The following is a 56,648-nucleotide window of genomic DNA, read 5'->3' on the forward strand; positions in this document are numbered from 1 at the left end:
CCTATATTTCTGGTTTGTTCACTGTTGTACACACGTGTGCTCTACCGATCTCGGCGCCGGGGGGGAGGCGACCGGGGGGAGGCGACCGGCGCGGTGCTGCGCCGGTCGCCTGCGGTGACGACTCAGCGGAGGCGCCGGGGCGCGGGCGTCGGGCCCGCCGTCCTCGGGGCCGCCCAGAAGCCGCACCGGTGGTCGGCGGCGAACGTCGTCGAAGGGCCGCCGGCCGTGGGGTGGAGGGTCAGCGAGACGTACGGCGTTCCGACGGCCGGCCACGGCGACAGGCCGGGGACGGCTGGGTCACCCGTCCGGGCGAAGGCGCCCCAGTGGCGTTTCATGCGGTCTGCCAGGGCGACTTGAAGGGCCGTCAGGGGCCGGTCGCCCATGGTGAAGTCGTGCAGATAGGCGAGTTCGGCGCTGTGCCCGTTGGACTGGTCGAGGCCGGGGACCTGGGCGCCGCGGAGGGTCGGGGAGTCCGGGTCGTCGAACTCGTACGCGTACGTGGGAACTTGCTCGGCGAAGAGCCGAGCCGTCGCGTACGTGTGGCAGGCGAAGGTGGAGTCCGTGAGTACGGCCGACAGCGCGAGGTAGGGGGACGCGTATCCGGTGACCGGGTAGCGCGCGAGGACCTCCTCGGCCGCGGGCCCGTACTGTGCCCGCACCTGGTCGGTGTACTGCTGAGCGGTCAGTCGCGGCTGGGTGAGGGCCACGAAGAGACGGGCCTCCGCCCTGGTGCTGCCGATCAGGATCGGGACCTTGTTCCAGGCCCCCGAGGCGATGGCCACGGCCGGTTCCAGCGGCAGCAGCCCGTCGCCGTGGGCGGGCCCTGACACCGGCGAGGAGGCCGCCGCGTCCACCAGATCACCGACGGAGGCGCGGCGCAGGCACGCGGCGACGGCGGCCGGATCGGCGCACCCCAGCCGCGCCGCGTAGGCGCGGCCCTGCTCCTCGGCCCCCGCCCGGTCGGGAGCCCGCAGCAGTGTGCACGGACCGCTCTGCAGCACGGCCCGGCCGAACAGACCCCGGGCGAGCGGAGAGGCGAGGAGGGCGCAGACCGAGCCGCTGCCCGCGGACTGGCCGGCGATGGTGACGGTCGCGGGGTCGCCGCCGAAGCCGGCGATGTTCACCCGGGTCCACTTCAGCGCGGCGATCTGGTCCATCAGGCCGAACGATCCGGAGCCGAGCGGGTCGGACCGGGTCAGCTCCGGCAGGGCCAGATAACCGAGCTGTCCCAGGCGGTAGTTGATGCTCACGACGATGTTGTCGGTCAGGTCGGCCATCGTCCGCCCGCCGAACTGGGTGCCCGTGCCCTGGCTGTACGCGCCACCGTGCATCCAGAGGATCACCGGGAGCCGCGCCCCCGGGCGCGCACCGCGCGGCCGGTAGACGTCCAGGTAGAGGCAGTCCTCGCTGACGGCCGTCGGATCACCCAGGCCGAACGGTGAGAACTGCGGACACGCGGGCGCCTGGGCGCTCGCGTCGCGTGGTGCGCGCCACGCGACCGGTGCCCTCGGGGACCGGAAGCGCGACTCCCCGACCGGGGGCGCCGCGTAGGGCACGCCCAAGAACTCCTCGGCCCGGTCGTGGGTTCGGCCGACGAGGGCGCCCTGGGCGGTGTGGACGACGGGGCGGGACACCGGCTCGCGAGCGGCGGACGGCGTGGCCGTGCCGAGCGAGGTGGTGATGATCAGGGCGGACACGGCGGTCAGTAAGGCCGCCGCGCGGCGATGCGTCTTCATCGTTCCTCCGGGGAGCGGGTGGGTGCGTGCGTCAGGGACGCAGGCCGGCGAGGAGGGCGCTCACCTCGGCGAAGTCGGCGGGGCCGGTGTTCCAGTCGGCGGACACGGGGCTGATGGCCACCTTGGAGGCGCTGACCGCCGCCACGTCGCCCCCCTTGGCCGGCGGCCGGGGCGCGAAGCGCACGGTCACCTTCCAGGTGCCGTCGCCGGTGTCCGTGAAGTCGGGCACGAGGGCCTGCTGCGGGTCCTGGAAGGTCACGGCGGAGCCCTCGGCCGGGGCCTTGCCGTCGGCGCCGACCACCGGATGGTTGATGTTGAGGCCGACGCCCTCCGGCAGAAGGGGACCGGACCGCGCCCGGGACCGCAGCCGGTCGATCAGACCGACCAGGAACTCCACCGTCGGGCGCATGGCGTTGACGGTGGCGACCGGGTCGGGGGCTGCGAAGCCGCCCGTGCTGACGGCGACGGCCGGCACGCCGTACTCGAGGGCGGCGATCGCTCCTCCCACGGTGCCCGAGTGGTTCGCGAGCCCGGCCACGTTGGGCCCGAAGTTCGTGCCGGAGACGACCAGGTCCGGGGCCGCGCCCGCGTACACCTCGGAGAGGCCGAAGACGACGGAGTCGCCCGGAGTGCCGTCCACCGCCCACACCCTGGGCTCGGGATGCCTGACCGCCAGGCTGGTGCCGCTGAGCATCTTCGTGCCCGTACCGCTCTGGTTGGTGAGCGGCGCGACGATGGTGACGTCGTGACCGGCGGCGGTCAGCAGCTGGAACGCCGTACGGATGCCGGGGGCGTCGTAGCCGTCGTCGTTGGTGAGCAGGATCCGCAGCGGGCGGGGCGCCGCGCCCTGCGGTCGCACCGGACTCTGTGCGGCTGGGTGCGGTGCGGCGGAGTGCGGTGCCGCTGCCGCCGGCGCGGTTCCGGCGAGACCGGGGGTGCACAGCAGCAGGGCGGCGAGCGAAAGAAGTCTCCTGGGTCTCACGGAGGTTGCTCCTCGGGTAGGGATCGACGGCGGGAGAGGCAGCGGGGTCGACCGGTCAGCGGACACCGCGGATGGGCAGGATGGCGAGCGCCCCGACCAACGAGAGCGCGCCGCCGACCAGGAACAGCGGGGTGTAGCCACCGAAGGCCGTGACGACGGCCGAGGCGACGAACGGGGCGACGATCTGCGGGCCGGCGTTGGCGATGTTGAGCACGCCCATGTCGCGGGCGGCGTCCTCGGCCCGCGGCAGGACGAGGGTGACCAGGGCGGTGTCCACGGCCATGAAGCAGCCGAACGCCAGCCCGTTGAGGGCGTTGAAGGCGATCATCCCGCTCCAGGTCGGGCTGACCACGGGGACCACCATGACGAGCCCGGCCAGGGCGGCCGACACCCCGACGAACACCTTGCGACGGTCCCAGCGGTCCGACAGCAGGCCGCCGACGATGGTGGACACGGCCATGGCGACCATGGTCACGGGGGTCAGCACGGCCATCGCCTCGGGCGGGGTCAGCCCGGCCGGCAGCTCGATGTGGTCGCCGAGGATGTACAGCTGGTAGCCGATGACGGAGAAGTAGCCGAGGACCATCAGCGCCCGGCCGGTGAAGGCCCACCGGAAGTCGTGGTGGGCCAGGGCGGAGAGGAAGGCGGCGAGCTGCGTACGGGCGGGCACGGCCGGGGCGGGAGCGGCGCGCGGGACGTCGCGGCAGAACGCGGTCAGCAGCACGGCCGAGGCCGCGATGATCACGCCGAAGAGCAGGTAGCCGGTCTGCAGCCGGCCGGCGGTCTGCGAGGCGACGAGGACACCGACGGTCCCGCCGATCGGGAGGCCGAGGCCGACGAGCGCGGACGCGGTGCCGCGCTTGGCGACCGGGACCCGGTCGGGCACGATCGCGGTGACCGCGGCCTGGTAGACGTTCATCGTCGCCTGCACCAGGCACCAGCCGATGCCGACGAACAGCGCGGTGTCGACGCCGCCGAGGAAGGCCAGACCGGCGAGCGAGGCGAGGGCGCCGCCGAGGATCCAGGGGCTCCTGCGGCCGGACCGGTCGGACAGGGCTCCCGCGATGGGGTTGCAGGCGGTCGCGAAGACGGAGCTGATGCCGCCGATCAGGCCCAGGACCGCCACCTTGTCGTCCGGGGCGATCGCCGCGATCTGGGTGGGCAGCAGCACGGAGCCGACGCCCATGTAGACCGCGAGCATGGCTGCGTTGGCGACGAGGAGCAGGAGAAGCAGGCCGCGCGGGCGGGTGCGGTCGGGTGCGGCGGCGGGCCGCGGTTCGGTGACGTCGTTCGTGGTCACGTCGACTCCTCGGGGACGGAGCGGGAGGTCGGGAGAGGTCGGGAGAGGAAGGCGAGAGGCGGGTGCGGGGGATGGGCACCGGGAGAGGGGTGGGGGCGCTCGGTGGGCGCCTCAGCACTTCGAGTTACACGTGTTAGCCACGCTCTGGGAGACTGTGTAGCACCCCCGGGGGCCGCTCCACCAGGGTCCGGCCCGAATTGCCACTCAACAGGTAGATCACGTGTAACCACGCGAGTGCTCGGTTTTGGGGGCCCTGACATATGGAGGGCTTGTGGCGACCGACAGGAGTGCGCCATGCTGCCTCGCGCCGCCCCCACCTCTCCCCCGCGTCGCCCCCGTGCGCCGCCGTGAAAGGCCTGCCATGCGCGCATCACCCCCGGTCCAGCCGCGCCGAAGACCCGTCCGCCGGGCCGCACACCACCTCCCCGCCCCGCCGCCCCGGGGCGCCGTTCCCTGGGGCTGCGGCCTGCTGTTCCTCGCGGCGGCGGTCGGGGTCCTCCTCCGGGGCGACGGCCCTCCCTTCTTCCAGGGCCTCGACGACGCCTGGCAGCGCTCCGCGGGCGGCTCGCGCAGCGCCGCGGCGACGGACCTCGCCCTCACCCTGGACCGGCTCGGCGGCCCGATCGGCGTGGTCGTGCCCCTCGCGCTCGCCGGCGCTCTGTGCGTGTACGGACGGTGGCGCTCGGGACTGTTCGCCTTCGCCGCCGGGGTCGCCGCGAACATCCTGGTGGTGCTGCCGCTGAAGCAGCTGGTCGACCGTCCGCGCCCGCCCCATCCATGGGTGCTGGTGAACGACGGCTCCTACCCCTCGGGGCAGGTGTTCACGGCCGCGGCGCTGGTGGTCGCGGCCGGGGTGGTCGCCTTTCCGCCCCGGGCACGCCGCTGGTGGTGGCCGGTCGCCGCCCTCTACGTCGGCGCCATGATGTGGAGCCGCACCTGGCTGCACGCCCAATGGCTCAGCGACACCGTCGCCGGCGCGCTGGCCGGTGTCGGTGCCTGCCTCCTGCTGTGGCGCGGCTTCGCCCCGCTGCTGCGGGAGGAGGCGGAACGCGCCGCCGACGACCGGCTGTGGTGACCTCCGCCCTCTCGTACGAAGAATGTCCAGAGGCGTCGAACGGACGCCACGACCCTCGTCGCCGGCCGCCACGGTATCGGCGCACAGGCAAGGATCACTCATGAGCGTCAACGAAGGTCCGGAGTCGGCACGGGTGGAGCTGCCGTCGGGAGGCGGCCTCCAAGGTGCGGTCGAAGGGGGTGTGTCCGTCTTCCGGGCGGTGCCGTACGCCGAGCCGCCGGTCGGCGCCCTGCGCTGGCGGCCCGCCCGGCCGCACCCGGGATGGGAGGGCGTGCGGGACGCGACCGTCGACGGTCCGAGCGCGCCGCAGATGTACGTGGAGGGCGGGGACCCCGTCCTCGGCGGGCACGGCGCACCGCCGTTCGACGACGACTGCCTGACCGTCGACGTGTGGACCCCGGCGGCCGACGGCGCGGCCCGCCCCGTGCTGGTCTGGATCCACGGCGGCGGCTTCGTCTCGGGTTCCGGCTCGCTGCCCGTCTACTCCGGAGAGACCTTCGCCCGCGACGGCGACCTGGTGGTGGTGACCGTCAACTACCGCATCGGGGCGCTCGGTTACCTGTATCCCGGCGAGAGGGACGGCGATCCCGCCGGCAACTTCTGGCTCACGGACCAGCTCGCGGCACTGCGCTGGGTGAAGGAGAACATCGCGGCCTTCGGCGGCGACCCGGACCTCGTCACCGTCGCCGGGCAGTCCGGCGGCGCGGTCTCGACCGCCGCACTCGCCGGCCACCCCGACGCCCGGGGGCTGTTCCGACGCGTCATCCTGCAGAGCCCGCCCTTCGGCCTGCACCTTCCGACGCCCGCCGAGTACCAGGAGCGCACCGAGGCCTACCTCGGCATCGCCGGAGCGGACAGCGTCGACCAGCTCCGCCGTCTCCCCTGGCCGTCACTGATCGGTGCGGGCGGCGGACTGTTCGCGAGGACCGTGCGCTGGGGCCACTGGCCCACGCCCTTCCTGCCCGTCATCGACGGCATCACCCTGAGCCGCCACCCGGCCGAGACCCTGCTGCACGGCGCCGCGGCCGACGTCGACGTCCTCATCGGCTGGACCCGCGAGGAGGCCAACTTCGGCTTCGCGCTGGACGGGGCCCACGCCGCCGCCACCAGGGAACAGGTCGTCGCCCGGCTGGCGGACACGTTCGGCGACGACGGAGCGGCCGGGGCGTACGCCGCCTACGAGCGGTCGCGGCCGGGCGCGCGGCCGGCGGACGTGCTCATGGACCTGATCTCCGACGAGCTCTTCCGGGTGCCGTGCCTGGAGCTCGCCGAGGCCCGGGCCGCCCTCGGCCGCCCCGTCTGGGCATACCAGTTCGACCTGCCGACCCCGGCGTACGAGGGCCGGCTCGGCGCGGCGCACTGCCTGGAACTCCCCTTCGTCTTCGCCAACTTCGACGCGTGGTCGCACGCCCCCTTCCTCGCGGGCCTGGACCCCCGGGTCCGGGACGCCCTGGCGCGCGCCATGCACGAGGCCTGGATCGCGTTCGTCCGCACCGGCGACCCCAACCACGCGGGACTGCCCTCCTGGGAGCGGTACGGCCAGGAGACGCGGAGCACGATGCGGTTCGACTCCGTCGTCGGTGCCGTCGGGGACCTCGCCGGAACGTCCCGCCGCCTCTTCGCCGCGCGCGGGTAGTTTCTGTACCCCTCCGTCCCCGTGGCGCCACGGGGACGACCCGGGGACACTCCGCGCCGCAAGGCTTAACTCGTGTAACCTGCAAGGGAGAGCGGACAACGGGCTACAGAGAGCGATGAAGCACGCATGGCGAAGGACACGGCGGTCCCCGCATCGGCCACCAGCGCGGACGTGGCCCGGCTGGCAGGGGTGTCACGCGCCACCGTGTCGTTCGTGCTCAACAACACCCAGAACCACCGGGTGAGCGAGAGCACCCGAGCCAAGGTCCTGGCCGCGGCCGCCCAACTCGGCTACGTGCCGAACGCCGCCGCCCGCTCGCTCCGCGCGGGCCGCAGCAACCTGGTCCTGATGCCCACCTCCGTCTCGGCCGTCGGCCGCCTGGTGAGCGACTGGGTGGACGACCTGGTCAGCGAGCTGGAGCGGCACGGCTACACCGCCGTCATGCACGCCGGCCGCTTCGCCGACCCGCTGGAGGCCGCCCGCGCCTGGGCCGAGCTCCGGCCGGCCGCGGTCCTCGCCCTCGACGGCGACCGGTTCGGCCCCCAGGCCGCCGAGGTGCTGCGGCGCGCGGGCGTCCGCGGCATGCTGGCCTTCGCCTCCCACCCGGTGGCCGGCGTCCACACCATCGCCTTCGACCACGCCGCCGTCGGCGCCGTCGCCACCGAGCACCTCATCGCCAGGGGCCGCAGCCGGATCGGTGTGGTCATCCCCCAGGAGCGGGGACTCGACACGCTCGCCCGGCCGCGGCTCGCCGGCGCCGAGCAGGTCGCGGCACGGCACCCGGCCACGGTCACGCCGCTCGACCTGGCCTACACCCGTGAGTCCGCCTCGGCACTGGCACGCCGCTGGAGGGACCTGGACCTGGACGGGGTCTTCGCGTACAACGACGAGTACGCCGCGCTGCTGATGCACGCGCTGAAGGCCGAGGGCGTCTCCGTACCGGACGACGTGGCCGTCGTGGGCTGTGACGACCTGGTGCTCTCGGCGTTCCAGCAGCCCCCGCTGACCAGCGTCGCGCTGGACATTCCCGCGGCCGCCGAGGTCGCGAACGCCCTGCACGCGCTGATAGCGGGGGACACTCCCCCGCACGTGAAGGGCGTCGAACCGGTCCTGGTGCCGCGGCAGTCGTCCTGACGCCCCGAGCCCGCCCGGGCGTGGCGGCGGACCACGACGGCGGCAGTCGTCGACGACGGAACGGCCGTGACGACGCGGGGGTCATGGCGAGGCGAGGGCGGTGACGGCGTACGCGCCCCGCGACGCGAAGCCCGTGACGACGCCAAGGTCGCGACGATGCCAAGAGCGTGACAACGCCAAGGTCGTGACGACGCCAGGGCCATGACGCGGGCAGGCCCCGGGAGAGCGAGCCTCCCGGGGCCTACCCCGCTCCGTCGCCTCAGCCGCTCGCGGCGAGGGACGGTTCGGTCCGCGGCACCCCCTCGCGCACCGTCGGACCGCGTCTCTCGCGGGCGAGTACGGGCATGAAGGCGCGCCAGAGCACCAGCGCCGCACCCGCCCCGGCCGCCGCGCCCACGACGGTGTCGCTCAGCCAGTGCGCGTGCAGCCACGTGCGGCTCCACATCATGGCCAGGGTGAAGAGCGTGCCGGCGCACCACCAGGCCCTCCGTCGGGCCACGGGCACCAGCAGGGCGCCGGCAAGGACCACGAGCACCGCCGCCCCGGCCGCGTGGCCGGAGGGGAACGAGCCGTGGTCGACCCGGACCAGCGGGTTCGCGGGGCGGGGCCGGTCCACCAGGTGTTTGAGGCCCTGGACGACCAGCGCGCTCGTGCCGAGGTAGGTGACGAGCAGGCAGCACACCGACCACCAGCGCCTTCGGAACAGCAGGAAGGCCAGGAACCCCAGGGGCACGATCACGCCCAGGGGGCCGCCGAACCAGTCCAGGAAGGCGGCGGCGCCGGCCAGGAAGCCCTGGTGCGGGCCGCCCATCCGGTCGAGCCAGCGTTCGTCGAGGGCCTGGAACGGCGGGCGCTCGGCGTCCGCGTGGACCACGACGGCCGCCAGGGCCGCGACCCCGGTCAGCAGCAGGCCGAGCGGCAGCACGCCGGAGGTCCGGCGTCGTACGGGTGCGGAAACGGGTGCGGTGACGGGCTTGTCGGCCATCGCGCCTCAGGCTCTCAGGTGACGGGCGAGGAACTCGACGCTCGCGGTGACGAGCGGGGTGACGTCCGGTGCGCCCAGGAAGATGTGGTCGGCGCCCTCCACCGGCCGCAGCGTGGACTCGCCGCCGGCCTTCCGCAGCGCCGCGTCGAGCACCTCGCTCTGGCCGTACGGGACCAGCCCGTCCCGCGTGCCGTGGATCAGCAGGAACGGGGGAAGGGCTGCGCCCGCCACCGCGTACGTCACCGGGCTCGCCGCGCGGGCCAGCGCGGGCCGCTCCTCTTCGGTGCCGCCGAGCAGCGCGTCGTACGGGTCGGGGAACCCGGCCCCCGGAGGCATCGGCGGCATGGGGTGCTCGCGCGCCGCGGCCAGGTCGGAGACGCCGTACCAGTCGACGACCGCGCGCACCGAGGTCTCGCCCTCGGCGACGCCTTCGGCGCCCTCCAAAGCGGCGGCGTCAGGGCTGTGCGGCCCCGTCAGCCCGGCGAGCGCCGCCAGGTGGCCCCCGGCGGACTCGCCCCAGACGGCGATCCGGTCCGGGTCGATGCCGAACGTGTCGGCGAACCTGCGGACGTAGCGGATCGCGGCCTTCACGTCGTGCAGCTGCGCCGGAAAGGGCGCCTCCAGGCTGTGCCGGTAGTCGATGCAGACCAGTGCGAGGCCCGCCGCGAGGACCGTGCCGTGCAGCAGTTCGACGGGGACGGTCGGCGGCGGGTAGCGCCGGTCGCCCTCAAGCCAGCCGCCGCCGTGGATCCACACGACGGCCGGGAGGGCGGCCTCCGCAGCGGGCACCTGGACGTCGAGCAGCCGCGGCCGGTAGCCCGGCCGGGTCGCGTACGTGACTCCGTCGAAGCGGCGCACTCCGTTCGCGGCCACCACGGGCGGGACCGGAGCGTGGAAGGGAGGGGGCGGCCAGCCCGTGTCGAGCTCGGCCGGGAGGGATTGCGTCATTGCGGCCCTTTCGCGGGGCGGGGCGGAGCCAACGGAAAATTCGTAGCGTTTGTCCGAATTTGCTTGCGTCGACCCTCACGGGGTGCGTAACGTGTTACACGTGTAACAAGGAACTCTAGCGAGATGCTCCCCGGAACCACAAGGTCGCCGGCCTGCCGCATCCACCGCTCGTGACACGAGCAATCAGAGCCGTTCCGCACCCCCCGGGAGCCCGCCATGCTCACCGCACCCGCCGCCACTTCCGCCATGCCCGACACCTCCGCCGTACCGGGACCCGCCCCCGCCTCCACCTCCGGCACCCCCGCCACCCCGCCGGGCACCCGCACCCCCCCGTCCGGCACCCCCGCCACCCCGCCCGGCGCCCGCGTCACCCCGTCCGGCACCCGCGTCGCACACTGGACCACCCCGCCCACCGCCGCGTGCGTCCCGTTGATCCGCACCCGCGTCGGCTCCGCGCTCGCCGCCTGGGGCATCTCCGGCGAGCTCCGCGACACGCTCCTGCTGACCGTCGCCGAGCTGGTCGGGAACGCCGTCCGTCACACCGCGGCCGTCACCGAGCGACTGCACGTCACGGTGGCCGTCGTCGGCGGGCGCGTGCGCCTGGAGGTCGAGGACGGCGATCCGACCCCACCCCCGGCCGAGCTCACGGCACTCACGGCACTCGCGGAGATCGACCCGGAGGCCGAGAGCGGTCGCGGGCTGCCGATCGTCGCCCTGCTCGTCGCGGAGGCGTGCGGCCGACTCAGCGTCCACGCGCGCGAGTTCGGCAAGGCCGTGCGGGTGTGCGTGCCGGTCGCCTGACGTGTCGACCCGATTCAATTATCGCGCATCATTGACGCTCGACATTTTATCGAGATACTTGCTCCATCCTCCCCGCTGCCCCAGATCGAGGTGCCGCCCCATGGAGCTCTCCCCGTCCGCGCACGCGGACTCCTTCTGCCGAGACCGGCTTCCGTCCTTCGACCTCTGGCCCGAACTGCACTTCGACCTACCGGAGTTGCAGTACCCGGACCGGCTCAACTGCGCCGCCCGCCTCCTCGACGAAGCCGTCGAGCGGTGGGGCGGCGACCGCCCCTGCCTGCTGACCGCCGACGAGCGGTGGACGTACGGTGAACTGCGGCTGCGCGCCGACCAGGTCGCGCAGGTGCTGACCGAGGACTTCGGCCTGGTGCCCGGCAACCGCGTCCTGCTGCGCGGCCCCAACACCCCGTGGCTGGTCGCCGCCTGGTTCGGCGTCCTCAAAGCGGGCTGCGTCGCCGTCACCACCATGCCGCTGCTGCGCGCCACCGAACTCGCCGAACTGCACGACATCAGCCGCCCGTCGCTCGCCCTGTGCGACCACCGGCACGTCGACGAGCTCGACCGGGCCCACACCCCGGGGCTCCCCGTCCTCACCTTCGGCGGCCCCACCGACACGGACCTGACCGCCCGCTGCGCGGCGAAGGACGGTCGGTTCACCACCGTGGCCACGGCCGCCGACGACGTCGCTCTGATCGCGTTCACCTCCGGTACGACCGGCCGACCCAAGGCCACCCTGCACTTCCACCGGGACGTCCTGGCCAACGCCGACACCTTCTCCCGGCACGTCCTCAAGCCGCGCCAGGACGACGTCTTCGCCGGCAGTCCGCCGCTCGCGTTCACCTTCGGGCTCGGCGGACTGGTCGTCTTTCCTCTGTCCGTCGGAGCCTCGACCCTGCTGGCCGACCAGGCCACACCGCTCCAACTGGCCGACTTGGTGGCCGAGTTCGGTGTCACTGTGCTGTTCACCGCGCCCACCGCCTACCGGGCGATCCTGGCCGCAGGAGCAGCGGACCGGCTCGCCGGGCTGCGCCGCTGCGTGTCCGCCGGGGAGCCGCTGCCCGCCGAGGTGTGGGAGGAGTTCCACGCCGCCACCGGGCTGCGCATCATCGACGGCATCGGTGCCACCGAGATGCTCCACGTGTTCATCTCCGCCGCCGACGAGGACATCCGCCCCGGATCGACCGGACGGCCCGTACCGGGCTACCGGGCCATGGTCGTGGACGAGCAGGGCGACCCGGTACCCGACGGACAGCCCGGCCTCCTCGCCGTCACCGGCCCCACCGGCTGCCGCTACCTCTCCGACCCGCGCCAGACGACGTACGTCCGGAACGGCTGGAACCTCACCGGCGACACCTACGTCCGCGACGCCGACGGCTACTTCTGGTACGTCGCGCGCAGCGACGACATGATCGTCTCCTCCGGCTACAACATCGCCGGGCCCGAGGTCGAGAAGGCCCTGGGCGGCCACCCCGACGTGCTGGAATGCGGAGTCGTCGGGGTCCCGGACGAGACGCGCGGCATGCTGGTCAAGGCGTACGTCGTGCTCCGCCCCGGTGCGCCCGCGGGCCGGGAGACCGCCAAGGCCCTCCAGGACCACGTCAAGGCGGTCATCGCGCCGTACAAGTACCCGCGCGCCGTCGAGTTCGTCGCGGAGCTGCCCCGCACCAGCACCGGCAAGCTGCGGCGGGCCGAACTGCGCCGGCTGGCCGCGGACCGGCCGGCGAGCATCGCCGTGGAACGCCGCGTCGAGTGGTGCGACACGGACGCCGCCGGCCACTACCACTTCTCCACGGTCGTGCGCTGGGCCGAGGCGGCCGAGGCCGCACTGCTGCGCGGCCTGGGCCTCGACCACCTCTTCGGCAGCACCCCGCGCGTGCACTTCGAGGCGGACTTCAGGGCCCGGCTGTGGTTCGGCGAGAGGGTGCGCACCGAACTCCGGGTCGGCCGGATAGGCCGGGCATCGCTGCACTACGACTTCACCGTCCACGGCGAGTCGGAGGCCGTCGCCGCCACGGGGCGCATGGTCGTGGCCCATTCCGCCGCCCGTGCCACCGGGGCGGAGCCGTGGCCCGACGACGTACGCGAGCTCCTGCGCACGGCCGGCCCGCAGACCCCGGAACTCCTCTCCCTCCCCCTCGCCCCCGCGGGAGGTGCGCCGTGCGCGTAGCGGTCATCGGCGGAGGGCCCGGCGGGCTCTACTTCGCGGCCCTCGCGAAGCAGCTCTCCCCGCGGTGGGAGGTCACGGTGTGGGAGCGCAACGCGCCGGACGACACCTTCGGTTTCGGCGTGGTCTTCTCGGACGAGACCCTCGACGGCATCGCCCAGGCCGACCCCGAGGTGCACACCGCGATGTCGGCGGAGTTCGCCCGCTGGTCGGACATCGACGTCCACTACAAGGGGCAGGTCCTCACCTCCGGCGGCCACGGCTTCGCCGCCATCGGCCGCAAGCGGCTGCTGCAGATCCTGCAGGAGCGCTGCGCCGCCCTCGGGGTGGACGTCCGCTACCGCACGCCGGCCCCGCCGGTCTGCGAACTCGCCGCCTCCCACGACCTGGTGGTGGCCGCGGACGGCGTACGGTCGGCGACCCGCACCGCGTACGCCGACAGCTTCGGCCCCGACCTCGACGAGCGGCACTGCCGCTACATGTGGCTGGCCACCGACAAGGTCCTGGAGGCCTTCACCTTCATCGTCTCCGAGCACGACTTCGGCACCGTCCAGGTGCACGCCTACCCCTTCGACGGGACACGCTCCACCTTCGTCGTGGAGATGGACGAGGAGGCCTGGCGGCGCGCGGGATTCGACGCCCGTGCCGCCCGGTTCGAGGACGCCGCCGCCCGCGGGCTGCCGCCCGGCGCCAGTGACGAGGACAGCATCCGGCGCTGTGAGGAGCTGCTCGCCCGTCACCTGGACGGGCATCGGCTGATCCCCAACAACTCCCGGTGGATCCGCTTCACGACGGTCCGCAACCGCAGCTGGCGGCACGGCAACGTGGTGCTGCTCGGAGACGCGGCCCACACCGCCCACTTCTCCATCGGCTCCGGCACCAAGCTCGCCATGGAGGACGCCCTCGCCCTGGCCGCCTGCCTGCACGAGAACGACGACGTGTCCGGTGCGCTGGCGGCGTACGAGAGCGAGCGGAGGCCGGTGGTGGAGTCCACCCAGCGAGCGGCCCAGGCCAGCCTCGAATGGTTCGAGGACGTCGGCCGCTACACGGGCCAGGAGCCGCACCAGTTCGCCTTCAACCTGCTGACCCGCAGCCGTCGCGTCACCTACGACAACCTCCGGGTCCGCGACGAGCGGTTCACCGCCGCCGTGCTCTCCCGGCACGAGGAGGACCCGGCCGCGGGCCCGGCCACCGGCCCCGCCGGAGGCTCCGGAGGCGCGGCCACGAGCTCCGCCGCGGCCGGGCCCGCCCGGCCCGCCGTGCCGCCGATGTTCCGGCCCTTCCGGCTGGGCGGGCTGCGGCTGCGCAACCGGGTCGTCGTACCGCCCCTGGCCCTCTACACGGCGAGGGACGGGGTCCCGGGCGACTTCGACCTGGTCCATCTCGGCGCCCAGACCCTGGGTGGCGCCGGCCTCGTGCTGGCCGGGATGACCGCGGTCGGCGCCGACGGCCGGGCGACCCCCGGCTGCCCCGGCCTGTACACCGACGAGCAGGAGGCCGCCTGGCGGCGCATCACCGACCTGGTGCACGCCCAGTCGGACACCTGCATCGGCATCCAGCTCACCCACGCCGGGAGCCGGGCCGCCACCCGGATCCCCCGCCCGGACGGCACGTCGCCGCCGCTCACCGGCGCCGACGCCTGGCCCCTGGTCGCCTGCTCCCCCCTCGCGTGGGACGCGGACGGCGCGGTACCGCGCGGGGCGACCCGCGCCGACCTGGACCGCATCCGCCGCGAGTTCGTCCGGGCCGCCGAACGGGCCCACCGGGCGGGCTTCGACGCCCTGGAACTCCAGTACGGCCACGGTCACCTGATGTCCGGATTCCTCTCCCCGCTGACCAATCGGCGCACCGACCCGTACGGCGGCGACCTGGCCGGCCGACTGCGCTTCCCGCTGGAGGTGCTGCAGGCGGTACGGGCGGTGTGGCCGCTCGGCAAGGCCCTCCTCGTGCGCATCTCCGCGACCGACTGGGCCGAGGGCGGCACGACCGGGGACGAGGCCGTGGCGATCGCCCGCGCCCTCGCCGCAGCGGGCGCGGACGCGATCGACGTCTCCACCGGCGAGGTGGTGGCGCACGAGCGCCCGCGCTACGGGCGCAGCTACCAGACGCCGTACGCCGACCTCATCCGCAACGCCACCGGCGTCCCCGTGATCGCGGTCGGCGCGATCTCCACGTACGACGACGTGAACTCGATCCTCCTGGCCGGCCGGGCCGACCTGTGCGCGGTCGGCCGCGCACAGCTCTACGACCCGCTGTGGACCCTGCACGCCGCGGCGGCCCAGGGCTATCACGGACCGGCCGCGCCCTGGGCGGCGTCCTGGAAGGCCGGCAGCGGCCGCCCGCCCGGGGCGAGGACCGACCGCGTCCCCCCGCGCCTGGAACTCCTGCGCGCACCCGCCACTCCCGTGCACCAGCGCTGGCAGCGGCCGCACCCCGCGGCCGCGTCGACCCACTGAGACCGGAGGTCTCCATGCCACTCGACCGGCAAGAGGCGGACGGCGCCCTGCCCCGCTTCACCGCGGCCGCCGTCCAGGCCTCGCCCGTCTACCTCGACCCCGCGGCCACCGTCGACAAGGCGGTCTCCCTGATCGCGGAGGCCGCCGGCAACGGCGCCCGTCTCGTCGTCTTCCCCGAGGCGTTCGTCCCCGGTTACCCCTACTGGAACTGGACCATGAACCCGGTCGACGGTTCGCCCTGGTTCGCCCGACTGCAGCGCGCCTCGATCGACGTCCCGGGGCCGCACGTCGACACCCTGCGCGCCGCGGCCCGCCAGTACGGCGTCGTCCTCGTGGTCGGCGTCAACGAGCGCGCTCCGCACAGCCTCGGCGTCCTCTACAACACGCTGCTCACCATCGGGTCCGACGGCGAACTCCTCAACGTGCACCGCAAACTGGTGCCCACCTGGGCGGAGAAGCTGACCTGGACCAACGGCGACGGCAGCTCCCTGCGGGTCCTGCGCACCCCCGTCGGCCCGCTCGGTGCCCTCGCCTGCGGCGAGAACACCAACACCCTGGCCCGTTTCGCCCTGCTGGCCCAGGGCGAACTCGTCCACGCCGCCTGCTACATCGCCCTGCCGGTGGCCCCCGCCGACTACGACATGGCGGAGGCGATCGCGGTGCGTACCGCCGCCCACAGCTTCGAGGGCAAGGTGTTCTCGATCGTGGCGTGCTCCACCGTCTCACCGGAGATCGTCGACGCCCTCGCCGGCGACGACGTAGAGCTGCGCAAGCGGTTCACCCGCCCCCGCAGCGCCCTGTCGGGGATCTTCGGCCCCGACGGCCGGCCGGTGACCGAGCCGCTCGTCGACGACGAGGGGATCGTGTACGCCGAGATCGACCTCGCCCGCTGCGTCCAGCCCAAGCAGATGCACGACATCGTCGGCCACTACAACCGCTTCGACGTCTTCCGGCTCGAGGTCGACAACCGGCCCCGCACGCCGGTGACCTTCACCGCCCCGCCGCTCCCCGTGCAGCACTACGCCATCACTCCCGCCATGACTCCCGCCATGACTCCCGCCACGACTCCCGCCACAGAGGAGGACGCATGACCCCCCAGCAGGACGACAGCATGCCGGGCCGCGCCCACGTCACCGACACTCCGGAACTCAGCGCGTACTACGCGGAGTTGGAGTCCCTGGAGGCGGGCGCGCTGTGGACCGTCGCCAACGACATCGAGCCCTGGTACCCGCAGCCCGCGTCGGTTCCCGTGCTGTGGCGTTACGCCGAGCTGCGCCCCCTGGTCCGCAAAGCGCTCGACCTGGTCAAGGCCGACGACGCCGGGCGACGGGTCGTGATGCTCGTCAACCCCGGCCGCCGGGACGTCAGCGCCGCGGCCGGACTGCTGTACACCGGACTGCAGATCATGGGCCCCGGCGAGGCGATGACCGCCCACCGCCACCAGGCGGCCGCGCTGCGCTTCGTCCACGAGGGCACGGGCGCCTGGACGATCGTGGACGGCCAGAAGCTCAAGGTCGGCCCCCGTGACTTCGCCATCACCCCGAACGGCACCTGGCACGAACACGGCAACGACGCCGAGGACGGCCCCGTCATCTGGCAGGACGGACTGGACATCCCCCTGGTCAACGCGCTGGACGCGGGTTTCTACGAGGTCCATCCGGAGCTCTACCAGTCCCCCGGCAAGGTCATCAACTCCTCGGTCCTGACGTACGGCGCGCACTTGCTGCCGTACGGGGCGGAGAAGTGGACCCGGCCCTGGTCGCCCCTCCTGGCCTACCCCTGGGAGCCCACCTACGAGGCGCTGCTGAACCTGGCGAAGGCCGGCGAGGGATCCCCGTACGACGGAGTGATCGCGGAGTACACCAACCCGGTCACCGGCGGATCGGTGATGCCGACCATGGGCGCGCACATGCAGCTCCTGCTGCCCGGTCAGGCCACCCGGGCCCACCGCCACACCGGCTCGGTCGTCTACACCGTCGCGAAGGGGCGGGGCGTCTCGGTGATCGCCGGACAGCGCTTCGCCTGGCAGGAGGGCGACATCTTCTGCGTACCGTCCTGGGCCTGGCACGAGCACCGCAACCTGGACGACTCCGAGGACGCCTGCCTGTTCTCCTTCGACGACTTCCCCGTCATGCGCTCGCTCGGTTTCCACCGCGAAGAGGCCTACGCCGACAACGGCGGCCACCAGCCCGTCTCCTGACCCTCCGGCCCTTCCTCCGGCCCTTCCTCCGGTACTTCCTCCGGTACTTCCTCCGGCCCTCCTCCTGCTCTTCCTCCGGGACTCCACCGGTCCCTCCCACTCCAAGGAACCCTCATGCGACTGGTGACCTTCGCCCTCCCCGACGACACCGCCGGCGCCGGCGACCGGCTCGGCGCCCAGGTCGGCGACCGCGTCCTCGACCTCGTGGCGCTCGCCGACCGGGCGGGCGTCGACCTCCCCGCCGACCTGTTCTCGCTCGTCCAGGCCGGCCCCGCCGCCCTGGCCGCCGCCCGTGAGCTGATCACCGGCCACACCGCCGGAGGCGCCGACCGGGCGGCCCACCGGCTCGACGCGGTCACCCTGCGGGCACCGCTGCGTCCCGGCAAGATCATCGGCGTCGGGCTCAACTACGTGGAACACGTGGAGGAGTCGAGCCGCAGCCTCGACACGGACAAGGGCCTCCCGCCGCGCCCGGTGCTCTTCGGCAAGCCGGCCACCGCCGTCACCGGCCCCGGCGCGCCGATCCTCCACAACGCCGACCTGACCACCCAGCTCGACTGGGAGTGCGAGCTCGCGGTGGTGATCGGCCGCACCGCCTTCCGCGTCAGCGAGGAGGAGGCGTACGACCACGTCTTCGGCTACAGCATCGTCAACGACATCAGCGCCCGCGACCAGCGCCGCTCCGGCCAGTGGTTCTTCTCCAAGGGCCAGGACTCCTACGCGCCCTTCGGCCCGGCCGTGGTCACCGCCGACGACATCCCCGACCCGATGGACCTGGACCTGTCGCTGCGCGTCAACGGCGTGACCAAGCAGAAGTCCAACACGCGCCACATGCTCTTCCCCATCGCCGCGCTCATCGCCGACATCAGCTCCGGCATGACACTGGAACCAGGAGACGTCATCGCCACCGGCTCGCCCTCGGGAGTCGGCGCGGGCATGGTCCCGCCGGAGTTCCTCTCCCCCGGCGACACGGTCGAGGCCACCGTCGAGCACATCGGCACCCTGTCCAACCCCGTCGTCGACGCCCGCTGAGGCCCGTCGTCGCCCGTACCCAGGAGCACCCGTGTCCCCACACACCTCACCTGACACCTCACGCACGTACCGCATCGGCCAGATCGTGCCGAGCTCCAACGTCACGATGGAGACCGAGATCCCGGCGATCCTTCGCGCGAGGGAGGGCGTCGCCCCGGAGCGGTTCACGTTCCACTCCAGCCGGATGCGCATGACCCATGTGACCACCGAGCAGCTCAAGGCCATGGACGCCGATTCCGACCGGTGCGCCGTGGAGCTCTCCGACGCCCGCGTGGACGTCCTCGGCTATGCCTGCCTGGTCGCCATCATGAGCATGGGCCCGGGCTACCACCGCGCGTCCGAGGAGCGCCTGCACACCCGGACCGCCGAGAACGGGGCCCCGGCCCCGGTCGTCACGAGCGCGGGCGCCCTGGTCCACGGCCTGCAGACGCTCGGCGCGAAGAAGATCGCCCTGATCGCCCCCTACATGCGGCCCCTGACGCGGACCGTCGTCGACTACCTCACCCTGGAGGGGATCGACGTGCTGGACTACACGGCCCTCGAGATCCCCGACAACCTCGACGTGGCCGCGCACGACCCGGCGCGGCTCCCCGGTCTCGCCCGGGCGCTCGACCATGCCGACGCGGACGCGGTGGTGCTCTCGGCGTGCGTGCAGATGCCGTCCCTCGGGGCGTTGGAGGAGGCCGAGCAGCTGCTCGGCAAGCCGGTGGTGTCGGCGGCGGTGTGCACGGCCCACCAGATGCTGCGCGCGCTGGACCTGCCGGCCGTGGCACCGGGGGCCGGCCACCTGCTCTCCGGGGCTTTCGCCGAGGCGGGGCCGTCCGCGGCCCGATAGCCGGAGAGCCCGCGAAGTCCGGAGGGGCCTGAGGAGGGCTGGATATGATCGCGACCGCGCACAACGGAAGGCGATCATGTCGGACAGCCCCCTCAGGCCCAGCTCTTTGATCAACACGGTCTACGGTGCGTTCCTGCGCCGCCTCGGCGGCTGGATCTCCATCGCCGACCTGATCACCCTGATGTCCGAGCTGGACGTGGACGGACCGGCGGTGCGCTCGGCGATCTCCCGGCTCAAGAAGAAGGGCGTGCTGGAACCCGAGCGCCGGGGCGCCACGGGCTACCGGCTCAGCCCCTCGGTCGTGCCCGTCTTCGACGAGGGCGACCGGCGCATCTTCGGCAGCCTGGAGCCCGCGGCCCTCGCCGACGGCTGGGCCATGGCGGTCTTCTCCGTACCCGAGTCGGAACGTTCGCACCGCTACCAGTTGCGCACCCGGCTGACCTGGCTCGGCTTCGGCAACATCGCGCCGGGCGTGTGGCTGGCCCCCGCCCGGGTGCTCGACGACGCCCGCGCGATGCTGGAGCGGCTCGGGCTCAGCGCGTACGTGCACCTGTTCGCGGCGGACTACGCGGCCTTCAGCGAACTGGCCGACACGGTCAGCGACTGGTGGGACTTCCCGGCCCTGCAGAGGCAGTACGCGGAGTTCGCCGACACCTACGGGCCCGTGGCGGAGCGGCTGACCGGCCGGCCGGAGGGGCAGGAAGGGCCCACGGACGCCGAGGCGTTCCGCCACTACGTGCCGATGCTCACGCAATGGCGCCGCCTGCCGTACCTGGACCCGGGCCTGCCCACCGAGCTCCTTCCGGCCGACTGGGACGCGGTCCCCGCCCGCCGGCTGTTCCAGCAGCTCCACACCGTCCTGGCGGGACCGAGCCTGCACCACGTCGCACGCGTGACGGGACTGACGGACACGTCGCGGTAGAACGCCCGGGGAGGCGAGGCGGCGGACTCCCGTCGAGCCCGTCAGCTCGCCGCGCATGATGCGCGCGTCCCGGAGCAGAAGCGGTGTCAAGAGCACCTCCGAGCGCGCCACCGGTGGGGTCAATGCCCCGAAGGGGGCGTGATCGGCGTGCCACGGCCGGGTACTCCTCACCCGCCCCGCCTCGCCCTCGCACCGAAGGACTCCCCCATGAGCGCACCGCCCACCACCACGCTCGGCCCCGGCAGCGACCTCTCGCAGGTCTTCGAGCTCGCACAGCAGCTGCGGGTGGACTCGGTGCGCGCCAGTACGGCGGCGGGGTCAGGGCACCCCACCTCCAGCCTGTCCGCGGCCGACCTGATGGCCGTCCTGATGACCCGCCATCTGCGCTACGACTGGGAGGCGCCCGACGACCCGGCGGGAGACCACCTGATCTTCTCCAAGGGGCACGCGTCGCCCCTGCTGTACGCGATGTTCAAGGCCGCCGGCGTGATCGGCGACGACGAGCTGATGACGACGTACCGCCGCTTCGGTCACCGCCTGCAGGGCCATCCCACCCCCGAGCTGCCGTGGGTGGACCTGGCCACCGGATCACTCGGCCAAGGCGTCGCGTACGGCGTCGGGATCGCGCTTGCGGTCCGGGACCTGGAGAAGCAGCCCTCCCGCGTGTGGGTGCTGTGCGGGGACAGCGAGACGGCCGAGGGATCCGTGTGGGAGGCCTTGGACAAGGCCGGCCACCACCGGCTGGCCAACTTCACCGCCCTCATCGATGTGAACCGGCTCGGCCAGAGCGGTCCCACGGAGCTGGAATGGGACACCGAGGCCTACGCCCGTCGCGTCGAGGCCTTCGGATGCCGGGCGATCGTGGTCGACGGCCACGACCTCGCGGCGATCGACCTGGCCCTGACCACCGCCGCCGACCAGCGCGAGCCCACCGTGGTCGTCGCCAGGACCGTGAAGGGACGGGGCGTGGCGGAGGTGGCGGACAAGGAGGGCTGGCACGGCAAGCCGCTGCCGGAGGACCTGGCCGAGCGTGCCGTGGCCGAGCTGGGCGGTGTGCGCGACCTGCGCGTACGCGGCCCCCGGCCGGCCGCCGCCGCCCCGGCGACCGCCGCTCGGGCCGGGGCCGTCGAGCTGCCCCGCTTCGAGGTCGGCGACAAGGTGGCCACTCGCGTCGCCTTCGGCGGTGCGCTGGCCGCTCTCGGTGCCCGGCCCGAGGTGGTCGCGCTGGACGCCGAGGTCGGCAACTCCACCCACGCCGAGGAGTTCGGGAAGGCCTACCCCGACCGGTACTTCCAGACGTACATCGCCGAGCAGCAGATGATCGCCGACGCGGTCGGGATGGCGGTGCGCGGCTTCCGTCCGTACGCGACGACCTTCGCCGCGTTCCTCACCCGCGCCCACGACTTCATCCGGATGGCCGCCGTCTCGCGGATCACGATGGCCCTGTGCGGGACGCACAGCGGGGTCGAGATCGGGGCCGACGGACCTTCCCAGATGGGTCTGGAGGACCTCGCCATGATGCGCGCCGTCCTCGGCTCCACGGTGCTCTACCCCGGCGACGCGACCTCCGCCGCCGCCCTGACCGCGGCCATGGCCGACCTCGACGGGATCTCCTACCTGCGCACCACCCGGGGGGCGTACCCGGTCCTCTACTCCGCGGACGAGACCTTCCCCGTGGGCGGGTCGAAGACCCTGCGCCACGGCGCGGACGACCAGGTCACCCTCGTCGGTGCCGGCGTCACCCTGCACGAGTGCCTGGCCGCCGCCGACGAGCTGGCCGCCGAGGGGGTACGGGCCCGGGTCGTCGACCTGTACTCCGTGAAGCCCGTCGACACCGATACCCTCGCCCGGGCTGCCGCGGACACCGGCGCCCTCGTCGTCGTCGAGGACCACCATCCCGAGGGCGGTGTCGGCGAGGCCGTCCTGTCGGCCCTCGCCATGGGTGACAGCCACCCCGCCTTCGCCCACCTGGCCGTCACGGAGCTTCCCGGCTCCGGCACGACCGCCGAGCTCCTCGACGCGTGCGGCATCTCCCGGACGCACATCGCCCGCGCGGCCCGCGCGCTCGTCCGGCGTTAGGACCCCCGCCGGGTCCGGACCGGTTCTGCCGGCGGCCGGACGGGCTCTGCCGGCGGCCGGAGGGGCACTGGCGGCGGCCGGAGGGGCACTGGCGGCCAGGCCGCTCGTCGGCCGGGCCATGGCCGCGGCCTCGTCGTCCCGGGGTCAGAGCGCGCGGAGGGCGGGCAGCAGCTCGCTCTCGGCCCAGCGCAGGAACGGCAACTGGTGCGCGCCGCCGATCTGGACGAGGGCGAGCTCGGTGAAGCCCGCCTCGGCGTAGGGTCGGGCGGCCTTCACGACGGCCTCGACGTCGTCCCCGCACGGCACCGCGTCCGCCACGTCCTCTGGCCTGACGTGCTGCGTGGCCTGCGCGAATCCGGTGGGCAGGGGCAGTTCGGCGTTGAGCCGCCAGCCGCCCAGTGCCCAGCGGAACTGCTCGTGGGCCCGGGCCACCGCCGCCTCGCGGTCGGTGTCGTAGCAGACCGGGAGCTGTCCGACGCGGGGTTTGCCGGTCCCGCCGTGCCGGTCGAAGGCCTCGACGAGTTCCCGCCGGGGCTCCGTGGCGATCAGCAGGTCCGCGCGCCGGCCCGCGAGCTCGCAGGAGCGGGGGCCCGACACGGCGATCCCGAGCGGCGGCGGAGGGTCCGGGAGGTCCCAGAGCCGGGCGTCGTCGACCTGGAAGTGGCGCCCGTGGTAGGTCACGTACCCGCCGGCGAAGAGCGCGCGGATGATCTCCGCGGCCTCCTCCAGCATGTCCAGGCGGACGTGCGCGGAGGGCCACCCCTCGCCGACGACGTGCTCGTTGAGGTTCTCCCCGGACCCCAGCCCGAGCCGGAAGCGCCCTTGGGCGAGCAGTTGGACGGTCGCCGCCTTCTGGGCGGTCACGACCGGGTGGTAGCGGAAGGTGGGGCAGGTCACGAAGCTCATCAGCGGGATGTCGGAAGTGGCCTGCGCGGCCGCGCCGAGCACGCTCCACGCGTACGGCGCGTGCCCCTGGGAGTCCAGCCAGGGAAAGGAATGGTCCGAGATCACGGAGAAGTCGAAGCCCGCGCGTTCGGCCTCGATTACGTGCTCGACCAGTGCCCTGGGGCCGGCCTGTTCGGTCATCATCGTGTAGCCGATCTGCGTCATGCCCTGGCGGCTTACCGTGGCCGGGGGTCCGTAAACGGGCGGACGGACGATCCGGGACCGGGCTCTCCGTGCCGGGCCCTCCGTGCCGGGCTCTCCGTGCCGGGCCCTCCGTTCGGACGCCGCGCTCTCCGTTCGGACGCCGGGCGCACGACGGTGCCGGCCGCCGTGGTGTTCCGGCAGCCGGCACCGTCGGGTGGGTCAGGTGGTGAGGAGGCGGTGGAAGAACGAGCGGTACTGGCGCAGCGCCATGCGCAGGCTCTCCGTGTCGACGCCCTCGCCCTCGCTCCACTGTCCTTCCAGGTCCTTCTTCCGGTCGGCGAAGGTGGCGGCGAGCTTCCGCATCACCTCGGTGACGAGCGCGTCGGCGGCGTGCACGGCCTCGCGGGGATCGTCGACGAATTGGCCCTGGATGTCGCGCCAGCGGGTGCGGAACGCCTCCTCGTCCTCGGGGTCCAGCAGGCGCGGGGCCTCGCCCTCCGCGCTCGGCTCCTCGGCACGCGCGGTGTCCTCGGTACGCGCGGTGTCCTCAGCACGCGCGGTGTCCTCGGTACGTGCAGTGTCCTCGGTACGTGCAGTGTCCTCGGTACGTGCAGTGTCCTCGGTACGTGCAGTGTCCTCGGTACGCGCGGTGTCCTCAGCACGTGCAGTGTCCTCGGTACGCGCGGTGTCCACGGCGAGTCCGGTCCCGACGTCGGGTCCTCCGGTCCCGGTGCGGGCGCCGGTGTCGCCGTGGGCGTCGCTGTCTGCGCCGGTGTCGCCGTCCGCGCCGAAGCCCTTGTCGATGTCCATGCCGGAGTCGGCCTCGGTCTCGCCGCCGGCACCGGGCTCGCCGCCGCCGATCCCGGTGCTCTCACCGGGATACACGGGCGGGGCGTCCGCACCGCGGCCGGACCGCACCGGTGTGTCGTGCTCACGCATGTCGCGCCCTCCTCGTCAGGCCCGGCCGGTACCGGGCGCCTCCCCGTCGGAGAGAAGTTCGTCGAAAAGGGCCCGGTAGTGCACCATCGCCCCTCTCAACTGTTCGGTGGTGGCCTGCCGCGAGGAGCTGAGCGTGTTGATCTCGTGCGCTGCCCGGTAGTGCTCCAGCGTGCGGCCGTGCTCGACCGAGAGGTCCCGCGACTGCTGCTCGAAGCCCTCCGTGGGGTAGCCCCGCTCGTGCATGAGCGAGGTGACCAGGCTGTCGGCGTCGTGCACGGCGCCTTCGGGGCGGTCCACGAACTGCTCCTGTACACCGCGCCACCGCTGGGCGTAACCCTCTCTCGCGGCGCTCGACAGCGGCTTGATGTCCAGGGCCTCGTGGCGCTTCTCACGGGCACCGAGATCGTACTCGGCGGCCCGCCTGCTTCCGGCGTCGTCGACCGTGCGGTCGTACTCGGGCCCGAACCGTTCGCGCAACCGACTCCGGCGCCGCCGGTCCAGGGCGATGGCCAGCACGATCAACGCGAGCACCACCACAGCGGGTATGACGATGGCGAGAATCGTTCCTGTCGACATCGGCGTCGCTCCCTCGGGGTCTCATCGTGTCCACGGCGGCTGCCCAGCGGCACCGGCCTGAAACGGCAGACCTCCGCGCGCCCTCGGGGCGCCATGGAGGGTGGTCCTCGACCCGGAGCGGCTTGCCCGGCACGACCGGCACGACCGGCCGACGCCCCGCGCGTGAGCGCGGTCCCACGGGGTAGCCGCATACGTCAAGCCATTCCACCCGGCGCGGTTCGAGGAGGACACCATGAGCATGGTGCAGGAGACGATCAGGGTGGAGGCCCCGCTGCGCGCGGTCTACGACCAGTGGACGCAGTTCGAGGAGTTCCCGCGCTTCATGGACGGTGTGGAACAGGTACGGCAGCTCGACGACCGGCACTGCCACTGGAACACCCGCGTCGCGGGCGTGACCCGCGAATTCGACACCGAGATCGTCGACCAGCTCCCCGACCAGCGGATCTCCTGGCGCACGGTCGGGGGCGACGTGAAACAGAAGGGCGTCGTCACCTTCCAGCGCCTCGACGAGACGCACACGCGCGTGAGCCTGGCGATGGACATCGAACCCCAGGGCATGGTCGAGAAGGCCGGTGACGCACTGGGCTTCCTGGAGAGCCGTGTCCAGGGCGACCTGATGCGGTTCAAGCACTTCATCGAGGAACGCGACGCCGCGACCGGCAGCTGGCGCGGCCGGCTCCGCCCCGCCCACAGCCCCGGCAGGGACGCCCTCGGCACGGGCCCGGACGCGGATGACACCCAGCGGCGCGAACCCGAGCGCCCCGGCCCCTACCCCGGCCCGCTGCCCACCGACCCCGGCGAAGAGCCCCGCGTCTGACCCCGGCGGAAGGGGCGCCGGTGTGCGTGGGCGACGCCGGCGTCCTGGCGCCGCGCCCCTGAGGCGCTGTCCCTGGCGCGACCCGCCGCGGCATTCCGCCCGGTAGGCGCGCCGCGGCCCCGTCCCCGCCCGGTCGGCGCGCCCCAGCCCCGTCCCCGCCCGAGAGGTACTCCCGTGAACGCCACCCGTGACGGCGGCTCCGCGGACGAAGGCCGCGCGAACGGCGCCGGCCCCGAGCCGTACGACGCCACACCCTTCCTGCCGCGTCGCGGCGGGCTGCCCGCGCACCGCCGGGCGGCCGCCGACTGCCGCGGGTGCCCCCTCCACCGGGACGCGACCGGGACCGTGTTCGGGCGCGGCGATCCGCACGCGCGGCTCATGCTCGTCGGCGAACAGCCCGGGGACCAGGAGGACCGTGAGGGAGTGGCGTTCGTGGGACCCGCGGGGCGCCTGCTCTCCCGCGCACTGCGCGAGGCGGGGATCGACGAGGAGGGCATCTACGTCACGAACGCCGTGAAGCACTTCAAGTTCACGCAGGAGGAGACCCGGAAGCGCCGGATCCACAAGGCGCCGAGTCTGCGCGAGACGCTCGCCTGCCGACCCTGGCTCCTGGCGGAGCTGCGCCTGGTCTCACCCGAGTTGGTGGTCACCCTGGGCGCCACGGCGGGGCGGGCGCTGCTCGGACCGTCGTTCCGGGTCGGTACCGACCGGGGCGTGCCGAGGCCGCTGCCGCGGCCGGACGCCGGGGAGGACGACGACCATGACGACGTCGGCGAGGGCATGAGGGTGCTCGCCACCGTACATCCGTCGGCCGTCCTCCGCGCGCGGGACCGGGAGGAGATGTACGCGGGACTGGTCGCCGACCTGCGCACCGCGGCCGACGCCCTCTGACCGCCCTCGACGTCCGACGCCTCCGCCCCTTCGGCCCCCGAGGCGTCTGCCTCCGCCCTCCGGCCGGCTCCGCCCCAGCCCTTCGACCTCTGACCGCCCGCTCTGCCACCCGCCCTTCGACCTCTGACCGCCCTGGGACGACGTGCCTGACGACGCCCGGGGCGACGTGACGGACGACGTGCGACCTGACTGACGACAGGGCGGGCGTTCATCACACCGCTGACGACAGGGCGGGCGTTCACCGCGCCGTTCATGGCGGGCGTTCATCGCGCCCTTCGCCCTCGCTCCTCCGCGCCGCTGCCGTGCGGCGTCATCGGAGCCCCTGGCATCGGGGCCGCGCCGACCGGCGCGAGCACCGGCTCGCGGACCGCCCGGATCACCACCAGCTCCTCGGTGCGCTTGCCCGGTGCGACCAGCCCCCGGTCCTCGAACCAGTCGGCGCGCCCGGACATGACGGGGCCGAACGGTTGGGTGCTGCGGGCCGTCACCCGGGCCCGCAGCCCCGCGTCACCCAGCGCCGTGAGGCTGGCGGGGACATCGCTGAGCGAGGACTGGACGAGCAGCAGGACGCCGCGCGGTGCCAGCACGGACGGGGCCACGCGGCAGATCCGGTCGAGGAGGAGGCGCCCGTCCGGGCCCGCGTCCCAGGCCCGGCGCAGGCCCTTCGCCGGTACCCGCGACGAGGCCGCGGGTACGTACGGGGGGTTGACGGTCACCAGGTCGAACCGCTCGCCCCGCACGGGTGCCGCGAGGTCGCCGCGCACGGCCCTGATCCGGCAGCCGTGGAGCCTCGCGTTGAGCCGCGCCGTCGCGACGGAGAGGCCGGAGATGTCGACGGCGGTCGCCTCGGCTCCCCTCCGGGCGGCGGCCACGGCGAGGAGGCCGGTGCCGGTGCAGAGGTCGAGCGTGCGGACCTCGGGCCCCAGGTCCTCGCGGGCGAGGCTCCGGAGCAGCAGGGCCGTGTCGCCCTGGGGGGCGTACACGCACGGTGGACTGATCACTCGCATCGCGTCACTCGCATCACTCTCGTCCCGTCGTCTCATGGTGCGCGGGTACCCGGCTCACGTCGGGCCACACGGCCGGCCCGGGCGTCAGGGGGCGGCGGTCAGCGCGGCGAGGCTGTCCACGACGTCGGTCAACCGACCGTGCCGCCGGTAGGTGACGCGCTGCCGCGTCGCGCCGGCGCCGAGGGCGCGGACGCTCCGCCACTGGCGCAGCACGCGCTGGGTGTCGCCGACGGCGTCCAGGCCCGGCCGCGCGCGGGCGACGAGCCGGTCGACCAGCTCGACGGCGGCCCGTTCGCGGCCCGTGTACGGATCGATGCCGAAGCCGGACAGCCCGTAGCGGGCGGCCATTTCGTGGGCCAGCAGCAGCCTGCGCAGGGGGACGGTCTGCGCGGGCCGGTCGTCGAGCACATCGTTCAGGAGGGTCGTGGCCAGGCCGCGGACCAGGGCCGCGAACAGCACCACCGTGTCCACGTCGGCGTTGGCGTCGGCGACGCGGATCTCCAGGGTGGGCACGTGCTCGGACGGCCGGGCGTGCCAGTAGATCATGCGCTGGTCGAGCAGGGCGCCGGTCCGCAACAGCTCGTCCACGTGGGCGAGGTACTGGGGTTCGTCGAGGTCGGGGGCCGGACCGACGGTGGGCCAGCTCGCGTACTCGATCGAGCGCCAGCTGTCGAAGCCGGTGTCGCGCCGCTGCGCGAAGGGCGAGTTGGTCATGAGGGCCTGCAGGACCGGCAGCCACGGCGCCATCCGGCGGGAGAGGGCGAGCGCGAGCTCGCGGTCGAAGGTGCCCACGTGCACGTGGCAGCCGCAGACCAGTCCGTCGACGGTGCTGAAACGGGAGGCGAACCGGTTTGCCATGCGCCGGTAGCGCTCGGTGTCGGTGATGGTCATCGGCCGCTCGGGCGGGACCACGACCGTGCCCGTGGCGACCGGCCTGCAGCGTTCCGCCGCAGCGGCCTTTCCGATGCCCGTCCGCAGCCGGACGAGTTCGTCCCGCAGGTCGCGGCACGAGTCCGTGGGTCGGGAGACGGTCTCGATCTGGGCGTTGAAGAACTCTCTCTGGACCTGCTCGCCGAGTTCCACGGCGGCCGCCGCGATCACTTCGGGCGCACGGTCGACCGGGGCGCGGGTGCCCCGGTCCACGAGGACGAACTCCTCTTCGACCCCCATCGTCACGATCTTCATGGGCTTCTCTCCTCGCTCCAGCCTCGCGACTACCCCGGCCCGCGCGTTCCACCCCTTTCGGGCACCGGACGCGCCCGCGGCCTGCTGCGGTCGGCCGGGCAGCACCGCCCGACCGCAGCAGGCCCGCACGGGGAGCGGAGATCCGGGAGCCCCGGAGGGCTGCCCGTCAGGACGCGTCAGGGATGTGGACGTCCAGGACGCAGATGTCGTCGCGGTTCCCCGCCCGCAGCCCGGCCAGGGCGCGGGCGAGCGTGTCGCCCGTGTCCTCCCGCAGGAGCCGCAGGGCGGTGTCGGCGAGTCTCCCGAGGCCCACCCCGATGTCCTCTCCCGGGTCCTCGACGAGGCCGTCCGTGTAGAACAGCAGGTGGTCGCCGGGCAGCAGGTCGATCGTCTTCTGCCCGTACGTGGTGCTGAAGGCGGCGCCGAGCAGGCAGCCCTCCGGCGGTGCGAGGAAGTCCGCCTCACCACCGCGGACCAGCAGCGGCGGCAGATGCCCGGCACATACCCAGGTCAGGCATCGGTCCCAGGGCTGGTAGCGCGCCATGACCATGGTGGCGGTGGCGCCGTCCGGGTCCGTCACCGTGTGGAGCAGCAGCGTGTTGAGCCTGCCGAGGACGTCCGGGAGCGCCGAGCCGGTGACGGTCATGCCCTTGGTGTAGAACCGCAGCTGGGCCATGGTGCCGACCGCGGGCAGCCCGTGGCCGGCAACGTCCCCGACGACGAACAGGGCGCTCTCGTCGGGGAGTTCGATCGCGGAGTACCAGTCGCCCCCGACGTTCGCCCCGCTGTCGGCCGGGACGTAGGCCACGTCGACGCGCAGGCCCGCGAGTTCGAGGGACTGCTCGGGGACCGGCAGCAGGGTGTCCTGGAGCCGGGCGCCCAGCGCGCGTTCGGCCTTGAGGATGCCGCGTTGGACGAGGTTGGCGCGTTCGCTCTCGACGAGGGCGAGTTCGGCGTCGCGCTGCGCGGTGAGGTCTTGGAAGAATCCGTGCACCTCGACCGGGGCGCCGTCCGCGTCGGTCTGCGCCTCCGCGACGATCCGCAGGTGGCGCACCACGCCGTTCTTCGTGGTGAGGCGGAACGGCTCGTCGATGGCCTGGCCGTCCCCGAGCAGCCGCCGGACGGCGGAGCCCAGTTTGGGCAGGTCGTCCGCCATCACGTACTGGGGCAGCTCCTCCATGTGTACCGGGCCCAGGGCGGGGTCGCGGTCGAAGACGGTGTAGACCTGGTCGGACCAGGTGATCGTGTCCGTGACCAGGTTCCAGCCCATCCAGCCGAGGTTGCCCAGACGCTGCAGTTCGGCGAGCCTGCGGGTCTCGCGCTCGCTGGTGTCGTGGCGGATCCAGGACACCACCAGCCGGTCTCCCAGCCGGGACGCCCGTACGGAATAGGTCGACTGCTGCGGGACCCCGGTGGTCACCTCGTCGTAGGTGAAGGGCTCGCTCTGGTAGGCCGTCCCGGTCATCAGCGTGTCCCGGTACCCCTCCCAGACGGCGGTGCCCGCCACGGTGGGGTACGTCTCCAGGACCCGTCGTCCGACGAGCTCCCTGCCGCGCCGGCCGGCCACGTCGACGGCCTCCGGCGCCGCGGCGTCGATGCGGTAGTCCTCGATGTCGCCCGCCTCCGACCGCAGGGGGGTGAGCAGGACCGCCGGTCCCGCCATCGCGTCGAAGATCGCCTGGACCGCCTCGGCGTCCTCGTGGGGCGTACCGGATCCCTGGGGCCCCCGGTGTTCCCGGAGCGGGCCTGCGCAGAGCCTGACGGTCCGCCGCAGGAGGGTGCGGGTGGCCGGGTCGAAGGGGCCCTCCCGGGTGCGGAAGAATCCCACGACCGCTGTCGCCGGCGAGCTTCCCGGGACGGGGAGCCACGCCCTCGTGGGCCACTGCTCGGGCGGATCCCCGATCAGCAGGTACTCGACCGCGTCCGTCTCCGGATTCTCGAGCCAGACGCCCTCGCGGGTGGTGGTCGCCTCCAGTGCCGCGACGCCGCTGAGCGGCGGGATGTGGCTCCACTGCTCGGCCAGGGCCGCGTCGATCCCGGCGTGACCTGCCAGCTCCAGGCTTCCGGTGGCCGCCGGCCGGTAGATCATGACGGCGTCCACGTCCTCGTCGTCCCGCAGCACGGCCCGCAGCAGTTCCGCGACCTCGTCCGCGGTGCGGGCGCCGGCCAGGCCTTCGGCCAACCGGGCCAGGAGGGCCCTGGACCCGCCCGGCCAGCGGCCACCGAGGGCGTGGGGGGCCGTACCGGACCGCAGGAGGTCGAGGGGCGCCCGCCCGGCCGATCCGGACGACGTGACCTGCGGCGCCGGCCGCGAGCCGATCCGGCTCAGGGTGATCCAGCACTCCTCCAGGAGGGTCCGCCGCCGCTGTCCGGCCCGGTCGAGCAGCAGCTGGTACGCGGCTTCCGCCGAGACGCCCGTCTGGGCCATCAGCACGCCCTTGGCCCGCTCGACGACGGCCGTCACCGAGGCCACGCTCTCCAGGTCGACGATCTCGGCACGGAGCCTCGTCACGACCCTGGCGAGCGCCAGCACCTCAGGGGCCGTGCCGCCGACGGCGTCGGGATGCACGGGATCGCCCTTCAACGGAATCGCCCTCCATACGAATGAGCATGGCACGCGACGCATCCCCATGGCATTTTGTGGATGCCGCCCCGCTCCGCTCCGCCGCGCGTCCGTTTCCTCTCCTCCGCCCGCGCGGGGCCCGTGATCACCGTCGGCCGGTGGGCGGGCTCGGGAGACGAAGACCGACGCCGGCGGCGAACGGGCCGGAGCCGAGGTGGGCGAGGAGATCGGCGGGGTCCCGGTACACGTCCCGGGCTCCGGCCTCCTCCAGGTCGGCGCGGGGTATGCCGCCGCACAGGAGCCCCACGCAGGCGACGTCGGCGCGGGTGGCCGCCCGCATGTCCCAGACCGTGTCGCCGACGAACACCGATCCGCGCGCGGGCGCGTCGGCGAGACCGAGGGCGTGGTGCACCGGATCCGGCGCGGGCTTGCCGTCCTCCACGTCATCGGCGGAGGCCGTCGCGGTGATGGCGTCGTCGGCGTCGACGGCCCGCAGCAGGGCGTCCAGTTCGGCCTGCTTGGCGGAGGTCACGAGCACCACGCGCCAGCCGCGCCGGTCCAGCTCCCTCAGCAGGTCGCCCGCCGAGTCCAGGGGCGGCAGCCGGTCGAAGTACGTGCCGTAGAGGGTGTCGTGCGCGGCGGTCACGGTGCCGTCCTCGTCGGTGTCCCGGTCCTCGCCCAGAAGGTGCGTGAGGAGGTCCTCGCCGGGCAGGCCGATCGCACGGTGGATGTCGTGCATGGCGACGTCGTGGCCGGCCTGCCGCAAGGCCTCCCACCAGCACGTCACGTGCAGGTGGTTGGTGTCGGCGAGGGTGCCGTCGACGTCGAACAGCGCGGCCCTGTTCATCCGGGCCTCCCTGGTCTCAGTCACCGAGCGCGCGCTCGAGCTCGGCCTTGTTCATGGAGGAGCGGCCGTGCAGGTTGCGGCGCTGCGCCTCAGCGTAGAGCTGGTCGTACGTGGGTCCCTGCGCGCCGCTGTGGGAGCGCTGTCCGCCACGCCTGCCCGAGGACATGTCCTCGATCGAGCTCTTGCTCGCGGTCTCGGACTCGCCCGCGCGGGCCCGCTCCTTGTTCACGGTCCGCGCCGCGATCTCCTTCGCCCGCTCGGGGCTCTCGCCGCGCCGCTCCGCGCTTTCCTTGATGTGCTCGTACTGCCGCTCTCGCTTGGGACTGGATCCTCGGGGCATGACGACTCCTTCGCCGGGACGGGACCGACCGGATGGCACCGCGGGGGCGGCGCCGTCGGTCACCGGGAACATGCCGGGCGGCTACCCGCGCCGTCCTTCCACACGCCTCGCACCCTCGGGCCGCGACGGAGCGGCAGGGGGCGTCCGGACGACCGCCGTGCGGTGGCGGGCACGGCGCACGCGCCGTGCCCGCCGACTGCCGAGTGCCGTCACCTCTTCTTCTCGCCGATGCTCCGCATCCGTGCGGCGGCGTCCGCGGCGGACTCCTCGGCCCGTCCCTTGGCCTTCTGTGCCTTGCCCTTCATCTCCATGTCCTTGTCATCGGACATCGAGCCGATCTCTTCCTTCGTCTTGCCCTTGATCTGCTCGGCCTTGCCCTTCATCTTGCCCATGGAGCCTGCCTCCCGGATCACGGGTACCGACCGGTGCGGGGTACCGACTGCCTGGCGGCTACCCCCGAAACGGACCGCCATGCTCCCGACCCTGCCACCCGGCTCGTGCCGTGCGCACGGCACGCCGGCCCCTCCCGTCCGGCCGCCACGCCGTCGGCACGGTGATCTCCCGCTTGAGGATCTTGCCGCTGGGCCCCAGCGGCAGCTGGTCGACGAGCCACACCTGGCGCGGGTACTTGTACGCCGCCACGCGGTCCTTGACGTACTGCCGCAGCTCGTCGGGGGTGGCCCGGGCGGTGGGGCGGAGGACGACCACGGCCGCGACCTCCTCGCCCAGCTCGGCGTGCGGGGTGCCCACCACGGCGGCCAGGGCGACGGCCGGGTGCTCGTGCAGGACCTCCTCGATCTCGCGCGGGTAGACGTTGTAGCCGCCGCGGATGATCATGTCTTTCTTGCGGTCGACGATGTACAGGTAGCCGTCCTCGTCCGCGCGGGCGAGGTCGCCGCTGCGGAGCCAGCCGTCGGGGACGGCGGCCGTCGTCTCCTCGGGGCGGTTCCAGTACCCCTTCATCAGGTTCGGTCCCCGCACGGCCAGTTCGCCGATCTCGCCCGGGGCCACGTCCTGCCCCTTCTCGTCCAGGAGCCGCACCTCCACGTCCCGGATGGGGGTTCCGATGGAGCCGGCCTTGCGCGGCCGGTCGGGGTGGTTGAAGGTGACCACCGGGCTGGTCTCGGACATGCCGAAGCCCTCCAGCACCGGACAGCCGAAGCGCCGCTCGAAGCCGTGGAGGATCTCCACCGGCAGCGAGGCGCCGCCGGAGATGCACATCCGCAGCGTCGAGACGTCCGCCTCCTTCGGGTGCTGGAGCAGCGCCGCGTACATGGTCGGCACGCCCTCGAAGACGGTGGCGCGCTCCCGCGCGATGGCGTCCAGGACGGCTCCCGGTTCGAACCGGGGGATCATGACGAGGGAGGCTCCGCTGCGGACGGCCGCGCTCATCGTGCAGATCTGTCCGAAGATGTGGAACAGCGGCAGACAGCCCACCACCACGTCCTCCGGCTCCATCCGCTGGATGTGGACGCTGTTGACCTCGGTGTTGTGCCGCAGACTCGCGTGGGAGAGGACGGCGCCCTTGGGACGGCCGGTGGTGCCGGAGGTGTACAGCAGGACGGCCATGTCCTCGCCGTCCGTGTCGGCGACCTCGGGGAGCGGCTCGTGAGCGGCCAGGGTCCCGGCGAACGCGGCGGGTTCGACGGCCGTGTGCCGCACTCCCGCGGCCGCCGCGCCCTGGGCCCCCTCGCCCGGCGCCTGGTGCCACTCGAAGAGCCGGACCGCCCCGGAGTCGGCGAGGTGGAACTCCGTCTCCCGGGTCTTCAGAAGCGGGTTCATCGGCACCACGACCGCCCCGGCGCGCAGGACTCCGTAGTACAGGACGACGAACTCGGGGACGTTCGGCAGCATCAGGGCGACCCGGTCGCCCGGTCGCACGCCTTCGGATCTGAGCAGTGCGGCGGCGCGCGCGCTGCGGTCGTCCAGCTCCGCGTACGTGATGACCTGCTCCCCCAGGCGCAGCGCGGGGCGCTCGGGCTGCCGCCCGGCCGTCTCCACGAGGAACCCTGCCAGATTGGGCATGACCCACCTCCGTTACACGGAACGTCGAATGTTTACATCGCCGACATCTTGCAGCCGTCCCTGACGGTTACCTATGGCCGGCCGGACAGCAACGGGGGTCCAGGATTGTTCCTGGCGACAATCGGGGGGCGTTAGGCTGCGGAGATGGATCTTTCGGGTGTGGCGACGGCGCTGCAGGCCAGACTTCCGGAACTGGGCGAGCGGATGGCCCTGCGCATCCGCTCGGACGTCGCGGCCTACCAGGACGAGTCCCTGATCTCCCTGGACTCGCTGCGCCGCTCCTGCACCGCCAACGCGGGCCTCATCCTCGCCCACGTCCGCCTCGGAGGCGGTCCGGACGCGAGTTCGGCCCGCGAGACCGGCCGGGTCCGGGCGGAGCAGGGCGTTCCGCTGGCGGACACGTTGCACGCGTACCGGATCGGCTCGGAGCTGTTGTGGACGGAGATCCTCGCCGAGGCGCGTACGCGCCCGGAGGTCACCGACGATCTGCTGGTGTCGCAGTCCACGAAGTTCTGGGCGTTGTCCGGCCTGTTCGCCGAGGCGGTGGCGGTGGCCTATCGGGAGACGGCGGCCGAGCTGACCTCGCGGGGGCAGGCGAGGCGCTCGGCCCTGGTGGAAGCGCTGTTCACGGGCATCGTCACCGACCGCACACTGTGGGAGACCGCCCGCGAACTGGGACTGCCCGAGCAGGGACCGTACGCGGTCGCCGTCGCGGAGGCGGGCACTCCGGGCGAGGAACCGCTGGCGGGCGCGGAGGCGGCGCTGCGCCGGGCGGAACTGCCTTCCGCCTGGCGGCTGTTGCCGGACCAGCAGCTCGCCCTGATCGCCCTGCCCACCGCCACGGCGGAGACCGCGTGCCTGCGCGTCCTTCGCGGGGCCCGCGCACGCGTGGGCTTCAGTCCGAGCTTCCGCTCGCTGCGGGAGACCCCGCAGGCCCTGCGCTTCGCGCGGCTGGCCCTGGCCGGGCTGGAGGGCACCGGTCACGGCGTGGCCCGCTTCGACGACAACCCGCTGGCCATGGTCGTGTCGGCGGCGCCGGCCGAGGCCGCCCACCTGGTGGCGGTGGTGCTCCGCCCGGTACTCGACCTGCCGGCCGCGGAACGCTCCCGCCTGCTCCGCACCCTCGAGCACTGGTTCGCCGCCGCCGGCTCGGCCGGCGCCGCGGCCCGGAGTCTCTTCGTCCACCCCAACACCGTCCGCTACCGCCTGCGGCGCGTCGAGGAGTTGACGGGCCGTTCGCTGTCCGATCCGCGAGCGACGGCGGACATCGGCGCGGCTCTCCTGGCCGTCCGTCACCCGGGGGCCGGCGCGGCCGCCGGAGGATAGGTCGGCACCCGTCGCGCGGCCGCCGGAGGATAGGTCGGCACCCGTCGCGCACTCGCGCCGGCGCCGGCAGGACGGCCGGCGGACTCCCGCCCACGGTCGGACGGCTCGGCATGGGGAGCCCGACCAACCCCGGGACGGAACTCCTGAACCGAGCTCCTGGTCGGCACCGAGCACGACACGGCTCATGGCCGACAGCCTGACCGCCGGGGCCGACGACGCAGCCGGGTCCGACGACGCAGGCGAGGGGGCGCCGCCTGCGGTCCCCACTCCCTACGCCTCCGGTGACACCGCCGCCGCGGGAACGTCGAGGACGCGGGAGAGGGCCGCGGTGACGGCAGCACAGTGATCCGGCAGGTGTCCGGATGCCCAGTTCGCAGCCAGCGCGAGGAAGTCGACGAGGTCGCGCTCGGCACCGGCGAGCAGGTGGCGGAGTTCGGTGAGGGACAGCTCGATCACCGGACCGTCGCCCTGCTCGGCGTCGACAGTGAGCCGGACGACGTCACCGACGCGTTCCGCGACCGGTGACTCCGGTGCGTGCCCGAATCCGAGCGTGTGCTCGCCCTCGACCAGCCGGTACCAGTCGCGCCAGTCCTCCAGCCCGTCGCAGCAGCCGGGAACGAAGCTGACGCCCGTGGAATCGTCGACGACGCGCAGGCCACCGGCCGCGAAGAGGACGTCGCAGGTCAGCAGTCCGTGAAGGAACGAGCCGAGCGCGTCGGCCGGACGGGGCGGGTGATCGCCGTCGGGGTCGACGTCGTTGCAGTCGGCGATGCGCATCATCGCCGTCCCGACCTCGGCGGGTGAGAGCGTGCCGCTCAGAGGAAGGAACCCGAACGGTTCGACGTCGGCGACGGGCCAGAGGCCGAATCCGTCAGGGGCGTAGATCTCCAGGACGGGCTGCATCATGATCACCCGCTGCATTCTGCATCAAGTCCGCCGTACGATCGCCGCATGACCGTCGGTGGGCCGGGTGGGTGCCGGGGCCTGGGGCTCGCGCCGCGCGCGAGTCGCCGCATCCGGTGGCGGACCCTCACCATGCCGGCGGCGGAGGCGAGGGCCTTGTCGGACCAGGTCACCGGCTCCACCTACGATGTATGCGCCATTCACATGACGACGAGATGTAAGCGCCGCAAACATCAGGGAGTGTGACCCATGCCGCAGACCGGCACGTACCACCACGGCGACCTGCGCGCCGCCTGCTTGCGCGCCGCCCGGGAGCTGCTGGAGGAAGACGGCAGCGCCGGTCTGTCGCTGCGCGCGGTCGCCCGCCGGGCCGGTGTGTCGGCGACGGCCCCGTACCGTCACTACGCGGACCGTGACGCGCTCGTCTCCGCCGTGGCCGCCGAGGGGTACCGCGAACTCGCCGCACACCTGGCCGCGGCCCACCCCGCGCCCTCGGCCCCGGATGACCTGGCGGCGGTCGCGGTCGTCTACGTGCGGTTCGCGCTCGACCACCCGGCCCTGTTCCGGGCGATGTTCGCCGAGCCCTGCGACCCGACGAGCGAGGAGCGGGTCGCCGCGACCGCCGTCATCACCGAGTACGTCCACGGCATCGTCCGCGACGCCTTCCCGGGCGCCGCCGACGCGGTCGCGCTGGCGACGTCCGTCTGGGCCCTCGTCCACGGGCTGGCGTTCCTGCACCTCGACGGGAAGTTGGACACCTCCACCCCCGAGGTGGTCGCGGAGCAGGTCCGCACGTCCGTGCGCGCCCTCTTCACGATGGCCCCCTCCTCGCCGGCGGCGACGCGGACCGGCAGGTAGTCCTCCGGTTCAGCGGCGGGTGCGGTCGCGGCGCCGACCGCCGGCGGAGGGGGCGTGCTCGCGGCTCGGCCGCGGACGTCCCCTCTCCGGTCCGGCCTCCCGTCCGACGACGGGGAAGCAGCCACTGCTGAGGGCGGCAGGCGGAGTTCGGCCCGGAGCCGCCACTGTGTCCGCGGCGACGGTCCGGGGTTGCGGCCTCCGCCCGAAGTGCCATCGTGGAAGGAGGGGCGTTGCTCGGTGACCGATTGCCGAGGGTTGAGTCATGGAAGACGAGCGAGCGCACGTCGAATTCCACGATGACGAGTTCGACCTGGACATCCGCGTCAAGATGACGACGCGGGAAGTCGACCACTTCGTGATCGAGGACACCCACAGCTGTGCCAGTACGTGCGGCGACGAGTGCACGAACAGCTGTGCCAGTACCTGTGCGGGGAGTTGCCCCGTGCTCAGGGACACCCCCAACGAGACCGAGACCTGTGAGACGTGCGGCTCCTGCACCTCGGAGTGCGACCGCAGCCTCTACGAGGATCACTACGTCCTGGAGGTCAGCCAGGTCCGGGCCGACGGGGTCACCCGCAAGGTCGCCGGTGAGCATGTCATCCGCCGTGTCGTCGAGCACGCCCCGCAGGAAGGCTGATGGCACCGCCCGCCTGGCAGCCGCCCATCGGCGATCCGCGGACCGCCGCGTCGGTGCGCGCCGTCTCCGTGGACGTGCTCTCGCGGCTGCGTGACCCCGACGTCGTCGAGGCAGCGGCCCGTACGGCGCCGCTCCACGGGCGTCCGCGGTGGACGGCGCACAGCACCGCCCAGGGCGCGAGCGGTATCGCCCTCGCCTTCGGGCACCTCGACCGGTGCCTGCCCGGGGAGGGTTGGGACCGTGTGGCCCACCAGCACCTCAGCCGTGCCGTCGACGGCACCGCCTCGCATCCGGTGGGCACGCTGGGACTCTTCGCCGGCCTCACCGGAGTCGCCTTCACCACCTCGTACCTGGCTCGCGGCGGACAGCGGTACCGCACCCTGCTCGGCGGCATCGACGACAGCCTCTACACCCGGATCCCCCGACACCTTCCGGCCGTCACCGGGGAAGGGCTCGCCGTCGGCACCTACGACCTCGTGTCGGGATGGACCGGCGTGGCCGCGTACCTCCACTCCCGGCCGACCGGCCCGGCCCGGGACCGGGCCCTGCACACCGTGCTCGCCTGGCTCGTGGACCTGTCCCGTGCCGTCGACGGGGTCCCCGCCTGGCACACTCCCCATGCCCTCGTCACCGACGAGAGCCTGCGCGACCGGTACCGGTCCGCGGTCGCCAACTGCGGCCTCGCCCACGGCATCACCGGCCCCCTCGCCCTGCTCGCCCTCGCCCACGCCGACGGCCCGATCGGCGCGGGGCACACCGATGCGATCCGCCGCACGGCGTCCTGGCTCGCGGCGCACCAGGTCGGCGACGCCCGCGGAGGGGCCTTCCCGTCGGTCGTGCCACTCGGTGAGGACTCCGGCGAAGCCCCACCGTCCCGGGACGCCTGGTGCTACGGCAGCCCCGGCGTGGCGCGCGCCCTCTGGCTCGCCGGCACGGCCCTCGGCGACGCCGACCTGACCCGTACCGCCGTCTCGGCCATGCGGGCCGTCCTGCGACGGCCCGTCGCCGAGCGGCGCATCGACTCACCCGGGTTCTGCCACGGCATCGCCGGGCTGCTGCAGGTCACGCTGCGCTTCGCCGCCGACACCGGAGACGAGGAGATCGGTGACGGCGCACGCCGTCTGGTCGACCAGTTGCTCGGCGAGTACCGGCCGGAGGCGCCCTTCGGCTTTCGCAGCGTGGAGCCCGACGGCACCCGCGAGGACCGCTCCGGCCTCCTCGAAGGCGCCGCGGGGGCGGCCCTCGCCCTGCTTGCCGCCGTCACCCTCGAACCACCCGCCTGGGACCGGTTCTTCCTGCTGTCATGAGCGCCGACACGTCCCCCGGCCCCGGCACCCGGCGACGGGCCGCCCGTCGGACGCCGGGGTTCTACCGCTGTCTCGACCACTTCCTGATCCGCGCCCCGATCCTCCCCGTCACGGACTATCCGACGGCCGCGTACCTCGGCCGAGCGACCGCGACCGCCCGCGTCCGGGACGACGAGCACGCGCGGCGTGCCGTCGTCGTGTCCTCGCTGCCCCTCGCCGCCTCGTTGCCGGCCCCCTCGCGCACCGAACGCGACCGGCGACGCCTCGAGTCGAGCATCCTGCGCTACCTCATTCGCCTCAGCACCCGGCCCACTCCCTTCGGACTGAACGCCGGCGTCGCCCTGGGGCGGTGGGGGCCGGTCACCGACGTCCGCCTCGCCGAGCGGCCGCCCGACGTCCACGCCCGCATCGACATGCACGCCCTCGTGCACTTCGTCACCGCCCTCGAATCGCGGACCGGGATCCTGCAGGCGACCACGGTCATCGCCAACCCGGCCGTGCTGCACCGCGCCGGCCGGATCACGTTGAGCGGTGTCGAAGCGGCTCTCGGGGCGAACGGCGGCGAGAACGTCACCCTCCGCGCCACCGGCGCCGTCACTCGCGCCCTCGCCCTCGCCCGCACCCCCGTGGCCTACGCCGACCTCGCCGCCGACCTCCTGGAGGCCGTCCCCGGCGCCACTCCCGACAAGGTGAACGACCTGCTGTACCGGCTGTGGCGGCACGCCTTCCTCCTGACGGACCTCCGACCACCGCTGACCCACCTCGATCCCGCGGGACACGTCCTCGACCACCTCCGCCGGATACCGGCGGCCGCCACCGCCGCCGCGGACCTCGGCAAGCTGCTGGGCGCGATCCAGGACTGGGAGGGGCAGCCGGCCGGCACCGGCGCCGCCGCCTTCCCGGCGCTCGCCGACCACGCCCGCCGCGTCACGGGCTTCGAGACGGCCACGCCGCTGCAGGTCGACACGGTGCTGCCGCTGGCGGCCTGCGAGGTGTCCCGCGCCGTGGCCGACGAAGCGGTCCGCGCGGCCGAACTGCTGCTGCGGCTCACCCCGTTCCCCTTCGGCCTGCCGCAGATCAGCGCCTACCGGAGCGCGTTCGAGGTCCGCTACGGCACCGACCGCGACGTGCCCGTCCTCGAACTCCTCGATCCCGTCACCGGCCTCGGCTCGCCGTCCCGCCTCCCGCCGGTCCTTCCCGCCAAGGCCGAAAGGGCCGACACCTTGCTCCGTCTCGCGACCGGTGCGCTCCACGACCACCTCGCCGGCATCGAACTCGACGAGGACACCATCGACCGGCTCGCCCTCTGGGAGGCGGTCCCCGAGCGGCTCCCGTCATCGCTCGACCTCTACGCCATGGTCTCCGCCGCGTCACCGGCCGCCCTGGACGCCGGCGACTTCCACCTGGTCGTGGGCCCCAACGTCGGTGCCGGAGCGGCCGGCCGCAACCTCGGCCGCTTCGCCGGCATGCTCCCCGGTGCCGTTCCCGCCCTGCGCGACATCGCCGACGCCGAACACACCGTGGAAGCCGGCCGCGTGCTGGCCGAACTGGTCTACCTCCCGGAGAGGACCCGCTCCGCCAACGTCGTCGTCCGGCCCGCGATCCGCGACCACGAGGTCGGCATCCGCACGAGCGCGGCGGACGGACCCGCCCGCCCCATCCCCCTCGACCAGCTCGCGGTCCGCGTCACGAACGGCAGGTTCGCACTGGTCTGGGACGACGGCGCGGGGGAACGGCGAGAGGTCGGCGTCTGCTCAGGACACATGCTCAACAACGTCCGGGCACCCGCCGTCTGCCGCTTCCTCGCCGAGGTGAGCCGCGACGGCACCGCGCAGGTCGTCGGCTTCGACTGGGGCCCGGCCCGCGACTTCCCGTACCTGCCCCGCGTCACCTCGGGCCGGGTCGTCCTGCGCCCGGCCCAGTGGCGCATCGACCACGCCACGGCGCACGAGCTGGCCGCGGAGCCGGACCTCTTCCCGGCCCGGTTCGAGGCCTGGCGCCGGCGGTGGCGGGTGCCCCGCCACACGTACCTCACGAGCAGCGACGCGGCCGCGGACCACCGGCTCCTCGTCGACACCGCCGCACCGCCCCACACCCACGAGATACGGCGGGCCCTGAACCGCCTGCGGCCCGGCGGCAGCGTGGTCCTCCAGGAGGCCGTTCCCGGTCTCGACGACGCCTGGGTGAGCGGGCCGAACGGCCGCCACACCGTCGAACTCGTGGTGTCCATGGCCCGCAACGAGCCCGTTCCGCGCTCCGTTCCACCCGCCGGAGCCGGCGCCCCGGTGACGCGCGCGGACCGGCTGCGCCCCCCGGGCAGCGACTGGACCTTCGTCAAGCTCTACGGCGACCGCCAGGAGGAGGAATCCCTGCTCGCCGGCGCTGTGCGCGAGCTCGTGCGCTCGCTGGACGGGCGTTCCGACCGACGGTTCTTCCTGCGGTACGCGGACCCCGAACCCCACCTGCGGCTACGGCTGCGAGGCGACCCCGCCGCACTCGTCCCCGCCGTCAGCGAGTGGGCCGGGCCCCTGCTCGCCGACGGCCACGTCTCGCGGTTCACCTTCGACGTCTACGATCGTGAGGTCGAACGCTACGGCGGCCTCTTCGGGATGGACGTCACCGAGCGGCTGTACTCCGCCGACAGCTCGGCCGTTCTCGACCTGCTCTCCCTCGACCGCACCGGCGAGTCCCCGCTCGACAGGACGGGCCTGGCCCTGCTCTCCGTGGACGACCTGCTGGCCGGGCTGGGCCTGAGCGAGGCCGAGAGGCTCCGCTTCTACCGTCGGGCGGCTCCCGCGGAGCGACTCGCGGGCGCCGAGTACCGCATCCGCAAGGCGGAGTTGTGCGATCTGCTGCGCAGCCCGCCGCCCCGCCTCATCGGTGACGTCCTCGCCCGGCGCCGCCCGCACCTCGCGGACGCCGCCGACCGGCTCGCCGATCTGCACCGCCACGGCCGACTCGGCAAGACCCTGCCCGAGCTGTGCCACAGCTACGTGCACCTGCACTGCAACCGCCTCCTGGGCGCGGACCGCGCCGCCGAGAACACGGCCTTGGACCTGCTCCGCCGCACCCGGCACAGCCTGACATCGGGAGCCTGAGACACCCGCCGGGTCTCGTCGCCGTCACCGACGGGACGTTCCGGCGGAACACGGTGACGCCCGTCCCGGAGGAACGCGCCGGGTCCTCGCCCGGGAGGAACTCGGCGTCGTCGTCCCCGGTCCGGCCGACCTCCCGGTCGATCAGGTCACGGGCCCGCCGACGGCGCTGACGGTGAACCAGGTGTCGCCTCGCCCGCGGCGTACGGCGGTTCGCCCCGCACGGGGTCCGCGGCGGCGAGGCGGCTCCGGCATGCCGCGGCGACGGCCTCGGCGACACCGGGCATGTCCGGCTGCCAGGTCGGGTTGCCGTTCACCTCGCACACGCTGAAGGAGCCGTCCGCCTCGAAGAGCAGGTCGACACCGGCGACGCCGAGGCCGATGGTGTCCGCCGCCGCGACGGCCAGTGCCTCGGCGTCCGGGTACCGGCCGGTGCAGACGGTGTGTGTGCCGCCTTGCGCCAGGTTCGAGACGAGGCGGTCGTCGTGCGCCGTACGCACGACCGCGGCCACGGCCCGCCCGTCCACCACGAGCACGCGCAGGTCACGGCCGTGCGAGTGGGCGACGTACCGCTGCAGGAGGTAGGGGTGACGGTCGTCCAGGCTGCCCGCCACCGCCCGCAGCCACGCGTCGTCGGGGGCGAGGAAGACCCGTCGGCCCCGGTGGCCGCGCACGGCTTTGACCACGTACGGCGCGGGCAGACCGATGGCCGGTACCTGCTCCAGGGGGGCGTCGGTGTGGGTACGGGTGTCGGGGACAGGAATGCCGGCCGCGGCGAGCTGCTGCAGCTGCCAGAACTTGTTCACCGACGCCAGGACCGCCTCGGCGGGGTTGAGCAGGCGCGTGCCCATGGCGGCCAGGTGCCGCAGCAGCGTGACCTCCCGGTCGGCCGAGAGCCGCGGCGTCGACAGGCGGGCGTAGGCCACGGCGGGCGCTGACAGGGGCCTGCCGTCGGTGTCGGCGAGCGTGAGCCGGCCGCCTTCCACTCCGAGCACCAGCCCGCTGCTGCGGACGACCGTGGCCCGCTGCCCGAACTCCGACGTGAAGGCGTCCAGGAGCTGGGACGTGACGGGCCCCGGCTTCCCGTGCCCGGCACCGGTGTTCCGGCTCGGGCCGGAACACAGCACCAGCCACACGCTTGTCTCCTCCGCCGGTGTCATGACCCTCCTTCACCCGCCCGTACGGGCCTCCGCGGCCGTACGACGGATGGTAGGTGCACGAGAGGCGGGCCGGCGGCCGGTCCATCCACCGGAGAATTTCATGGACAGCCGTCCAGGTATACTGGACACCTGTCCATGAACCTCAGGAGGAGGATTCCGGTGGAAACGACGGCCGACGTGCTGGTGGGGCTGATCGCCGCCCTGCACGCCTACATCCTGGTCCTGGAGATGTTCCTGTGGGAGCGGGGCCCGGGCCGCAAGCTCTCGGGCTTCGACGCGGCCCTGGCCCGCGCCACCGCTCCGCTCGCCGCGAACCAGGGCCTCTACAACGGCTTCCTGGCCGCCGGGCTGATCTGGTCCCTGATCGCTGACGATCCCACCGGATTCCAGGCCCAGGTCTTCTTCCTCGCGTGCGTCGTCGTCGCCGGCCTGTACGGCGGATTCACCGCGAACCGGCGGATCCTCGCCGCCCAGGCGGCTCCGGGGGCCATCGCTCTCGCCGCCGTCCTGCTCGCCCGGTGAGCGCCGTGCGGCCGGATCCCCGTACGGCGCGGACCCGGGCCAGGCTGGGTCGAGCGCTGCTGGAGGAATGCGCCGAGCGCCCGCTGGCGGAGGTGAGCGTCGCCGCCCTGGTCCGCCGGGCGGGCGTCGGCCGCGCCACCTTCTACCTCCACTACACCGACCTGGAGGCGCTCGCCGTCGACGCCTGCGCCGACATCGTCCGCGAGGCCGTGGACGCCCTGCACGCATGGCGCGGCACACCGGACCCCGTGAACCCCCCGCCGGCCCTGACGGCCTTCTTCGAGGACATCGCCCCGCACGCCGCCCTCTACCGCGAACTGCTGCGCCCCGGCGGCAGCGGGCCCCTCGGACTCGTGCTCCACCAGGACCTGCGGGCCCGCAGCCGTACCGAGCGTGCCCTGGCCGGTGCCCCGGAGCCCGACCTGGTCGCCTCGGCCGTGGCCGCGACCTTCGCCGGAGTGCTCGCCGACTGGCTGCACGGCCTCGTGGAGGCGACCCCGGCCGAGATCGCTCACCGGGTCTGGCGCCTCCTCGTCAACCTGCACCGCACCCCGCTTCCCTGAGCCGCCGATCAGCCCACGACCGGCCAGTTGAGTTCGGTGCGCAGGTCGCGCGGGTCCGTGTCCGGGGAGGGCCGCGTCACGTACGTCTCCCACCGGTCCTCGCCGGCCGTCATGCCCCGCTCCCGCATCCAGGCACCCAGCCGTTCCCAGGAGGCCCCGAGACCGTCGAACGAACCGACGTGCGTCAGCCGGGCGATCCGGCCGCCGGGCAGCGAGCCGGCCACGACCCCCGCCTCCGGCCGCACCGCCCGGTCGGTCACGAACCCGACCTCCAGGTCCAGCGTCTCGCCGGACGCACCGTGGTAGAGACCGAAGGCCGGGCTCAGCACGCCGATCCGCTGCGCCTGGACGGTCCTGAGCCACACGCCCTCCGGGCGCGCAGTGCGCGGCGACGTGCCGCACATGCGGACGGACTCACCGAGCGGTGTCGAGCGGCGCCCGGCGGGACTGGACCGCCTTCGCGTAGAGCAGGTGGGCGCCGGCCTCGGCGGCGAGGAGGAGGACCACCAGCCACGGCGGGAGGACGTCCGCGCCCAGCACGACCAGGAGGGGGATCGCGACACCGGGCAGCGCCCAGACGGCCACCGCGCGCAGCGGTCGGCCGAACCGCAGCGCGATCAGGGCGTGCGCCGCGTGATAGACGGCCAGCCCGCCGGCGAGGGCCCACACCGCACCCCTCGGCAGGTGGTCGTGCCCGGACTCCTCCACGGCCGTGGCGAGTCCGGCGGCCATGGAGATGACGGCGGCGGTGACGAAGAAGTGCAGGAAACCGCCCACGTCACGGGCGAGCAGATAGGCCTCGCGGGTGCCGGCGGTGCCGATGACGCGCTCCGCCGCGGTCGAGGCGAAGTCGAAGTAGGACCACCACAAGGCGGCCAGCAGGACGAATCCCAGGAAGGCCACGATGCCGGCCCGGGCGGTCCAGGTGTGGTCCGTGGCGGTGACGAGGGCCAGCACCGACTCGCCCAGGACGATGATGACGAACAGTCCGACCCGCTCGACCAGGTGTCCGGTGTGGACCCGTCCCGGGATGCCCCGCCCCCGCGCGGTCAGCAGGAGCACCATCTCCGCCAGCAGCAGGACGGCCCACACCGCGTAGCGCCAGGGAGCCGGTACCGCCGCCGAGCCGGCCCACAGCAGCCCGGAGAGCAGACAGTAGGTCAGCGGCCGCCAGCGGGGCAGCGCGCGGGGCGGGGGGAAGCGGGTGGCGGGCCACCACAGGGCGAGCAGGACGACGCGGGTCCCCGCGTAGCCGAGGGCGTAGGCGGGAGCCCGGTCCCCGTCGGCCTCGGGCACCGCGGCGGCCATCACGGCGAGGCACAGCATCGCGGTCAGCATGACGACGCGGCGGCGGGCGCTGTCGTCCTGGAAGAGGTTGGCGGAGACCGTGAGGTTCGCCCACATCCACCACGGCGGGAAGTAGAGGCCCAGGAACACCGCGAACTCGCGCCACCCGGGGTCGCCGTGGAGACCGTGCGACAACTGGGCGACGACGGCGACGAAGACGAGGTCGAAGAAGAGTTCCAACCATCCGGCGTGTCGGGGCTCCGGCTCCGGCACGGGCGAGGGCAACGACGCGGGGGTGTGCGGAGTGCTCATCGGGCCATCCGAGTGGGGATTCGACAGCGGCACGGTCTGACTGCATCAGATTCCGACTGCATCAGATCACGAATGGGGCCCGCCGGCTCACACGGGCCGGTTGTGAACGCCGCCTTTCACGCGTATGTCGCCCGATTCCGTATGCGAGCCCCGACGGGAAGAGACATTGACGTGTCCGGTTTTCACTGCAACGCTCTTGCTCGTGAGCGCGTCCGATAACCTCGCCGCGCGGCTCCACGTCGATCTGCGACGTCAAGCCAGCGCCATCTGTGCCGTCGGCCGGTAGAACCGCCGACAGGCGCCTCCTCCCTGCTCTCTTCCCGGCCGCGGGCCCCTCGGCCGTGGACTTCTCCGCCGTGCCACTGCGGTGACCGACCCCGAGCTCTTCCCCTGAGCATTCCGGCGGGTCTCGTCTCCCTTGGCCGACGACTTCCACGCCGTGCCCGGAATTCCTGATGCGCCGTTTCCGGCAGCGCATTTCCTCCGGGCGAAATGACGCGCCGCCGCGTCGGCCGCCCTGTGCGCGGCAGAGATCCGCAGAAACTCCCCCAGCCGCTTCATCGACCGTGAACAGGACTTTCCATGACCACGACGACGTCGACCCGACGCCAGTTCCTCACTCTGCTCGGCCTCTCCGCGGTGGCCGTGAGCTGCGGCACGAGCGCTGCGGGGAACTCCGGCAAGGGCGGGACGAGGACGCTGCGCTACCAGGGCTGGGCAGGACAGGTCACGTTGCCGGAGCTGGCCCAGGACCTCGGCTATCTGGAGGACGTGAAGCTGGAGTGGGTCGGCAACACGATCAGCGGCCCGCAGGACATCCAGTCCGCCGCCACCGGGCAGACGGACTTCGGCGGCGCGTTCAACGGCGCGGTCGTCAAACTGGCCGCGAACAAGACCCCCGTCAAGGCGGTCATCAGCTACTACGGCTCCGACAAGTACGCCTACAACGGCTACTACGTCCTCGAGGACAGCCCGATCCGCTCCGCCCGCGACCTGACCGGAAAGAAGGTCGGGATGAACACGCTCGGCGCCCACGCGGAGGCCATGCTCGACATCTATCTCCAGCGGGGCGGTCTGTCGGCGGCGGAGACCGAGAGGGTCGAGCCGCTGGTGGTGCCTCCGGTGAACACCGAGCAGGCGCTGCGGCAGAGACAGATCGACGTGGCCGTGCTCGGCGGCATCCTGCGCGACAAGGCCCTGGCGACCGGTGGGATCCGCCCGCTGTTCACGGACTTCGGACTGCTCGGCGCCTTCAGTGCCGGCAGCTACGTGATGACGGACCGCTTCCTCCGGCAGAACCCCGATACGGCCAGGATCTTCGTCACCGCCGTGGGACGGGCGATCGAGTGGTCGCGCACCACCCCCCACGAAGAGGTCATCGCCCGGATGACGGAGATCGTGAAGAAGCGCGGACGCAACGAGGACACCGCACCCCTCAGGTACTGGCGCTCCTACAGTGTCACCGAGCCGGCCGGACGGATCACGGGCAAGGAACTCCAGCTCTGGATCGCCTGGTTGGCCGAGCGCGGCGACATCAAGAAGGGCCAGGTCACGCTGGACGACCTCTACACCAACGCGTTCAACACCGTCGGAAAGGGCGGCGCCTCACCCGCCTCGCCGACCCCCTCCACCTCGACGAGCGGGAGCTGATCCCCATGCCGACGTCCACCACCCCCAAGATCGTTTTCGAGGGCGTACGCAAGGTCTTCACGGTCAAGGCCGCGACGGCGAAGGGAGGTTCGGGGACTCGCGGGTCCCGGGAGTTCACGGCCGTCGACGGCGTCGACCTGGAGATAGCGGCGGGCGAGCTCGTCGTACTGGTCGGCCCCAGCGGTTGCGGAAAGTCGACGCTGCTGGACCTGCTCGGCGGCCTCGCCCGGCCGACCGGTGGCCGGATCCTGCTGGACGGCGAGCCCGTCACGGGCCCCGGTCTCGACCGCGGCATCGTCTTCCAGCAGTACGCGCTGCTGCCCTGGCGCACGGCACAGGGGAACGTCGAGTTCGGCCTGGAGGCCACCGGCGTACCGCGCCGCGAACGGGCCGTAAGGGCAAAGGAGTTCCTCGACCTCGTCGGCCTCTCCGGGTTCGAGGACCGTCATCCGCACGAGCTGTCGGGCGGGATGCGGCAACGGGTGGCGATCGCCCGCAGCCTGGCCTACGACCCGGACGTCCTGCTCATGGACGAGCCGTTCGCCGCGCTGGACGCCCAGACCCGGGAGTCGCTGCAGGACGAGCTGCTCCGCATCTGGCAACGCACCGGAAAGACGGTCGTGTTCATCACGCACAGCATCGACGAAGCCGTCTACCTGGGACAGCGCGTCGCCGTCATGACGTCCAGGCCGGGCCGGATCAAGCGGGTCGTGCCGGTCGCCCTCGGCTCCCGCGCCGGCACGGACGACCTCCGCTCCACTCCCGAGTTCGCACGCCACCGGCACGAGATCTGGTCACTGCTGCACGACGAGGTGGCCCTGGCCCAGCAGCTGGAGAGGCAGGAGGCATCCGCATGAGCCTGACGGCCCGCACCACCGCGACCGCCGTCGCGGCCGCCGCCGCCACGGGCGCGGCCACCGCCGAGACCGCCACCGAGACCACCACCGGCGCCACCACCACCGCCGTCATCACCGAGAAGACTCCCCCGCCGGCCCCGGCGGGCCTCGCCGAGGACACCCCTGCCCCCTCCTCCCCCGTCCCCGCTCCGGCGCCGGCGCAGGCCCTCCCGGCGGATTCCCGGGCGTCCCGCACCCGCCGGGTGCTCCTCCGGCTGTCGTCCCTCCTGGCGACCGGCGCCACCAAGTCCGCGGCCATCGCGGCCCTGCTGGTGCTGTGGGAGACCGCACCGCGGCTCGGGCTGGTCGACCGGACCTTCCTGCCCCCGTTCAGCGAGGTCGCCGTCGCCTGGTGGGCCCTCGCGGCCGACGGGCAGCTCGCCGACAACACGTACGCCAGCCTGATGCGCTCGTTCACCGGGTTCGGGCTGGCCCTGGCCCTCGCCGTACCCCTCGGGCTGCTGATCGGCTGGTACCGACCCGTCGCCGATCTGCTCAATCCGCTGCTCGAAGTCTTCCGCAACACCGCCGCACTGGCCCTGCTGCCGGTCTTCGTCCTGCTGCTGGGCATCGGGGAGACCTCGAAGGTCTCCATCGTGCTGTACGCGTGCTCCTGGCCCATCCTGCTCAACACGATCAGCGCCGTGCGCCATGTCGACCCCACGCTGCTGAAGCTCGCGAAGTCGATGGACCTGTCCGCACCCCGGCTCTTCCAGAAGGTCATCCTGCCGTCCGCCGTGCCGGTGATCTTCACCGGCATCCGGCTGGCCGGATCGGTTTCCATCCTGGTGCTGGTCGCCGCCGAGATGATCGGCGCCAAGGCGGGGCTCGGCTATCTGATCAACGCCTCGCAGTACAACTTCGCGATCCCGCAGATGTACGCGGGCATCATCACGATCTCCGCCATCGGCGTGGCCGTCAACCAGCTCCTGGTGGCCCTGGAGCGCCGGCTCAGTTCCTGGCGCGTGTCCGCCGGCGACTGAGGACCGGCCGACCTCCCCCGCGCAGTCCCCGATCGTCCCACCGCCTCCGATCCGAGGAACCCCATGACCGCGACCAGCCCCCGCCGACTGCATCTCAACGCCTTCCTGATGAACGCCGGCCACCACGACGCCGCCTGGCGCCACCCCAGCACCCAGCCCGAACGGGTCACCGACCTGCGCTACTTCCAGCAGCTCGCGCAGACCGCCGAGCGCGGGCTGCTCGACTCGGTGTTCCTCGCCGACGGTCTCGCCCTGTGGGGGAACGCCCGCCACAACGCGCTCGGCGGCTTCGAACCGCTCACCCTGCTGTCCGCGCTGGCGGCGGTCACCGAGCACGTCGGTCTGATCGCCACCGTCTCCACCACCTTCAACGAGCCCTTCCACACCGCTCGCAAGTTCGCCTCGCTGGACCACATCAGCGGCGGCCGGGCCGGCTGGAACATCGTCACCTCCGGCACCGTCGCCGAGGCCCGCAACTTCGGCCAGGACGAGCACCTGGACCACCGGCTCCGCTACGAGCGGGCCCGGGAGTTCGTCGAGGTGGCCACCAAGCTGTGGGACAGCTGGGAGGACGACGCGATCCTGCTCGACCGTGAGCGCGGTGTCTACGCGGACACCGACCGGGTGCGGGCGATCGAGCACCGCGGGGAGCACTTCGGGGTGCAGGGCCCGCTGAACGTCCCGCGCGGTCCGCAGGGCCACCCGCTGCTGGTGCAGGCCGGCTCGTCGGAGGACGGCAAGGAGTTCGCCGCGCAGTACGCCGAGGCCGTCTTCACCGCGCAGCAGACCCTCGCCGACGGGCAGGCCTTCGCCAAGGACCTCAAGGCCCGGCTCCCCCGGTACGGCCGCGACGAGAACCAGCTGCTGGTGCTGCCCGGCATCGCCCCCGTCATCGGCTCGACCGAAACGGAGGCACGCGCGCTGGAGCGGGAGCTGACGGAGCTGCAGATACCCGAGTACGGGCTCGCCCAGCTGTCCGGCATGCTCGGCGTCGATCTGACGGGGCTCCCGCTGGACGGCCCGCTGCCGGAACTTCCCGAGGAACGGGACATCAACGGCAACAAGAGCCGCTTCACCCTCGTCGCGGACCTGGCCCGCCGCGAGGGCCTGACCGTGCGCCAACTCATCGCCCGCCTCGGCAGCGGCCGCGGTCACCGCGTCTTCGCCGGCACTCCCGAGCAGATCGCCGACGAGCTCGAGGTGTGGTTCACCGAGGGCGCCGCCGACGGCTTCAACATCATGCCGCCGCTGCTGCCGAGCGGACTGGAGGACTTCGTCGACCAGGTCGTACCGATCCTGCAGCGCCGGGGCCTGTTCCGGACCGAGTACACCGGTCGCACCCTGCGCGAGCACTACGGTCTGGCCCGCCCCGCCAACCGGCCGGCCGCGGCGGCCGTCGCCGAGGGGCGGCCCGCATGACCGTGTTCCTGACCGCTCCCAGTTCCTGACCCACCTCGTGACCACCTCTCGAAAGGACCGCTCATGACCACCGGCACCGGCTTCGACGTCCGCAGGATCGGCGGCCGTATCGGCGCGGAGATCCTCGGCGCGGACCTCCGCACCGACCTCGACCCCGCCGTCGTCACCGAGATCAACTCCGCGCTCCTGGAGCACAAGGCGCTCGTCTTCCGCGACCAGCGGCTGGACGAGGAGGGCCAGCTCCGCTTCGCCTCCCTCTTCGGCGAGCTCACCACCGCGCACCCGACCGTGCCGTCCCTCGACGGCCGGCCCCAGATCCTGCCCGTCGACGGGGACGAGGGCATCCGCGCCAACCAGTGGCACACGGACGTCACCTTCGTCCGTACGCCCCCGAAGGCGTCCACGCTGCGCAGCATCGTGGTCCCGCCCTACGGGGGCAACACGCTGATCGCCCACTCGGGCGCCGCCTACCGGGACCTGCCCGACCCGCTCCGTGAGCTGGCCGACAAGCTGTGGGCGGTGCACAGCAACGACCACGACTACGCCGCCCCGAAGAGCGAGAAGGCGGCCGAGCACCGCAGGCAGTTCGTCTCCCGGAAGTACCGCACCGCCCACCCGGTCGTCCGGGTCCACCCGGAGACCGGGGAGCGCGGGCTGTTCATCGGCGGCTTCGCCCAGAGCATCGTGGGTCTCGGCCCCGCCGAATCCCGTGACCTGCTGCGCATCTTCCAGTCGTACGTCACGCGGCCCGAGAACATCGTGCGGGTGGTCTGGCAGCCGGGCGACCTCGTCCTGTTCGACAACCGCATCACCCAGCACTACGCCCCCGACGACTACGGCGACCTGCCGCGCCTGCTGCACCGGGTGACCGTCGCGGGCGACGTCCCGGCCGGTGTCGACGGCACGCTCAGCCACGTCATCGAGGGCGACGACGCCGCCCACTACACCCCTGCGGCGGCCTGAGCCGTGGCCGCCGGGCAGACGCCCTGCCCGGCGGCCACGAGGGCAGGCGGCCTCAGACGCGCGCCCGCCGCGCGTCCGAGGCCGCCTTCAGGACGGCGAGCAGGCGGGTCACCTCGGCCGCCGTCGCCGTGCGTCCCGCTCCGAGATAGCGACGGGTGTCGACGAGGTCCGGGTCGGCCGCGAGGGCCGCACGGGCGGCGGTGGTGAAGACCCGGTTCAGGTGCGTGGCGATGTTGACCTTGGTGATGCCGTGGTCGACCGCGGCCGAGAGGTGGGGGTCCGCGACGCCCGAGGAGCCGTGCAGGACGAGCGGGACCGGGACGGCGGCGCGCAGGGCAGCCACGAGGGCCAGGTCGAGGGCCGCGGTCCTGGTGAGCATCGCGTGGGAGGTGCCGACCGCCACCGCGAGAGCGTCCACTCCCGTGGCCCTGACGAAGGTGGCGGCCTCGGCCGGGTCGGTGCGGGCGCCCGGGGCATGCACGCCGTCCTTCCCGCCGACCTCGCCCAGTTCGGCCTCCAGCCACACCCCTGCGCCGTGACAGTGCGCCGTGATCGCCGCGGTGGCGCGGACGTTCTCCTCGTACGGCAGTGTGGAGGCGTCGTACATGACCGAGGTGAAGCCCAGCTCGACGGCCTCGCGCACCAGGTCCTCGGAGGTCGCGTGGTCGAGGTGGACGGCGACGGGTACGCGGGCCCTTCGGGCCACTTCCAGCGTCGCCAGGCCGATCGCGGCCAGCCCCCCGTGATAGCGGGCGGCGTTCTCGCTGATCTGGAGGATCACCGGTGCGCCGGCGGCCTCGGCGCCCGCCACGATCGCCTGGGCGTGTTCCAGTTGGATGACGTTGAAGGCGCCCACGCCGTGGCCGGCGCGCGCGGCGGGCGTGACGAGTTCGCCCGTTCCTGTGAGGGGCATGACCGTTCCTTCATCGAGGAGGGGTGAGAGGTCCCGGGATGTGCGTCCACCCGTCGTCGGAGGCGTCGGTGGACGGCGGGGCCGGACGAACCGGCCGCGGCCGGGCGGGGGACGGGAGTGCGCGGGCCGGGAGTGCGCGGGCCGCACGGTCCCCCTCCGAGGGCTCTCGCGCCGTGCGCTCGCGCACCACGAGCTCGCGCACCACGAACCCGCGCGCCGGAAGGGCCCGTGCCGGAGCGGCGCGTGGCGAAAGGCCACGTGACGGAAGTTCGCGCGCCGCTCGTCCCTCCTGCGGACGCTGTCGCGCCTCGCGCTCTCGCGCGGGGAGGGCGCGCTGCGCGGGGGTGCGACGTCGCAGGCCGGGGGTCAGGAGGTCCCCCTCGGGAAGCCCGCGTTCCAGCAGGTCGCGCGCCAGGAGGGCCGCACCCACGCAACCCGCCCGGTCGCCCAGCAGGGCCTCCCTGATCTCCGGTACCGCCTGGAAGGTGAGGCGCTGTCCGAGGGCCTCGCGCAGCCGGGTCAGCCAGGCCTCGCCCGCACCGGCGAGGCCGCCGCCGATGACGATGCGCTCGGGGTCGTACAGGGTGACGGCGACGGTCAGGGCGTCGGCGAGCGCTTCGATCGCCTCGGCCCAGATGCCCGCGGCCACCGCGTCCCCGCTGTCGGCGCGCCGCTGCACGTCCTGGGCGGTGATGCCGTGCCGGCCGGTGGCGCGGGTGTACCGGCGGGCGACGGCGGCGGCCGACGCGACCGTCTCCAGGCAGCCGCGGCCGCCGCAGCGGCAACGGTCGCCACCGGGACGGACGGTCACGTGCCCGAGCTCGCCCGCCCCGCCGTGGGCGCCGGTGAGCGCCCGGCCCCGGCTGACCACCGCGGCGGCGATGCCCGTACCGACCGGCACGAAGAGGAAGTCGGCGCAGCCCCGGCCGGCGCCCTCCCGGGCCTCGGCGAGGCCGCCGGCGCGGACGTCGTGACCGAACGCGACGGGCAGGGCGAGGTGTTCGGCCAGCCAGTCCTGGACGGGAACGCCGCGCCAGCCGAGGTTGGCGGCCATGACGGCGAGTCCCGACTCCTCGTCGACGATTCCGGGTACGGCGATCCCGGCCGCCGCCGCGTCCGGGTGGCGTTCCACGAGTTGTTCGGCGCAGGTGAGGACGGTCTCCAGGACCGCCTCCGGTCCCCGGTCGGCGCGGGTGTCCCAGCGCTCGGTGTGCGTCAGGGCGGTGGAGCCGTCGGTGAGGACGCCCCCCTTGATGTACGTGCCGCCGACGTCCAGCGAGACCACCGTGCCCGTGACGGGCCCCACGAGGGGCGCGACGGCGTTCACGAGCCGGTCAGGACGATGGAGCGGGTGAGGTTGCGCGGGGCGTCCGGGTCGAGGCCGCGGCGCTCGGCGAGCGAGACCGCCAGGCGCTGGGCCCGGATCAGGTCGGCCAGGGGGTCGCCGGGGGACGTCACGACGTACGCGCCGGTCGCGCGGACCTGGTCGGCGAGGCCGGCGGGCGGTTCGCCGAAGAACCACACGACGCCGCCGGGGGCGCTGACACTGATCGGGCCGTGCCGGTACTCCATGGCCGGGTACGACTCCGTCCACGAGCCGGACGCCTCGCGCAGCTTGAGCGCCGCCTCGTGTGCGAGGCCGGTCGTCCAGCCGGTGCCGAGGAAGGTGAACTGGCGGGCGCTCAGCAGCTCGTCGGGGAGTTGGGAGGCCAGCGCGTGCTCGGCCTGCTCCGCGAGGTCCGTCGGTACGGTCCCGAGGCTCGCTCGCAGCAGGAGCAGCGCGGTCGTGGCGAAGCGGGTCTGCACGACGGAGCGTTCGTCGGCGAAGGACAGGTCCACGACGTTCCGGGCCGCGGTCCGGACGGGGGTGTCGAGGTCCCCGGTGAGCGCCGTCGTCGCGGTGCCGGCGGCCTTCCGCAGCGCTTCGAGGACTTCGGTCGTGGTGCCGGACCGGGTGATGGCGAGCACCCGGTCGTAGCGGCGTGCGGCCGGGAAGTCGGAGGCGGCGAAGGCGTCGGTCTCGCCGAGACCGGCCGACTCGCGCAGCACGGCGTAGGCCTGCGCCATGTAGAGCGAGGTGCCGCAGCCGACGACCGCGACCCGCTCGCCCGCCTCGGGCAGTCCGGCCGGGCGTTCCTGGAGCGCTCGGCGCCAGCACGAGGGCTGGTCGGCGATTTCCACTGCGACGTGACTCACGGGTGCCTCCCAGAGGCCAGAGGAACGGTGCGGCCGGGTCCCACCCGACCGGTGATTGGAGATGCTTCTTTTATAGGTCTAGTACTCAGCTTTGAGCAAGAGTGCGCAGCAACAATCACCCGGCGGTCGGAAGGGGATACGCTCGGCTCCCGGACGACGGCGAGGCGAGGAGAACGGTGATGAGCACGCACGAGCGGTGGACGCGACTGCTCGACGCGCTGGGCGAGCGCGGCAGCATCGAGGTCGGCGAGGCTGCCGAACTGCTCGACGTCTCCCCCGCGACGATCCGCCGCGACCTGGAGGAACTGTCCCGCCAGCAGCTGCTCACGCGGACCCGGGGCGGCGCCGTGCTCTCCGGCGTGACCTACGACCTGCCGCTGCGCTACAAGACCGCGCGCAAGGCGGACGAGAAGCAGCGCATCGCGCGCGCCGCCGCCGCGCTCATCCCGCCCGGCGCGGTCGTCGGCCTCAACGGCGGGACCACGACCTCGGAGGTGGCGCGGGAGCTGGCCACCCGCTCCGACCTGGCCGAGCACGGCGGAGCCACGGCGTTGACGATCGTGACCAACGCCGTGAACATCGCCAACGAGCTGGCCGTGCGCCCGTACGTGAAGACCGTGGTGACCGGCGGGGTCGCCCGCCCCCAGTCGTACGAGCTGACCGGTCCGCTCGCCACGGCCATGCTCCAGGGCCTGTCGCTCGACTACGCGATCCTCGGCATCAACGCCGTCGATCCGCGCTTCGGCGCCGCGACCCACGACGAGGGCGAGGCCAGCGCCAACCGGGCCATGGCCGAGCGGGCGGAGAAGGTGATCGTGGTCGCCGACTCGACCAAGCTGGGACAGCGGGCCTTCGCCCGGGTCTGCACGATCGCCGAGATCGACGTCCTGGTCACGGACCACGACGCCCCCGACGAGCTGGTGGAGCAGCTGACCGCCCAGGGCGTCGACGTCCACTGCGTCTGAGCGCCCGACGGACGGGGGGCACCGCCTCCACGCTGCCCGACGCCGCGAACTTCGCGCACAGTGCTGATTGTTTTTGATTACGCGAAGGCAATATCGCTCACTTGACGTCACCCAGCGGGGCTGCTGTCA

49 protein-coding genes and 2 pseudogenes are annotated in these 56,648 nt (G+C 73.2%); 29 read left to right on the forward strand and 22 right to left on the reverse strand.

The genetic code is table 11. From position 1 onward, the window contains the following. Window positions 1-122 precede the first annotated feature (122 nt). The 3 genes from AB0M16_RS33365 to AB0M16_RS33375 are packed head-to-tail and all read right to left on the reverse strand — an operon-like array spanning window position 123 to window position 4,018. A complete protein-coding gene (locus tag AB0M16_RS33365) occupies window positions 123-1,736 on the reverse strand; it encodes a carboxylesterase family protein (RefSeq protein WP_365349733.1) in 1,614 nt (537 codons plus the stop codon). Window positions 1,737-1,767: 31 nt separating this feature from the next. Then, window positions 1,768-2,718, reverse strand: a complete 951-nt coding sequence (locus tag AB0M16_RS33370; protein ID WP_365349735.1) for a 5'/3'-nucleotidase SurE — start codon at window positions 2,716-2,718, stop codon at window positions 1,768-1,770. A 55-nt stretch (window positions 2,719-2,773) separates the two neighbouring features. Then, window positions 2,774-4,018 (reverse strand): MFS transporter, encoded by a 1,245-nt coding sequence (locus AB0M16_RS33375; protein ID WP_365349737.1) that lies wholly within the window; start codon window positions 4,016-4,018, stop codon window positions 2,774-2,776. Window positions 4,019-4,379: 361 nt separating this feature from the next. On the opposite strand from AB0M16_RS33375, the gene AB0M16_RS33380 reads away from it, so the two are divergent. The 3 genes from AB0M16_RS33380 to AB0M16_RS33390 all read left to right on the forward strand — a co-directional run bounded on the left by AB0M16_RS33380 (window position 4,380) and on the right by AB0M16_RS33390 (window position 7,863). Further along, a complete protein-coding gene (locus AB0M16_RS33380) occupies window positions 4,380-5,093 on the forward strand; it encodes a phosphatase PAP2 family protein (RefSeq protein ID WP_365349739.1) in 714 nt (237 codons plus the stop codon). A gap of 100 nt (window positions 5,094-5,193) precedes the next feature. Next, window positions 5,194-6,729, forward strand: a complete 1,536-nt coding sequence (locus tag AB0M16_RS33385) for a carboxylesterase family protein (protein WP_365349741.1) — start codon at window positions 5,194-5,196, stop codon at window positions 6,727-6,729. 126 nt (window positions 6,730-6,855) lie between these two features. Next, window positions 6,856-7,863: a LacI family DNA-binding transcriptional regulator gene (locus tag AB0M16_RS33390; RefSeq protein WP_365349743.1), complete on the forward strand. Its 1,008-nt coding sequence runs from the start codon at window positions 6,856-6,858 to the stop codon at window positions 7,861-7,863. Window positions 7,864-8,122: 259 nt separating this feature from the next. Here the strand turns inward: AB0M16_RS33390 and AB0M16_RS33395 are convergent, their stop codons facing one another. Both AB0M16_RS33395 and AB0M16_RS33400 read right to left on the reverse strand, forming a co-directional pair. Beyond that, window positions 8,123-8,848: a phosphatase PAP2 family protein gene (locus AB0M16_RS33395; RefSeq protein ID WP_365349745.1), complete on the reverse strand. Its 726-nt coding sequence runs from the start codon at window positions 8,846-8,848 to the stop codon at window positions 8,123-8,125. 6 nt (window positions 8,849-8,854) lie between these two features. Further along, window positions 8,855-9,796, reverse strand: a complete 942-nt coding sequence (locus AB0M16_RS33400; RefSeq protein ID WP_365349747.1) for an alpha/beta hydrolase — start codon at window positions 9,794-9,796, stop codon at window positions 8,855-8,857. Between the two features lie 216 nt (window positions 9,797-10,012). On the opposite strand from AB0M16_RS33400, the gene AB0M16_RS33405 reads away from it, so the two are divergent. The 10 genes and pseudogenes from AB0M16_RS33405 to AB0M16_RS33450 all read left to right on the forward strand — a co-directional run bounded on the left by AB0M16_RS33405 (window position 10,013) and on the right by AB0M16_RS33450 (window position 22,285). Further along, entirely contained in the window at window positions 10,013-10,597 is a 585-nt protein-coding gene (locus AB0M16_RS33405) for an ATP-binding protein (RefSeq protein ID WP_365349749.1), read from the forward strand. A 100-nt stretch (window positions 10,598-10,697) separates the two neighbouring features. After that, window positions 10,698-12,296, forward strand: a pseudogene (locus tag AB0M16_RS33410) (AMP-binding protein); the annotation flags it as partial. 84 nt (window positions 12,297-12,380) lie between these two features. Next, a pseudogene (locus AB0M16_RS33415) lies at window positions 12,381-12,764 on the forward strand (thioesterase family protein); the annotation flags it as partial. Next, window positions 12,755-15,217, forward strand: coding sequence for a bifunctional salicylyl-CoA 5-hydroxylase/oxidoreductase (locus AB0M16_RS33420; RefSeq protein ID WP_365349751.1), 2,463 nt, complete (start codon window positions 12,755-12,757; stop codon window positions 15,215-15,217). The pseudogene AB0M16_RS33415 and the gene AB0M16_RS33420, both read left to right, overlap by 10 nt. A 14-nt stretch (window positions 15,218-15,231) precedes the next feature. Then, window positions 15,232-16,308 (forward strand): carbon-nitrogen hydrolase family protein, encoded by a 1,077-nt coding sequence (locus tag AB0M16_RS33425; RefSeq protein ID WP_365349753.1) that lies wholly within the window; start codon window positions 15,232-15,234, stop codon window positions 16,306-16,308. After that, window positions 16,305-17,417, forward strand: a complete 1,113-nt coding sequence (locus AB0M16_RS33430; protein ID WP_365349755.1) for a cupin domain-containing protein — start codon at window positions 16,305-16,307, stop codon at window positions 17,415-17,417. Before AB0M16_RS33425 ends, AB0M16_RS33430 begins: the two co-directional genes overlap by 4 nt. 114 nt (window positions 17,418-17,531) lie before the next feature. Further along, window positions 17,532-18,449: a fumarylacetoacetate hydrolase family protein gene (locus AB0M16_RS33435; protein WP_365349757.1), complete on the forward strand. Its 918-nt coding sequence runs from the start codon at window positions 17,532-17,534 to the stop codon at window positions 18,447-18,449. Between the two features lie 106 nt (window positions 18,450-18,555). Then, entirely contained in the window at window positions 18,556-19,284 is a 729-nt protein-coding gene (locus AB0M16_RS33440; RefSeq protein WP_365349849.1) for an Asp/Glu racemase, read from the forward strand. A gap of 76 nt (window positions 19,285-19,360) precedes the next feature. Next, window positions 19,361-20,206 (forward strand): PaaX family transcriptional regulator C-terminal domain-containing protein, encoded by an 846-nt coding sequence (locus AB0M16_RS33445; RefSeq protein ID WP_365349759.1) that lies wholly within the window; start codon window positions 19,361-19,363, stop codon window positions 20,204-20,206. Window positions 20,207-20,413: 207 nt separating this feature from the next. Beyond that, window positions 20,414-22,285 (forward strand): transketolase, encoded by a 1,872-nt coding sequence (locus tag AB0M16_RS33450; protein WP_365349761.1) that lies wholly within the window; start codon window positions 20,414-20,416, stop codon window positions 22,283-22,285. 144 nt (window positions 22,286-22,429) lie between these two features. Here AB0M16_RS33450 and AB0M16_RS33455 read toward each other — a convergent pair whose 3' ends face one another. From AB0M16_RS33455 to AB0M16_RS33465, 3 genes are all read right to left on the reverse strand, one after another. Next, window positions 22,430-23,395 (reverse strand): TIGR03557 family F420-dependent LLM class oxidoreductase, encoded by a 966-nt coding sequence (locus AB0M16_RS33455; protein WP_365349763.1) that lies wholly within the window; start codon window positions 23,393-23,395, stop codon window positions 22,430-22,432. Between the two features lie 198 nt (window positions 23,396-23,593). Then, window positions 23,594-24,313 carry a hypothetical protein gene (locus tag AB0M16_RS33460; RefSeq protein ID WP_365349765.1) on the reverse strand — a complete coding sequence of 240 codons (720 nt, stop codon included), beginning with the start codon at window positions 24,311-24,313 and terminating at the stop codon, window positions 23,594-23,596. Window positions 24,314-24,328: 15 nt separating this feature from the next. Beyond that, complete coding sequence (locus tag AB0M16_RS33465; RefSeq protein ID WP_365349767.1) at window positions 24,329-24,889, reverse strand: hypothetical protein; 561 nt, start codon at window positions 24,887-24,889, stop codon at window positions 24,329-24,331. A 232-nt stretch (window positions 24,890-25,121) separates the two neighbouring features. Between AB0M16_RS33465 and AB0M16_RS33470 the strand changes: the two genes are divergently transcribed. Both AB0M16_RS33470 and AB0M16_RS33475 read left to right on the forward strand, forming a co-directional pair. Continuing rightward, the gene (locus AB0M16_RS33470) at window positions 25,122-25,706 is read left to right on the forward strand and encodes an SRPBCC family protein (protein WP_365349769.1); all 585 of its coding nucleotides are present in this window, start codon (window positions 25,122-25,124) and stop codon (window positions 25,704-25,706) included. A gap of 174 nt (window positions 25,707-25,880) precedes the next feature. Further along, window positions 25,881-26,597: a UdgX family uracil-DNA binding protein gene (locus tag AB0M16_RS33475; RefSeq protein WP_365349771.1), complete on the forward strand. Its 717-nt coding sequence runs from the start codon at window positions 25,881-25,883 to the stop codon at window positions 26,595-26,597. 263 nt (window positions 26,598-26,860) lie between these two features. Here the strand turns inward: AB0M16_RS33475 and AB0M16_RS33480 are convergent, their stop codons facing one another. The 7 genes from AB0M16_RS33480 to AB0M16_RS33510 form a co-directional block, all read right to left on the reverse strand. Continuing rightward, window positions 26,861-27,604: a HemK2/MTQ2 family protein methyltransferase gene (locus AB0M16_RS33480; protein WP_365349773.1), complete on the reverse strand. Its 744-nt coding sequence runs from the start codon at window positions 27,602-27,604 to the stop codon at window positions 26,861-26,863. An 84-nt stretch (window positions 27,605-27,688) separates the two neighbouring features. After that, complete coding sequence (locus AB0M16_RS33485) at window positions 27,689-28,789, reverse strand: glutamate--cysteine ligase (RefSeq protein ID WP_365349775.1); 1,101 nt, start codon at window positions 28,787-28,789, stop codon at window positions 27,689-27,691. 166 nt (window positions 28,790-28,955) lie between these two features. Beyond that, window positions 28,956-31,358: a SpoIIE family protein phosphatase gene (locus AB0M16_RS33490; protein WP_365349777.1), complete on the reverse strand. Its 2,403-nt coding sequence runs from the start codon at window positions 31,356-31,358 to the stop codon at window positions 28,956-28,958. A 139-nt stretch (window positions 31,359-31,497) separates the two neighbouring features. After that, window positions 31,498-32,199: an HAD family hydrolase gene (locus tag AB0M16_RS33495; RefSeq protein ID WP_365349779.1), complete on the reverse strand. Its 702-nt coding sequence runs from the start codon at window positions 32,197-32,199 to the stop codon at window positions 31,498-31,500. A gap of 16 nt (window positions 32,200-32,215) precedes the next feature. Then, window positions 32,216-32,539, reverse strand: coding sequence for a plasmid stabilization protein (locus AB0M16_RS33500; RefSeq protein ID WP_365349781.1), 324 nt, complete (start codon window positions 32,537-32,539; stop codon window positions 32,216-32,218). A gap of 209 nt (window positions 32,540-32,748) precedes the next feature. Continuing rightward, window positions 32,749-32,931, reverse strand: coding sequence for a CsbD family protein (locus AB0M16_RS33505; RefSeq protein WP_365349783.1), 183 nt, complete (start codon window positions 32,929-32,931; stop codon window positions 32,749-32,751). A gap of 58 nt (window positions 32,932-32,989) precedes the next feature. Then, the gene (locus tag AB0M16_RS33510) at window positions 32,990-34,564 is read right to left on the reverse strand and encodes a long-chain fatty acid--CoA ligase (protein ID WP_365349785.1); all 1,575 of its coding nucleotides are present in this window, start codon (window positions 34,562-34,564) and stop codon (window positions 32,990-32,992) included. Window positions 34,565-34,723: 159 nt separating this feature from the next. Between AB0M16_RS33510 and AB0M16_RS33515 the strand changes: the two genes are divergently transcribed. Then, window positions 34,724-35,890 (forward strand): helix-turn-helix domain-containing protein, encoded by a 1,167-nt coding sequence (locus tag AB0M16_RS33515; protein ID WP_365349851.1) that lies wholly within the window; start codon window positions 34,724-34,726, stop codon window positions 35,888-35,890. 270 nt (window positions 35,891-36,160) lie between these two features. Here the strand turns inward: AB0M16_RS33515 and AB0M16_RS33520 are convergent, their stop codons facing one another. Further along, window positions 36,161-36,802 carry a hypothetical protein gene (locus AB0M16_RS33520; RefSeq protein WP_365349787.1) on the reverse strand — a complete coding sequence of 214 codons (642 nt, stop codon included), beginning with the start codon at window positions 36,800-36,802 and terminating at the stop codon, window positions 36,161-36,163. A 240-nt stretch (window positions 36,803-37,042) separates the two neighbouring features. Between AB0M16_RS33520 and AB0M16_RS33525 the strand changes: the two genes are divergently transcribed. The 4 genes from AB0M16_RS33525 (at window position 37,043) to AB0M16_RS33540 (ending at window position 42,693) form a co-directional block, all read left to right on the forward strand. Continuing rightward, window positions 37,043-37,651 carry a TetR/AcrR family transcriptional regulator gene (locus AB0M16_RS33525; RefSeq protein ID WP_365349789.1) on the forward strand — a complete coding sequence of 203 codons (609 nt, stop codon included), beginning with the start codon at window positions 37,043-37,045 and terminating at the stop codon, window positions 37,649-37,651. 262 nt (window positions 37,652-37,913) lie between these two features. Beyond that, window positions 37,914-38,288, forward strand: coding sequence for a hypothetical protein (locus AB0M16_RS33530; RefSeq protein WP_365349791.1), 375 nt, complete (start codon window positions 37,914-37,916; stop codon window positions 38,286-38,288). Then, a complete protein-coding gene (locus tag AB0M16_RS33535; RefSeq protein WP_365349793.1) occupies window positions 38,288-39,595 on the forward strand; it encodes a lanthionine synthetase C family protein in 1,308 nt (435 codons plus the stop codon). The genes AB0M16_RS33530 and AB0M16_RS33535 overlap by 1 nt, the downstream gene beginning before the upstream one ends. Next, window positions 39,592-42,693, forward strand: coding sequence for a lantibiotic dehydratase (locus AB0M16_RS33540; RefSeq protein WP_365349795.1), 3,102 nt, complete (start codon window positions 39,592-39,594; stop codon window positions 42,691-42,693). Before AB0M16_RS33535 ends, AB0M16_RS33540 begins: the two co-directional genes overlap by 4 nt. A 146-nt stretch (window positions 42,694-42,839) precedes the next feature. Here the strand turns inward: AB0M16_RS33540 and AB0M16_RS33545 are convergent, their stop codons facing one another. Then, a complete protein-coding gene (locus AB0M16_RS33545) occupies window positions 42,840-43,850 on the reverse strand; it encodes a RimK family alpha-L-glutamate ligase (protein ID WP_365349798.1) in 1,011 nt (336 codons plus the stop codon). Window positions 43,851-44,009: 159 nt separating this feature from the next. Here AB0M16_RS33545 and AB0M16_RS33550 point away from each other — a divergent pair, with 159 nt between their 5' ends. Together AB0M16_RS33550 and AB0M16_RS33555 are read left to right on the forward strand one after the other, a co-directional pair. Then, window positions 44,010-44,372, forward strand: coding sequence for a DUF1304 domain-containing protein (locus tag AB0M16_RS33550; RefSeq protein ID WP_365349800.1), 363 nt, complete (start codon window positions 44,010-44,012; stop codon window positions 44,370-44,372). After that, on the forward strand, window positions 44,369-44,935 hold the full coding sequence (locus tag AB0M16_RS33555) for a TetR/AcrR family transcriptional regulator (protein ID WP_365349802.1): 567 nt from the start codon (window positions 44,369-44,371) through the stop codon (window positions 44,933-44,935). Before AB0M16_RS33550 ends, AB0M16_RS33555 begins: the two co-directional genes overlap by 4 nt. An 8-nt stretch (window positions 44,936-44,943) precedes the next feature. On the opposite strand, the gene AB0M16_RS33560 is transcribed toward AB0M16_RS33555, so the two are convergent. Continuing rightward, a complete protein-coding gene (locus AB0M16_RS33560) occupies window positions 44,944-45,300 on the reverse strand; it encodes a GyrI-like domain-containing protein (protein WP_365349804.1) in 357 nt (118 codons plus the stop codon). Window positions 45,301-45,349: 49 nt separating this feature from the next. Then, complete coding sequence (locus AB0M16_RS33565) at window positions 45,350-46,534, reverse strand: low temperature requirement protein A (RefSeq protein ID WP_365349806.1); 1,185 nt, start codon at window positions 46,532-46,534, stop codon at window positions 45,350-45,352. A gap of 124 nt (window positions 46,535-46,658) precedes the next feature. Here AB0M16_RS33565 and AB0M16_RS33570 point away from each other — a divergent pair, with 124 nt between their 5' ends. The 6 genes from AB0M16_RS33570 to AB0M16_RS33595 all read left to right on the forward strand — a co-directional run bounded on the left by AB0M16_RS33570 (window position 46,659) and on the right by AB0M16_RS33595 (window position 52,445). Further along, on the forward strand, window positions 46,659-46,820 hold the full coding sequence (locus AB0M16_RS33570; protein ID WP_365349808.1) for a putative leader peptide: 162 nt from the start codon (window positions 46,659-46,661) through the stop codon (window positions 46,818-46,820). A 296-nt stretch (window positions 46,821-47,116) separates the two neighbouring features. Then, window positions 47,117-48,184 carry an ABC transporter substrate-binding protein gene (locus AB0M16_RS33575; RefSeq protein WP_365349810.1) on the forward strand — a complete coding sequence of 356 codons (1,068 nt, stop codon included), beginning with the start codon at window positions 47,117-47,119 and terminating at the stop codon, window positions 48,182-48,184. 5 nt (window positions 48,185-48,189) lie between these two features. Further along, window positions 48,190-49,041, forward strand: a complete 852-nt coding sequence (locus tag AB0M16_RS33580) for an ABC transporter ATP-binding protein (RefSeq protein ID WP_365349812.1) — start codon at window positions 48,190-48,192, stop codon at window positions 49,039-49,041. Beyond that, entirely contained in the window at window positions 49,038-50,063 is a 1,026-nt protein-coding gene (locus AB0M16_RS33585; protein WP_365349814.1) for an ABC transporter permease, read from the forward strand. The genes AB0M16_RS33580 and AB0M16_RS33585 overlap by 4 nt, the downstream gene beginning before the upstream one ends. A gap of 63 nt (window positions 50,064-50,126) precedes the next feature. After that, the gene (locus tag AB0M16_RS33590; protein ID WP_365349816.1) at window positions 50,127-51,482 is read left to right on the forward strand and encodes an LLM class flavin-dependent oxidoreductase; all 1,356 of its coding nucleotides are present in this window, start codon (window positions 50,127-50,129) and stop codon (window positions 51,480-51,482) included. A 63-nt stretch (window positions 51,483-51,545) separates the two neighbouring features. Continuing rightward, window positions 51,546-52,445 (forward strand): TauD/TfdA family dioxygenase, encoded by a 900-nt coding sequence (locus AB0M16_RS33595; protein ID WP_365349818.1) that lies wholly within the window; start codon window positions 51,546-51,548, stop codon window positions 52,443-52,445. A 52-nt stretch (window positions 52,446-52,497) separates the two neighbouring features. Here the strand turns inward: AB0M16_RS33595 and AB0M16_RS33600 are convergent, their stop codons facing one another. From AB0M16_RS33600 to AB0M16_RS33610, 3 genes are read right to left on the reverse strand one after another with little or no spacing between them, the layout of a single operon-like run. Then, window positions 52,498-53,358, reverse strand: coding sequence for a class II fructose-bisphosphate aldolase (locus tag AB0M16_RS33600; RefSeq protein ID WP_365349820.1), 861 nt, complete (start codon window positions 53,356-53,358; stop codon window positions 52,498-52,500). Window positions 53,359-53,368: 10 nt separating this feature from the next. After that, window positions 53,369-54,685, reverse strand: coding sequence for an ROK family protein (locus AB0M16_RS33605; RefSeq protein WP_365349822.1), 1,317 nt, complete (start codon window positions 54,683-54,685; stop codon window positions 53,369-53,371). Next, a complete protein-coding gene (locus AB0M16_RS33610) occupies window positions 54,682-55,554 on the reverse strand; it encodes a sugar isomerase (RefSeq protein ID WP_365349824.1) in 873 nt (290 codons plus the stop codon). The genes AB0M16_RS33605 and AB0M16_RS33610 overlap by 4 nt, the downstream gene beginning before the upstream one ends. Window positions 55,555-55,733: 179 nt before the next feature. Here AB0M16_RS33610 and AB0M16_RS33615 point away from each other — a divergent pair, with 179 nt between their 5' ends. After that, window positions 55,734-56,519, forward strand: coding sequence for a DeoR/GlpR family DNA-binding transcription regulator (locus AB0M16_RS33615; RefSeq protein ID WP_365349826.1), 786 nt, complete (start codon window positions 55,734-55,736; stop codon window positions 56,517-56,519). Window positions 56,520-56,648: the final 129 nt, after the last annotated feature.

Origin of the sequence: Streptomyces sp. NPDC051921 (assembly GCF_040680975.1) — a bacterium.
Lineage (GTDB): Bacteria > Actinomycetota > Actinomycetes > Streptomycetales > Streptomycetaceae > Streptomyces.

Excerpts from the sequence above, each read along its gene's own strand:
- AB0M16_RS33530 (WP_365349791.1), top strand. The coding sequence starts at position 37,914 with ATGGAAGACGAGCGAGCGCACGTCGAATTCCACGATGACGAGTTCGAC.
- AB0M16_RS33465 (WP_365349767.1), bottom strand. The coding sequence starts at position 24,889 with ATGTCGACAGGAACGATTCTCGCCATCGTCATACCCGCTGTGGTGGTG.
- AB0M16_RS33580 (WP_365349812.1), top strand. The coding sequence starts at position 48,190 with ATGCCGACGTCCACCACCCCCAAGATCGTTTTCGAGGGCGTACGCAAG.
- AB0M16_RS33385 (WP_365349741.1), top strand. The coding sequence starts at position 5,194 with ATGAGCGTCAACGAAGGTCCGGAGTCGGCACGGGTGGAGCTGCCGTCG.
- AB0M16_RS33535 (WP_365349793.1), top strand. The coding sequence starts at position 38,288 with ATGGCACCGCCCGCCTGGCAGCCGCCCATCGGCGATCCGCGGACCGCC.
- AB0M16_RS33395 (WP_365349745.1), bottom strand. The coding sequence starts at position 8,848 with ATGGCCGACAAGCCCGTCACCGCACCCGTTTCCGCACCCGTACGACGC.
- AB0M16_RS33595 (WP_365349818.1), top strand. The coding sequence starts at position 51,546 with ATGACCACCGGCACCGGCTTCGACGTCCGCAGGATCGGCGGCCGTATC.
- AB0M16_RS33575 (WP_365349810.1), top strand. The coding sequence starts at position 47,117 with ATGACCACGACGACGTCGACCCGACGCCAGTTCCTCACTCTGCTCGGC.
- AB0M16_RS33545 (WP_365349798.1), bottom strand. The coding sequence starts at position 43,850 with ATGACACCGGCGGAGGAGACAAGCGTGTGGCTGGTGCTGTGTTCCGGC.
- AB0M16_RS33570 (WP_365349808.1), top strand. The coding sequence starts at position 46,659 with ATGTCGCCCGATTCCGTATGCGAGCCCCGACGGGAAGAGACATTGACG.
- AB0M16_RS33460 (WP_365349765.1), bottom strand. The coding sequence starts at position 24,313 with ATGCGTGAGCACGACACACCGGTGCGGTCCGGCCGCGGTGCGGACGCC.
- AB0M16_RS33505 (WP_365349783.1), bottom strand. The coding sequence starts at position 32,931 with ATGGGCAAGATGAAGGGCAAGGCCGAGCAGATCAAGGGCAAGACGAAG.
- AB0M16_RS33455 (WP_365349763.1), bottom strand. The coding sequence starts at position 23,395 with ATGACGCAGATCGGCTACACGATGATGACCGAACAGGCCGGCCCCAGG.
- AB0M16_RS33565 (WP_365349806.1), bottom strand. The coding sequence starts at position 46,534 with ATGAGCACTCCGCACACCCCCGCGTCGTTGCCCTCGCCCGTGCCGGAG.
- AB0M16_RS33540 (WP_365349795.1), top strand. The coding sequence starts at position 39,592 with ATGAGCGCCGACACGTCCCCCGGCCCCGGCACCCGGCGACGGGCCGCC.
- AB0M16_RS33590 (WP_365349816.1), top strand. The coding sequence starts at position 50,127 with ATGACCGCGACCAGCCCCCGCCGACTGCATCTCAACGCCTTCCTGATG.
- AB0M16_RS33500 (WP_365349781.1), bottom strand. The coding sequence starts at position 32,539 with ATGCCCCGAGGATCCAGTCCCAAGCGAGAGCGGCAGTACGAGCACATC.
- AB0M16_RS33495 (WP_365349779.1), bottom strand. The coding sequence starts at position 32,199 with ATGAACAGGGCCGCGCTGTTCGACGTCGACGGCACCCTCGCCGACACC.
- AB0M16_RS33585 (WP_365349814.1), top strand. The coding sequence starts at position 49,038 with ATGAGCCTGACGGCCCGCACCACCGCGACCGCCGTCGCGGCCGCCGCC.
- AB0M16_RS33445 (WP_365349759.1), top strand. The coding sequence starts at position 19,361 with ATGTCGGACAGCCCCCTCAGGCCCAGCTCTTTGATCAACACGGTCTAC.
- AB0M16_RS33425 (WP_365349753.1), top strand. The coding sequence starts at position 15,232 with ATGCCACTCGACCGGCAAGAGGCGGACGGCGCCCTGCCCCGCTTCACC.
- AB0M16_RS33365 (WP_365349733.1), bottom strand. The coding sequence starts at position 1,736 with ATGAAGACGCATCGCCGCGCGGCGGCCTTACTGACCGCCGTGTCCGCC.
- AB0M16_RS33600 (WP_365349820.1), bottom strand. The coding sequence starts at position 53,358 with ATGCCCCTCACAGGAACGGGCGAACTCGTCACGCCCGCCGCGCGCGCC.
- AB0M16_RS33525 (WP_365349789.1), top strand. The coding sequence starts at position 37,043 with ATGCCGCAGACCGGCACGTACCACCACGGCGACCTGCGCGCCGCCTGC.
- AB0M16_RS33430 (WP_365349755.1), top strand. The coding sequence starts at position 16,305 with ATGACCCCCCAGCAGGACGACAGCATGCCGGGCCGCGCCCACGTCACC.
- AB0M16_RS33390 (WP_365349743.1), top strand. The coding sequence starts at position 6,856 with ATGGCGAAGGACACGGCGGTCCCCGCATCGGCCACCAGCGCGGACGTG.
- AB0M16_RS33400 (WP_365349747.1), bottom strand. The coding sequence starts at position 9,796 with ATGACGCAATCCCTCCCGGCCGAGCTCGACACGGGCTGGCCGCCCCCT.
- AB0M16_RS33470 (WP_365349769.1), top strand. The coding sequence starts at position 25,122 with ATGAGCATGGTGCAGGAGACGATCAGGGTGGAGGCCCCGCTGCGCGCG.
- AB0M16_RS33510 (WP_365349785.1), bottom strand. The coding sequence starts at position 34,564 with ATGCCCAATCTGGCAGGGTTCCTCGTGGAGACGGCCGGGCGGCAGCCC.
- AB0M16_RS33485 (WP_365349775.1), bottom strand. The coding sequence starts at position 28,789 with ATGAAGATCGTGACGATGGGGGTCGAAGAGGAGTTCGTCCTCGTGGAC.
- AB0M16_RS33405 (WP_365349749.1), top strand. The coding sequence starts at position 10,013 with ATGCTCACCGCACCCGCCGCCACTTCCGCCATGCCCGACACCTCCGCC.
- AB0M16_RS33450 (WP_365349761.1), top strand. The coding sequence starts at position 20,414 with ATGAGCGCACCGCCCACCACCACGCTCGGCCCCGGCAGCGACCTCTCG.
- AB0M16_RS33380 (WP_365349739.1), top strand. The coding sequence starts at position 4,380 with ATGCGCGCATCACCCCCGGTCCAGCCGCGCCGAAGACCCGTCCGCCGG.
- AB0M16_RS33480 (WP_365349773.1), bottom strand. The coding sequence starts at position 27,604 with ATGCGAGTGATCAGTCCACCGTGCGTGTACGCCCCCCAGGGCGACACG.
- AB0M16_RS33435 (WP_365349757.1), top strand. The coding sequence starts at position 17,532 with ATGCGACTGGTGACCTTCGCCCTCCCCGACGACACCGCCGGCGCCGGC.
- AB0M16_RS33615 (WP_365349826.1), top strand. The coding sequence starts at position 55,734 with ATGAGCACGCACGAGCGGTGGACGCGACTGCTCGACGCGCTGGGCGAG.
- AB0M16_RS33440 (WP_365349849.1), top strand. The coding sequence starts at position 18,556 with ATGGAGACCGAGATCCCGGCGATCCTTCGCGCGAGGGAGGGCGTCGCC.